Origin of the sequence: uncultured Capnocytophaga sp. (genome assembly GCF_937936315.1) — a bacterium.
Classification (GTDB): Bacteria; Bacteroidota; Bacteroidia; order Flavobacteriales; family Flavobacteriaceae; genus Capnocytophaga.
This window is the reverse complement of record NZ_CALGWU010000023.1, coordinates 57672-115342: the sequence shown is the minus strand read 5'-3', so window position 1 is coordinate 115342 and position 57671 is coordinate 57672. Positions and strand designations below refer to the sequence as shown.

56 protein-coding genes, 8 tRNA genes and 2 pseudogenes (1 of these 66 only partly in view) are annotated in these 57671 nt (G+C 34.9%); 28 read left to right on the top strand and 38 right to left on the bottom strand.

Annotated elements, in window-relative coordinates; genetic code table 11:
* The first annotated feature begins 185 nt into the window (after positions 1 to 185).
* The 8 genes from Q0162_RS03475 to Q0162_RS03440 all read left to right on the top strand — a co-directional run bounded on the left by Q0162_RS03475 (position 186) and on the right by Q0162_RS03440 (position 4582).
* Positions 186 to 866, top strand: a complete 681-nt coding sequence (locus Q0162_RS03475; protein ID WP_297889152.1) for a hypothetical protein — start codon at positions 186 to 188, stop codon at positions 864 to 866.
* A 78-nt stretch (positions 867 to 944) separates the two neighbouring features.
* Positions 945 to 1019: transfer RNA gene (locus tag Q0162_RS03470), tRNA-Val, on the top strand.
* Positions 1020 to 1061: 42 nt separating this feature from the next.
* A tRNA-Val gene (locus tag Q0162_RS03465) sits at positions 1062 to 1136 on the top strand.
* Positions 1137 to 1178: 42 nt separating this feature from the next.
* A tRNA-Val gene (locus Q0162_RS03460) sits at positions 1179 to 1253 on the top strand.
* A 70-nt stretch (positions 1254 to 1323) separates the two neighbouring features.
* Positions 1324 to 2022, top strand: coding sequence for a MotA/TolQ/ExbB proton channel family protein (locus Q0162_RS03455; RefSeq protein ID WP_297889149.1), 699 nt, complete (start codon positions 1324 to 1326; stop codon positions 2020 to 2022).
* A 26-nt stretch (positions 2023 to 2048) separates the two neighbouring features.
* Positions 2049 to 2435 (top strand): biopolymer transporter ExbD, encoded by a 387-nt coding sequence (locus tag Q0162_RS03450; RefSeq protein WP_297889146.1) that lies wholly within the window; start codon positions 2049 to 2051, stop codon positions 2433 to 2435.
* A gap of 8 nt (positions 2436 to 2443) precedes the next feature.
* The gene (locus tag Q0162_RS03445) at positions 2444 to 3271 is read left to right on the top strand and encodes an energy transducer TonB (RefSeq protein WP_297889143.1); all 828 of its coding nucleotides are present in this window, start codon (positions 2444 to 2446) and stop codon (positions 3269 to 3271) included.
* 96 nt (positions 3272 to 3367) lie between these two features.
* Positions 3368 to 4582, top strand: a complete 1215-nt coding sequence (locus Q0162_RS03440) for a folylpolyglutamate synthase/dihydrofolate synthase family protein (protein WP_297889140.1) — start codon at positions 3368 to 3370, stop codon at positions 4580 to 4582.
* Between the two features lie 41 nt (positions 4583 to 4623).
* Here the strand turns inward: Q0162_RS03440 and mgtE are convergent, their stop codons facing one another.
* Positions 4624 to 5979, bottom strand: a complete 1356-nt coding sequence (gene mgtE, locus Q0162_RS03435) for a magnesium transporter (RefSeq protein WP_002678011.1) — start codon at positions 5977 to 5979, stop codon at positions 4624 to 4626.
* Between the two features lie 275 nt (positions 5980 to 6254).
* Here mgtE and Q0162_RS03430 point away from each other — a divergent pair.
* The 9 genes from Q0162_RS03430 (at position 6255) to Q0162_RS03390 (ending at position 16068) form a co-directional block, all read left to right on the top strand.
* A tRNA-Pro gene (locus Q0162_RS03430) sits at positions 6255 to 6327 on the top strand.
* 37 nt (positions 6328 to 6364) lie between these two features.
* Positions 6365 to 6928 carry a hypothetical protein gene (locus tag Q0162_RS03425; RefSeq protein WP_297889133.1) on the top strand — a complete coding sequence of 188 codons (564 nt, stop codon included), beginning with the start codon at positions 6365 to 6367 and terminating at the stop codon, positions 6926 to 6928.
* A 26-nt stretch (positions 6929 to 6954) separates the two neighbouring features.
* Positions 6955 to 8004: a tRNA preQ1(34) S-adenosylmethionine ribosyltransferase-isomerase QueA gene (queA, locus tag Q0162_RS03420; protein ID WP_297889131.1), complete on the top strand. Its 1050-nt coding sequence runs from the start codon at positions 6955 to 6957 to the stop codon at positions 8002 to 8004.
* 58 nt (positions 8005 to 8062) lie between these two features.
* Positions 8063 to 8866 carry a hypothetical protein gene (locus tag Q0162_RS03415; RefSeq protein WP_297889128.1) on the top strand — a complete coding sequence of 268 codons (804 nt, stop codon included), beginning with the start codon at positions 8063 to 8065 and terminating at the stop codon, positions 8864 to 8866.
* A 107-nt stretch (positions 8867 to 8973) separates the two neighbouring features.
* Positions 8974 to 10665: an energy-dependent translational throttle protein EttA gene (gene ettA / locus Q0162_RS03410; RefSeq protein WP_009413175.1), complete on the top strand. Its 1692-nt coding sequence runs from the start codon at positions 8974 to 8976 to the stop codon at positions 10663 to 10665.
* 78 nt (positions 10666 to 10743) lie between these two features.
* Positions 10744 to 11385, top strand: a complete 642-nt coding sequence (locus Q0162_RS03405) for a ribonuclease H family protein (protein WP_297889124.1) — start codon at positions 10744 to 10746, stop codon at positions 11383 to 11385.
* Between the two features lies 1 nt (position 11386).
* Positions 11387 to 12289: a NifU family protein gene (locus tag Q0162_RS03400; RefSeq protein ID WP_297889121.1), complete on the top strand. Its 903-nt coding sequence runs from the start codon at positions 11387 to 11389 to the stop codon at positions 12287 to 12289.
* A 16-nt stretch (positions 12290 to 12305) separates the two neighbouring features.
* Positions 12306 to 15638: a transcription-repair coupling factor gene (gene mfd, locus Q0162_RS03395; protein ID WP_297889118.1), complete on the top strand. Its 3333-nt coding sequence runs from the start codon at positions 12306 to 12308 to the stop codon at positions 15636 to 15638.
* A gap of 148 nt (positions 15639 to 15786) precedes the next feature.
* Positions 15787 to 16068 (top strand): immunity 17 family protein, encoded by a 282-nt coding sequence (locus Q0162_RS03390; RefSeq protein ID WP_297889116.1) that lies wholly within the window; start codon positions 15787 to 15789, stop codon positions 16066 to 16068.
* A gap of 80 nt (positions 16069 to 16148) precedes the next feature.
* Here Q0162_RS03390 and Q0162_RS03385 read toward each other — a convergent pair whose 3' ends face one another.
* The 23 genes and pseudogenes from Q0162_RS03385 to bshA all read right to left on the bottom strand — a co-directional run bounded on the left by Q0162_RS03385 (position 16149) and on the right by bshA (position 37309).
* Positions 16149 to 16574, bottom strand: coding sequence for a transposase (locus Q0162_RS03385; protein ID WP_297889114.1), 426 nt, complete (start codon positions 16572 to 16574; stop codon positions 16149 to 16151).
* Between the two features lie 31 nt (positions 16575 to 16605).
* On the bottom strand, positions 16606 to 16836 hold the full coding sequence (locus tag Q0162_RS03380; RefSeq protein ID WP_297889113.1) for a hypothetical protein: 231 nt from the start codon (positions 16834 to 16836) through the stop codon (positions 16606 to 16608).
* 223 nt (positions 16837 to 17059) lie between these two features.
* Positions 17060 to 17308 (bottom strand): annotated as a pseudogene (locus Q0162_RS03375) (DUF4372 domain-containing protein).
* Positions 17309 to 17662: 354 nt separating this feature from the next.
* Positions 17663 to 18187 (bottom strand): DUF2892 domain-containing protein, encoded by a 525-nt coding sequence (locus Q0162_RS03370; RefSeq protein ID WP_297889112.1) that lies wholly within the window; start codon positions 18185 to 18187, stop codon positions 17663 to 17665.
* A 61-nt stretch (positions 18188 to 18248) separates the two neighbouring features.
* Positions 18249 to 19001 (bottom strand): tRNA pseudouridine(38-40) synthase TruA, encoded by a 753-nt coding sequence (gene truA / locus Q0162_RS03365; RefSeq protein WP_297889109.1) that lies wholly within the window; start codon positions 18999 to 19001, stop codon positions 18249 to 18251.
* 94 nt (positions 19002 to 19095) lie between these two features.
* Positions 19096 to 20352 (bottom strand): tetratricopeptide repeat protein, encoded by a 1257-nt coding sequence (locus tag Q0162_RS03360; RefSeq protein WP_297889106.1) that lies wholly within the window; start codon positions 20350 to 20352, stop codon positions 19096 to 19098.
* A gap of 172 nt (positions 20353 to 20524) precedes the next feature.
* Entirely contained in the window at positions 20525 to 21472 is a 948-nt protein-coding gene (locus Q0162_RS03355; protein ID WP_297889104.1) for a DUF4421 family protein, read from the bottom strand.
* 97 nt (positions 21473 to 21569) lie between these two features.
* Positions 21570 to 22961: an arginine decarboxylase gene (locus tag Q0162_RS03350; RefSeq protein ID WP_297889101.1), complete on the bottom strand. Its 1392-nt coding sequence runs from the start codon at positions 22959 to 22961 to the stop codon at positions 21570 to 21572.
* 438 nt (positions 22962 to 23399) lie between these two features.
* Complete coding sequence (gpmA, locus tag Q0162_RS03345; protein ID WP_297889099.1) at positions 23400 to 24146, bottom strand: 2,3-diphosphoglycerate-dependent phosphoglycerate mutase; 747 nt, start codon at positions 24144 to 24146, stop codon at positions 23400 to 23402.
* A 23-nt stretch (positions 24147 to 24169) separates the two neighbouring features.
* Positions 24170 to 26851, bottom strand: coding sequence for an AsmA-like C-terminal region-containing protein (locus Q0162_RS03340; RefSeq protein WP_297889095.1), 2682 nt, complete (start codon positions 26849 to 26851; stop codon positions 24170 to 24172).
* A 54-nt stretch (positions 26852 to 26905) separates the two neighbouring features.
* Positions 26906 to 27472, bottom strand: a complete 567-nt coding sequence (locus Q0162_RS03335) for an NfeD family protein (RefSeq protein WP_297889084.1) — start codon at positions 27470 to 27472, stop codon at positions 26906 to 26908.
* A gap of 21 nt (positions 27473 to 27493) precedes the next feature.
* On the bottom strand, positions 27494 to 30244 hold the full coding sequence (locus tag Q0162_RS03330; protein ID WP_297889081.1) for a hypothetical protein: 2751 nt from the start codon (positions 30242 to 30244) through the stop codon (positions 27494 to 27496).
* A 154-nt stretch (positions 30245 to 30398) separates the two neighbouring features.
* The gene (gene rplI / locus Q0162_RS03325) at positions 30399 to 30926 is read right to left on the bottom strand and encodes a 50S ribosomal protein L9 (RefSeq protein ID WP_297889077.1); all 528 of its coding nucleotides are present in this window, start codon (positions 30924 to 30926) and stop codon (positions 30399 to 30401) included.
* Positions 30927 to 30944: 18 nt separating this feature from the next.
* Positions 30945 to 31223 carry a 30S ribosomal protein S18 gene (gene rpsR / locus Q0162_RS03320; protein ID WP_002671374.1) on the bottom strand — a complete coding sequence of 93 codons (279 nt, stop codon included), beginning with the start codon at positions 31221 to 31223 and terminating at the stop codon, positions 30945 to 30947.
* Between the two features lie 4 nt (positions 31224 to 31227).
* The gene (gene rpsF / locus Q0162_RS03315; RefSeq protein ID WP_002679068.1) at positions 31228 to 31569 is read right to left on the bottom strand and encodes a 30S ribosomal protein S6; all 342 of its coding nucleotides are present in this window, start codon (positions 31567 to 31569) and stop codon (positions 31228 to 31230) included.
* Between the two features lie 123 nt (positions 31570 to 31692).
* Positions 31693 to 32232, bottom strand: coding sequence for a hypothetical protein (locus Q0162_RS03310; protein WP_297889053.1), 540 nt, complete (start codon positions 32230 to 32232; stop codon positions 31693 to 31695).
* A 5-nt stretch (positions 32233 to 32237) separates the two neighbouring features.
* The gene (locus Q0162_RS03305; protein ID WP_297889045.1) at positions 32238 to 33170 is read right to left on the bottom strand and encodes a leucine-rich repeat domain-containing protein; all 933 of its coding nucleotides are present in this window, start codon (positions 33168 to 33170) and stop codon (positions 32238 to 32240) included.
* Positions 33171 to 33614: a hypothetical protein gene (locus Q0162_RS03300; RefSeq protein ID WP_297889042.1), complete on the bottom strand. Its 444-nt coding sequence runs from the start codon at positions 33612 to 33614 to the stop codon at positions 33171 to 33173.
* Positions 33615 to 34340 (bottom strand): class I SAM-dependent methyltransferase, encoded by a 726-nt coding sequence (locus Q0162_RS03295; RefSeq protein ID WP_297889039.1) that lies wholly within the window; start codon positions 34338 to 34340, stop codon positions 33615 to 33617.
* Positions 34341 to 34358: 18 nt separating this feature from the next.
* The gene (locus Q0162_RS03290) at positions 34359 to 34694 is read right to left on the bottom strand and encodes a cell-division protein (RefSeq protein ID WP_297889036.1); all 336 of its coding nucleotides are present in this window, start codon (positions 34692 to 34694) and stop codon (positions 34359 to 34361) included.
* Positions 34691 to 35227: a DUF1697 domain-containing protein gene (locus Q0162_RS03285; RefSeq protein WP_297889277.1), complete on the bottom strand. Its 537-nt coding sequence runs from the start codon at positions 35225 to 35227 to the stop codon at positions 34691 to 34693. Before Q0162_RS03285 ends, Q0162_RS03290 begins: the two co-directional genes overlap by 4 nt.
* A 36-nt stretch (positions 35228 to 35263) precedes the next feature.
* Positions 35264 to 36178 carry an NTF2 fold immunity protein gene (locus Q0162_RS03280; RefSeq protein WP_297889033.1) on the bottom strand — a complete coding sequence of 305 codons (915 nt, stop codon included), beginning with the start codon at positions 36176 to 36178 and terminating at the stop codon, positions 35264 to 35266.
* Positions 36179 to 36184: 6 nt separating this feature from the next.
* Entirely contained in the window at positions 36185 to 37309 is a 1125-nt protein-coding gene (bshA, locus tag Q0162_RS03275) for an N-acetyl-alpha-D-glucosaminyl L-malate synthase BshA (protein ID WP_297889030.1), read from the bottom strand.
* A gap of 99 nt (positions 37310 to 37408) precedes the next feature.
* Between bshA and Q0162_RS03270 the strand changes: the two genes are divergently transcribed.
* Together Q0162_RS03270 and Q0162_RS03265 are read left to right on the top strand one after the other, a co-directional pair.
* Positions 37409 to 37834 (top strand): hypothetical protein, encoded by a 426-nt coding sequence (locus Q0162_RS03270; protein ID WP_297889027.1) that lies wholly within the window; start codon positions 37409 to 37411, stop codon positions 37832 to 37834.
* Positions 37831 to 38598: a hypothetical protein gene (locus Q0162_RS03265; protein ID WP_297889024.1), complete on the top strand. Its 768-nt coding sequence runs from the start codon at positions 37831 to 37833 to the stop codon at positions 38596 to 38598. The genes Q0162_RS03270 and Q0162_RS03265 overlap by 4 nt, the downstream gene beginning before the upstream one ends.
* Before the next feature lie 65 nt (positions 38599 to 38663).
* On the opposite strand, the gene Q0162_RS03260 is transcribed toward Q0162_RS03265, so the two are convergent.
* A tRNA-Ser gene (locus Q0162_RS03260) sits at positions 38664 to 38748 on the bottom strand.
* 157 nt (positions 38749 to 38905) lie between these two features.
* Positions 38906 to 40555 (bottom strand): transcription termination factor Rho, encoded by a 1650-nt coding sequence (rho, locus tag Q0162_RS03255; protein ID WP_297889021.1) that lies wholly within the window; start codon positions 40553 to 40555, stop codon positions 38906 to 38908.
* 222 nt (positions 40556 to 40777) lie between these two features.
* Between rho and Q0162_RS03250 the strand changes: the two genes are divergently transcribed.
* The gene (locus Q0162_RS03250) at positions 40778 to 41752 is read left to right on the top strand and encodes a deoxyhypusine synthase family protein (RefSeq protein ID WP_002681113.1); all 975 of its coding nucleotides are present in this window, start codon (positions 40778 to 40780) and stop codon (positions 41750 to 41752) included.
* Between the two features lie 40 nt (positions 41753 to 41792).
* Here the strand turns inward: Q0162_RS03250 and Q0162_RS03245 are convergent, their stop codons facing one another.
* Entirely contained in the window at positions 41793 to 42191 is a 399-nt protein-coding gene (locus tag Q0162_RS03245) for a hypothetical protein (RefSeq protein ID WP_297889013.1), read from the bottom strand.
* Between the two features lie 224 nt (positions 42192 to 42415).
* Between Q0162_RS03245 and Q0162_RS03240 the strand changes: the two genes are divergently transcribed.
* Genes Q0162_RS03240 through Q0162_RS03230 form a run of 3 tightly spaced genes read left to right on the top strand, consistent with a single transcriptional unit; the run spans position 42416 to position 44542 of the window.
* Entirely contained in the window at positions 42416 to 43015 is a 600-nt protein-coding gene (locus tag Q0162_RS03240) for a SprT-like domain-containing protein (protein ID WP_297889011.1), read from the top strand.
* A 25-nt stretch (positions 43016 to 43040) separates the two neighbouring features.
* Positions 43041 to 44114: a mannose-1-phosphate guanylyltransferase gene (locus tag Q0162_RS03235; protein ID WP_297889009.1), complete on the top strand. Its 1074-nt coding sequence runs from the start codon at positions 43041 to 43043 to the stop codon at positions 44112 to 44114.
* Positions 44099 to 44542, top strand: coding sequence for a retropepsin-like aspartic protease (locus Q0162_RS03230; RefSeq protein ID WP_297889007.1), 444 nt, complete (start codon positions 44099 to 44101; stop codon positions 44540 to 44542). Before Q0162_RS03235 ends, Q0162_RS03230 begins: the two co-directional genes overlap by 16 nt.
* A 63-nt stretch (positions 44543 to 44605) precedes the next feature.
* On the opposite strand, the gene Q0162_RS03225 is transcribed toward Q0162_RS03230, so the two are convergent.
* The 11 genes and pseudogenes from Q0162_RS03225 to Q0162_RS03175 form a co-directional block, all read right to left on the bottom strand.
* Complete coding sequence (locus Q0162_RS03225) at positions 44606 to 45940, bottom strand: TolC family protein (protein WP_297889005.1); 1335 nt, start codon at positions 45938 to 45940, stop codon at positions 44606 to 44608.
* A gap of 12 nt (positions 45941 to 45952) precedes the next feature.
* Positions 45953 to 46597 (bottom strand): TetR/AcrR family transcriptional regulator, encoded by a 645-nt coding sequence (locus tag Q0162_RS03220; RefSeq protein ID WP_297889003.1) that lies wholly within the window; start codon positions 46595 to 46597, stop codon positions 45953 to 45955.
* 140 nt (positions 46598 to 46737) lie between these two features.
* Positions 46738 to 47669, bottom strand: a pseudogene (locus tag Q0162_RS03215) (phospholipase A).
* A gap of 166 nt (positions 47670 to 47835) precedes the next feature.
* Positions 47836 to 47909: transfer RNA gene (locus Q0162_RS03210), tRNA-Arg, on the bottom strand.
* Between the two features lie 64 nt (positions 47910 to 47973).
* Positions 47974 to 48048, bottom strand: a tRNA-Pro gene (locus Q0162_RS03205).
* 30 nt (positions 48049 to 48078) lie between these two features.
* Positions 48079 to 48162: transfer RNA gene (locus tag Q0162_RS03200), tRNA-Ser, on the bottom strand.
* Between the two features lie 175 nt (positions 48163 to 48337).
* Positions 48338 to 49039 carry a hypothetical protein gene (locus Q0162_RS03195; RefSeq protein ID WP_297889001.1) on the bottom strand — a complete coding sequence of 234 codons (702 nt, stop codon included), beginning with the start codon at positions 49037 to 49039 and terminating at the stop codon, positions 48338 to 48340.
* A gap of 82 nt (positions 49040 to 49121) precedes the next feature.
* A complete protein-coding gene (lpdA, locus tag Q0162_RS03190; RefSeq protein ID WP_297888999.1) occupies positions 49122 to 50519 on the bottom strand; it encodes a dihydrolipoyl dehydrogenase in 1398 nt (465 codons plus the stop codon).
* Positions 50520 to 50752: 233 nt separating this feature from the next.
* Positions 50753 to 51829, bottom strand: coding sequence for an AI-2E family transporter (locus Q0162_RS03185; protein ID WP_297888997.1), 1077 nt, complete (start codon positions 51827 to 51829; stop codon positions 50753 to 50755).
* Positions 51830 to 51836: 7 nt separating this feature from the next.
* On the bottom strand, positions 51837 to 52193 hold the full coding sequence (locus tag Q0162_RS03180) for a hypothetical protein (protein ID WP_281639101.1): 357 nt from the start codon (positions 52191 to 52193) through the stop codon (positions 51837 to 51839).
* Complete coding sequence (locus tag Q0162_RS03175; RefSeq protein WP_297888993.1) at positions 52165 to 52509, bottom strand: hypothetical protein; 345 nt, start codon at positions 52507 to 52509, stop codon at positions 52165 to 52167. Before Q0162_RS03175 ends, Q0162_RS03180 begins: the two co-directional genes overlap by 29 nt.
* A gap of 146 nt (positions 52510 to 52655) precedes the next feature.
* On the opposite strand from Q0162_RS03175, the gene murB reads away from it, so the two are divergent.
* The 5 genes from murB to Q0162_RS03150 all read left to right on the top strand — a co-directional run.
* Complete coding sequence (gene murB, locus Q0162_RS03170) at positions 52656 to 53639, top strand: UDP-N-acetylmuramate dehydrogenase (protein WP_297888990.1); 984 nt, start codon at positions 52656 to 52658, stop codon at positions 53637 to 53639.
* A complete protein-coding gene (locus Q0162_RS03165) occupies positions 53639 to 54619 on the top strand; it encodes a glycosyltransferase family 2 protein (protein ID WP_297888987.1) in 981 nt (326 codons plus the stop codon). The genes murB and Q0162_RS03165 overlap by 1 nt, the downstream gene beginning before the upstream one ends.
* 147 nt (positions 54620 to 54766) lie before the next feature.
* On the top strand, positions 54767 to 55228 hold the full coding sequence (locus Q0162_RS03160) for a DUF6232 family protein (RefSeq protein WP_297888984.1): 462 nt from the start codon (positions 54767 to 54769) through the stop codon (positions 55226 to 55228).
* Between the two features lie 27 nt (positions 55229 to 55255).
* Positions 55256 to 56728, top strand: coding sequence for a cysteine--tRNA ligase (gene cysS / locus Q0162_RS03155; RefSeq protein WP_297888973.1), 1473 nt, complete (start codon positions 55256 to 55258; stop codon positions 56726 to 56728).
* Between the two features lie 24 nt (positions 56729 to 56752).
* Positions 56753 to 57671 carry the 5' portion of a quinone-dependent dihydroorotate dehydrogenase gene (locus Q0162_RS03150; protein WP_297888970.1) on the top strand. Its footprint extends 110 nt past the window's final position, so 919 of the gene's 1029 nt are visible here — the first part of the coding sequence; the start codon lies at positions 56753 to 56755; the stop codon falls past the right edge of the window.

Genomic DNA, 57671 nt, shown 5'->3' with positions numbered 1-57671 from the left:
TAAAAGCTCTTATATAAAAATAATATAATGAACTCAATTGTTAATTTTCAATTATTTCTTATCTTTGCCAAATGAAACATACAATTCTTTTTTTCGTTTTTGTAATATTATTGACAAATTGTCAATAGGAAAAAACTATTAGCATACAGAAGGGGACTACTACTCAAAGTAACACTGCTATAGTTATGTCTATTGATAGCACTGTTGTCGCAAAAGCTAATACCACTGAACCTAAAATTAAAGTCTCAAAAAATGATAGCTTATTAAAAATCTTGCAAGAAAAATATGGTGAGGACTACGAGAGTTATCAAAGAGCTGTACGAAAATTAGTTTTGCAACAAATGAAATACAGTATTCTAAAAAATACCTATTTAGAAGAGTTTTACTTACAAGGATTCGCTAAGACTACTAAGGACAGTATCAAAGTACATTTGCCTTTCAATCTTCACACTTTCGATTGTGGAGCCCCCGATTGTTATACTACCGAAGTGAGTTTTCGTCTAACAAACGAAAAACCTATTGTATTCCCCGATTCACTTCCTTTCTACGAAGAGCAATGGGGATGTATGGAAAAGTATCAATTCAGTGATGTTTATGAACTTATAGAAGCTACAGATAAACACGTAATTTACCATTGTCCTACAAAACGACGTACTTTAGTGCTTTATTTTCCTAAAATTAAGGGTAGTTGGAGCGGTGATGCTTATTATTTTGCAGGAGTAGGTCGAAAGAGATTTAATGGTAAAAATATCTATACAGTACACGAGAATTACAACGATAACAAACCTGAAAATGAATGGAATAAAGCTCCTTATATGATTACTAATTTCAACCGATTAGAATACGAATTTATGCTAAAAGAATAAATATTTTTTTATTTTTTTCACGAAAAAATTTGGAGGTTTCAAAAAAAGTAGTACCTTTGCACCCGATTTAAAACATAAGGGTTCTTAGCTCAGCTGGTTCAGAGCATCTGCCTTACAAGCAGAGGGTCACTGGTTCGAATCCAGTAGGACCCACTTTTGTTTAGTTTTTTCAAAGTTAATTACAATTTAATGTTAGGGTTCTTAGCTCAGCTGGTTCAGAGCATCTGCCTTACAAGCAGAGGGTCACTGGTTCGAATCCAGTAGGACCCACTTTTGTTTAGTTTTTTCAAAGTTAATTACAATTTAATGTTAGGGTTCTTAGCTCAGCTGGTTCAGAGCATCTGCCTTACAAGCAGAGGGTCACTGGTTCGAATCCAGTAGAGTCCACTAAAAGCTACTCGGATACTGAGTAGCTTTTTTACTTTTACAAAAATTATAAACAGAAAACTAAGAAAATATGTTAGGATTACAAACTTCTGTAGATGTTGCTACAACTGCGACCGACACTGTTCCTGTACAAGAAAAAACACTTTCTATAATGGATATTATTGTAGATGGTGGTACAGGTAGCATTATTATTATTGCTGTTCTTTTTATTATGCTTGCTGTGGCTCTTTTCCTCTATTTTGAGCGGTTGTTTGCCATTAAAGCAGCTTCTAAGGTGGATAAAACTTTTATGTATAAGATACGTGATTGTATCTCAGCGGGACGTTTGGATGCTGCTAAAATGCTTTGTGTGCAATCCAATACCCCTGTAGCACGTCTTATTGAAAAAGGAGTGTCACGCATAGGAAAACCACTTGAAGATATCAACAAGGCTATTGAAAACGCAGGTACTTTAGAAGTATATAAACTTGAAAAGAACACTGCTATTTTAGCTACTATTGCAGGTGCAGGACCTATGATTGGATTCTTAGGTACGGTTGTTGGCATGATTTTATCGTTCCACGAGATGGCATCTGCAGGTGGACAAGCAGAGATGGGATCATTAGCTAGTGGTATTTATACAGCTATGGCTACTACTGTAGCGGGGCTTATTGTTGGGATTATCGCTTATGTAGGCTACAACCACCTAGTAGTAAAAACTGACAAAGTGGTACACCTAATGGAAGCCAATGCAGTTGAATTCTTAGACTTGTTGAACGAACCTCTATAGGTTTCAAAAAAACTACTTATACAATTATGAAATTAAAAGGTAGAAACAAAGTAAGTCCAGAGTTCAGTATGTCGTCTATGACGGACATCGTATTCTTGTTGTTAGTATTTTTTATGATTACTTCCAACAGCCCTAATGCGCTTGATTTACTATTACCTAAAGCAAAAGGGAAAAGTACAAATATACAAAATGTTTCTGTGAACATAGACAAAGATTTAAATTTTTTTATTGACAAGAAACCTATTTCAGTAGAAAATCTTGATACAGAACTTAAATCAGCACTCAAAGGAGTAGAAAACCCTACTATTATTTTGCGTGTAGAAGAAAGTGTGCCTATTGAAAATGCGGTAACTGTGATGGATGTAGCAAATCAAAACCAATTTAAGGTTATTTTGGCTGTACGTCCGAAATAGAAAAGTATATGAATTTATTGGATACAGAACATAAACGTAAAGCCTTAGCACTCACTACTGTCGTGATGTGTTTGGTAATCTTTATCCTATTTTTTGCAGGAATGAAGTACTTAGATCCTCCCCCAGAGAAAGGTGTAGAAGTTATCTATGGGGTAGATGAAATAGGAATGGGAGAGCGTACGCCCCCACCAAGTGCTGCCAAACAAGAGCAAAATCAAACTCAACCACAAACTCAGCCGGAAGAGAGTACTTCACAAGAGGTGAAAGAAAACCTTTTGGCTCAAGACAACAATGAGGAAGTTTCTGTACCTGAAGTACCTAAAAAGAAAGAAAAGAAGAAAGAAACTCCTAAAAAAGACCCTCCTAAAGAATCGCCTAAACCTGCTCCTAAGCCTTCACGAGAAACCTCAGATGCACTTTCTAATATTTTAGGAGCTGCTAATGCTGGAGGTAGCGGTACCGCTGGACAAGGCGATGGCAACCAACCTGGCTATCAAGGACAGATAGATGGAAGTCAGTATGCTAATTCTTACTATGGATCAGGTGGAGGTAGTGGTTCAGGTAAAGGCTGGGGACTCAATGGTCGCTCTATCGCTTCACAAGGTAAAGTACCTCAAAACTGTAATGAGGAAGGACGTGTAGTTGTACAGATAGAAGTAGACCGCAGTGGTAAAGTAGTGAAAGCTACAGCAGGTGTAAAAGGAACTACTAATTCAGCTCCTTGTTTATTAGAAGCTGCTCGAAAAACAGCTGCTATGCATCGATGGAATGCTGATGACAATGCACCTGCACGACAAATAGGTTTTATTGTTATTAACTTTAAACTTGGAGAATAAAAAATCAATTAATATTTAACAAGAATGAGATAATGGTTATACTATAACTAATTATCTCATTTTTGATTGTACAACAACTAAAAACTATCTTTTACATTGAATTATCAAGAAACTCTTTCGTGGATGTTCAACCGTTTACCAATGTTTCAAACACAAGGTAGAATTGCTTTGAACAACAAATTAGATAATATCCTCGCCTTCACTTTGGCATTAGGAAACCCTCAAACAAAATTTAAAAGTTTGCATATTGCTGGTACTAACGGCAAAGGCTCTTCTAGTAGTATGCTCGCCTCTATTTTGCAAGAGGCAGGATATAAGGTAGGATTATATACTTCTCCTCATCTCAAAGACTTCCGTGAGCGCATTAAAATTGATGGAAAAGAAATCCCTGAAGAGTATGTGGTGAATTTTATAACTGAAAACAGACCTTTCTTGGAAGAACATTCTCTATCATTTTTTGAAATGACTGTAGGAATGGCTTTCAGCTATTTTGCTAAAGAAAATGTAGATATTGCTGTAATAGAGGTAGGCTTAGGAGGTCGTTTTGATTCCACTAATATCATCTCTCCTGAAGTTTCTCTTATTACTAATATTTCCAAAGATCATACAGATATTTTAGGAGATACATTGCCTAAAATAGCTTTTGAAAAAGCTGGTATTATCAAACAAAATGTACCTGTAGTAATCAGTGAATATCAAGAGGAAACAGCTCCCGTCTTCACAGCAAGAGCTAAAGAAATGAAGGCTCCTATTATTTTTGCCAATCACATAGAAACTTCTCTTACAACCGACTTGCAAGGTGCTTACCAAGAGAAAAACATTAAAGGAGTAATAGCTGTTATTGAATTGCTTATTCACCAAGGGTGGGATATTACTTCAGAGAATATTGCACAAGGACTTCTACATGTAGTGCGCAATACAAACCTAAAAGGTCGTTGGCAAACCCTTAGTTCTTACCCTACTATAGTATGTGATACAGGACATAATGTGGGCGGACTTACTTATGTGATGAAACAACTCAAAAAGCAAACCTATACACACCTTCATATAGTTGTAGGTTTTGTAAAGGAAAAAAATGTAAATAGTGTTTTAGAACTTTTTCCAAAAGAAGCTACCTATTATTTTTGTAGTCCTGCTATTGCAAGAGGGCTTAATGTCAACACATTAAAGGAAATTGCTACTGCAAAAGGACTACAAGGAGAGGCGTATTCTTCAGTTGCAGAAGCCTTAAATGTCGCTAAAGCACAAGCGCTTCCTACCGACTTTATCTTTGTAGGAGGAAGCACTTTTGTAGTTGCAGAAGTAGTGTAAAATAACAAAAAGTGAATATTGAAAAACAAATAAAGGTTGTTTTAAAACCCTAATATCATTTTTGCAATAAAAAAGTAAATCAAAATACCCAAAACATCGTTGCTGGTAGTGATAAATGGACCCGTAGCAACCGCTGGGTCAATACCGCGTTTGTGGAGAAGTATCGGAATAAAAGTACCTATCACAGCAGCATTTACAATCACTGTTATGAGTGCTATGGCTACTGTAATACTTACCAAATATTCAGCTTTAAAAGCAAAATGGCTTACTAATATCACTATTCCTGCAATAGTTCCCCCGTTGATGAGTCCTAATAGAAATTCTTTAAGCAATCGCTTGATAAGTTCGCCATCGATAGAATTATTCGCCAACCCTTGTACTATTATCGCTGATGATTGTACCCCCACATTTCCCGCAGTAGCTTGAATAAGCGGAATGAATATCAATAATATAGGGTAAACCATCATCGTATCCTGAAAACCATTGATAATACTCGCTGCTCCTAATCCTCCAAACATTCCAATAAGTAACCAAGGCAAGCGCGCTTTAGTGAGTTTCCATATATTATCATCTGCCTCTACATCATTGGTGATACCCGCTGCTAATTGATAGTCTTTTTCAGCTTCTTCTCTAATTACATCCACCACGTCATCAATAGTGATACGTCCTACAAGGCGTTTCATCTCATCCACTACAGGAATGGCTTCTAAGTCATACTTACTCATTATGTGAGCTACTTCTTCAGCAGTATCAGTAACATATACGTAGTCTACTTTTGGAATATAAATATCTTTCACTTCTGATCGTGTGGAAGTAGTAAGCAAATCTTTAAGTGAAAGTCTGCCTTTTAGCACATCATTATCATCTACCACATAAATAGAATGTACACGAGTAACATGAGCCGCTTGTTCTCGCATTTCTTTCACACATTTGAGTACATTCCAATTCTCATTTACCTTTACGAGCTCCTTCGCCATTAGTCCCCCAGCAGTATCTTCATCATAACGAAGCAAATCTACGATATCTTTTGCATGTTCTACATCCTTGATATGCGAAATAACTTCTGTTTTTCTATCTTCTGGCAGTTCAGAAATGATATCTACAGCATCGTCGGTGTCTAACTCGATAATTTCATCAGCAATTTCTTTTGCTGAAAGATTTTTTAAGATATTTTCGCGGTAATCATCGTCTAATTCAGTGAGTACATCCGATGTTTTTTGTGCATCTATAAGACGAATAATATATACTCCCTCTTCAGTATCTAATTCGTGAATGATTTCTGCTATATCAGCATAGTGCAAATCACTTAGGAGGGTTGTTAGTTCTTTATTTTGTTTTTGTTCAATGAGTTGCTGAATCTTTTCAATGAGCTCATCTGTTATCTTAAAAGTTGTCATATTATCTCCTAAATTCTATTTTTGCAAAATTATAAAATAATTGTGAATACGGAATAAAGAATCCGAAATATTTTATATTTTAAAAAAGTTAATTTGTATTTTGAATATTGAGAGAAATAGATAAAACAACTCTATAAATTTGCTAATATAATTATAATACATAAATCATAGATTCAGATTATCAGACAAATAAATTGCATAGATAAATTTTTTGTTTTTATTTATTTGGTAGTTTCGACAAAAAGTAATACTTTTGCACACTGAAAAATAAAAATCGGGATGTGGCGCAGTTGGTAGCGTACACGTATGGGGTGCGTGTGGTCGCTGGTTCGAGTCCAGTCATCCCGACTTTTTTCTTTTTACACAATAGCTTTTTTATAAAGAAATGAACAAAGTTTATTTTCTTTTTTTATTTTCCCTATTCACCTTTATTTCTCAGGCACAAACTCTTAAAAACAATTTTGTTATAGGAGCGCAACTTCCTTTTTTATATAATAACCGAGAAAAACCAGATAACGACTCTTCTTCATCAACTTCTTTATCTTTTCGCCCACATATAAATGTATATGTTCAAGCCGATAGATATGATGCTGAAAAGTATGGACGATTGTCTAAATTTAGTACTCGTGTAGATTATACTTTCCTGCAAACTCAACAAAATGATGATTACGATCGTTATAATCATATTCATCAAGTATCTTTTCTCTATATTTTAGGTGGAATGCACAAAACTAATGGTTTGCAAGTAGGTATAGGTCCTAACATCAACTTTGGAGATGCAAAAGGGATAAATGCACGCTTGTTTTTAGGAGGTTATGGTGAGTGGAAAAGATTTATAGGTAGTGTAGATATCAACTTCTATATTCCTAATGCTAAAAGAAAAGAAGGTATCCCAAGTGATAATTATAAATATGGGCACATAGCCATAGGTGTGGGATACCGTTTATAAACTAACAATAATTTTGTAGAAAATATATGAAACTTTCAAACTTTAATTTTGATCTTCCTAAAGAGTTATTAGCTGAATATCCCAGCGAAAACCGCGATGAAGCTCGCCTAATGGTGGTACATCGCAAAACAGGAGAAATTGAACACAAGTCGTTCAAAGATGTAATTGATTATTTTGATGATGGCGATGTGTTTGTACTCAACAACACCAAAGTATTCCCAGCTCGCTTATATGGTAATAAAGAAAAAACTAAAGCAAAAATAGAAGTTTTTTTATTACGTGAATTGAGCGCTGAACAACGTTTATGGGATGTACTTGTTGATCCTGCTCGCAAAATACGTATAGGCAATAAACTCTACTTTGGTAAAAATGCCGAATTAGTAGCCGAGGTAATCGACAATACGACCTCTCGTGGTCGTACCCTTCGTTTCTTATATGATGGCACCTATGAAGAGTTTCGTCAACATCTCACTGAGCTCGGACAAACTCCACTACCTAAATACATTTCTCGTCCTGTAGAACCTGAAGACGAAGAGCGTTACCAAACTATTTACGCTAAACATGAAGGTGCTGTAGCAGCTCCTACAGCTGGCCTGCACTTTTCTAAACACTTGATGAAACGCTTAGAAATTAAAGGTATTAACTTTGCTGAAGTAACATTACACGTTGGTTTAGGAACTTTCAATCCTGTGGAGGTAGAAGACCTTTCTAAACACAAAATGGATAGTGAAGAGATACATATTCCTGAAAGCCAGACAAAAGTTATCAATACTGCTAAAGAAAATAAAAAACGTGTATGTGCAGTAGGGACAACTGTAATGCGTGTATTAGAAAGTTCAGTATCTTCAGATGGCTTCGTAAATCCATTTGATGGATGGACAAATAAATTTATTTTCCCTCCTTACAATTTTAGTGTTGCCAATGCGATGATCACTAATTTCCACACTCCTAAATCTACTTTACTGATGATGGTATCTGCTTTTGCTGGTCACGATCTCATTATGCGTGCCTATAAAGAAGCTGTAGAACAAAAATACAAGTTTTATTCTTATGGCGATGCAATGCTAATCTTGTAAAAATCAATAACTAAAAATAATCATTAATGAAAAAAATTTTATCACTATAGCATTAGGAATGAGCACCCTAACATTTTTTTCACAAGAAACGCCTAAAGAACTTTACACTGCTCATAACAAAGGTGAATTCTTCTTCTTCTGGGGTGGTAATCGCGGCTGGTACTCTAATTCTAATATTACTTTCACTGGTAATGGCTACGATTTTACCATCAAAGATGTTGAAGCGGTAGACCGTCCTAAAGGTTGGCATATCGACTATATCAATCCTTTGCGAATGACTATCCCTCAAACCAATTTTCACATAGGATATTACATTTCAGATCATTACACTGTTTCTATAGGAGTAGACCATATGAAATATGTAATGAAAAACGGGCAAACTGTGAAAATGGATGGATATATCAATGGTTCTGGCACTTCACACAATGGTGTATATAACAATGTCGATAAATTGCTCAGCGAGGATTTCCTCACCTTTGAACATACTGACGGACTCAACTATGTAGTAGTGGAAGGGGATCGTATCGATGATATTTCTCGTTTGTTTGGCATCCGTAACACTGATATATTACAAGTGAGCTTAACAGAAGGACTTGGTTTTGGCGCTTTATATCCAAAATCTAATACAAAGCTCCTCAATAAAGAACGTTACGACGAATTTCACATTGCAGGGGTAGGAGTAAATGCTAAAGCTGGATTACACCTCACTTTCTTAAAGTATTTTCGTGTAGTTGGTGAACTTAAAGGTGGTTATATCAATATGTACGACGTACGCACTACTTACGATATAGCCGATAAAGCTAAACACGATTTCTTCTTCTTTGAAACTGTATTAGGTATTGGCGGCGTCTTTAGATTCTAAAATTTCACATAACATAGATAATAAAAACTGGTGTAGTTTTGAACTATACCAGTTTTTTTATTATTTTTGCACCAAATTTACTAATCACTATATTAGCTAATTACATTATGGCAGACGATAAAAAGATTATTTTTTCGATGAATAAGGTAAGCAAAACCTATTCATCTACTAATAAACAAGTTCTAAAAGACATCTACTTGAGTTTCTTTTATGGAGCTAAAATAGGTATTTTAGGTCTTAATGGCTCTGGTAAGTCATCTTTACTAAAAATTATAGCAGGAATTGATAAAAACTATCAGGGCGAAGTGGTTTTCGCTCCTAACTACACTGTAGGGTATTTGGAACAAGAACCACACCTTGATGATGAGAAAACCGTGATAGAGGTAGTACGCGAAGGCGTAGCCGAAACCGTTAAACTACTCGATGAGTTTAACCATATCAACGACCTTTTCGGCTTGGAAGAAAACTATTCTGACCCCGATAAGATGCAAAAGTTGATGGATAAACAAGCCGAGCTACAAGATAAGATTGATGCCTTAAACGCTTGGGAACTCGATAACCAGCTGGAAGTAGCTATGGAAGCCCTCCGCACCCCTGAGCCTGATACACCTATCAAAGTGCTTTCGGGAGGAGAACGCCGTAGGGTAGCACTCTGTCGTCTACTCTTGCAACAACCCGATGTCTTGTTACTTGATGAGCCTACAAACCACCTCGATGCCGAATCGGTATTGTGGTTAGAACAACACTTGCAACAGTACGCCGGTACCGTGATAGCCGTAACCCACGACCGTTATTTCTTGGATAATGTAGCAGGCTGGATATTGGAGCTCGACCGCGGAGAAGGAATTCCGTGGAAAGGTAACTACTCGTCTTGGCTCGACCAGAAAGCCAAACGACTCGCTCAAGAACAGAAAACTGAAAGCAAACGCCAAAAGGTGTTAGAGCGCGAGCTTGAATGGGTACGACAAGGTGCTAAAGGGCGACAAGCCAAACAAAAGGCACGTTTGCAGAACTACGACCGATTGCTCAATGAAGACCAAAAACAATTAGAAGAAAAACTTGAAATATACATCCCTAACGGACCTCGTTTAGGAACCAACGTGATAGAAGCACGTCACGTAGCTAAAGCCTTTGGTGATAAATTATTATATGACGACCTTAATTTTGTATTGCCACAAGCAGGTATTGTAGGGGTAATAGGACCTAATGGAGCAGGTAAATCTACCATTTTCCGTATGATTATGGGGGAAGAAAAACCTGATAGCGGTGAGTTTTTGGTAGGCGAAACCGTAAAAATAGCTTATGTAGACCAAACTCATAAGCAGATAGACCCCGAAAAGTCTATTTGGGAGAACTTCTCAGGCGGACAAGACCTGATAATGATGGGTGGCAGACAGGTGAACTCGCGTGCTTACCTAAGTAGATTTAACTTTGGCGGTAGTGAGCAGAACAAGAAAGTAGCGACCCTCTCGGGAGGCGAACGTAACCGCTTGCACCTTGCTATGACCCTAAAAGAAGAAGGTAACGTATTACTGTTGGACGAGCCTACCAACGATTTGGATGTGAATACCCTACGCGCCCTAGAGGAAGGGTTGGAAAACTTTGCAGGCTGTGCTGTAGTAATCTCGCACGACCGTTGGTTCTTAGACCGTATCTGCACCCATATTTTAGCTTTTGAGGGCGACTCGCAAGTATATTTCTTTGAAGGTAGCTTCTCAGAATATGAAGAGAACAAGAAAAAACGCCTTGGCAAAGAGGTAACACCTACAAGGATTAAGTATAAGAAATTGGTACGATGAAAGAAAATGACAACAATATTATCATCGGAGTAATTGCCATTGTAATGGTTCTTTTAGTATTAATATTCTTCCTTTAAAATGCCAAAAAAGAAGTACTATGTAGTGTGGGAAGGGCACAAAACGGGTATCTTTAGCTCGTGGGATAAGTGCAAAAAAGCCGTTGAAGGCTATCCGTATGCTAAATTTAAGAGTTTTGAGAGTCAGGCAATGGCTGAAAAAGCCTTCAATGAGAGCTTTGAGCAATACAAAGGTAAGAAAGTAGACTCCTCTCCTACCCTATCCCCCTTAGAATTAGAGCGTATAGGTTCCCCCATATTGCCTTCTATAGCTGTTGATGCTGCTTGCAGTGGTAACCCTGGAATTATGGAATACCGAGGGGTAGATACCGAAACTCAAGCCGAAATATTTAGAATTGCACCAATAAAAGACGGCACGAACAACATAGGGGAGTTTTTGGCTATCGTACACGCTTTAGCCTTTATGAAGCAACGCAACCTCAGCTTACCGGTCTACTCTGATAGCAAAATAGCGATGAACTGGGTGCGCCAAAAGGTGTGCAAAACTAAAGTGCCACGCACCTCTCATAACGAAAAAATATTTGAACTGATAGCCCGTGCTGAACAATGGCTACACAACAATACTTATCCTAACCCTATTTTAAAATGGGAAACCCAAGCGTGGGGCGAAAATCCTGCCGATTTCGGACGTAAAGACAAATAAAATGACAGACCTTACCCTGAAAATACAACCTACTGCTAACCCCGACATCATCAAACTCGAAGCTAACAGACCTTTGGTAAAAGGGAGTTATGAGTTTAAAAACATAGATGAAGCTAAAAACGCTCCTTTAGCTAAGGAGCTCTTTTATTTGCCCTTTGTAAAAACTGTTTATATTTCGAGTAATTTCATTGCTTTGAAACGCTTTCCCATTGTTGAATGGAAAGAAGTTCAGGAAGAGGTTGCTCAGCAAGTATTAGTGTATTTGCAATCCGGTAAAGATATATTATTAGGCGAAGCTGGAAAACCTATGGGGGAAGCTATTACTGTATATACTGAAACAACCCCCAACCCCACCGTGATGAAGTTCGTAGCCAACAAGCGTTTGGTACCTACTGTAATAGAGTATAAATCAATAGAAGAAGCCTCAGAGGCACCTATGGCTGCAACTCTCTTAACGCGTTTTCCATTTATTGAAGAAGTTTTTTTTGATGATAATTATATATCGCTCACCAAAAAAGGTATGGAAGAATGGGAAATGATAGCTGCCGACTTGCGCGATTATATCCGTAAATACCTAAGTGAAGGTCGCCCTATCATTAACCCTGCCGAGATAAAAAGGCGACAAGAAGAAGCCCAAGCGCGCTTGCTCTCTATGGTTACTACCGACGAAATATCGCAACAAATCGTAGCTATCATAGAACAATATGTAAAACCCGCTGTAGCATCCGATGGAGGTAACATACAATTTATTTCTTACAACCGCGACACCCATCACATAGAAGTACTCTTACAAGGGGCTTGCAGTGGCTGTCCGTCATCTACTCAAACCTTAAAAAAAGGCATTGAAGTCATTTTGAAAGACAAGTTAAACAATCCACTTATCAACGTTGAAGCACTACTTTAATATTTTATAATTTACTGTGAAATCATTCCTACAACAATTTACTGAAAACAGCACTTATCAATCTCTATTAAAACACCTACAAACAAAAGAAAATGCAGAGGTTACGGGATTGGCAGGGGCTTCTTTGTCAATAGTAATAGCTAACTTGTTCAATACAGTCCATAGACCTCTATTAGTACTGCTACCCGATAAAGAAGAAAGTGCCTACATGCTCAATGATTTAGAAACCTTAGTAGGAGAACAACAGGTACTTTTCTTTCCTGATAGCTATCGTCGACCTTATCAAATTGAAGATACCGATAATGCCAATGTGTTATTGCGTGCTGAAGTCCTCAACCAATTGAGTCATAGTACAAAACCATTACTCATAGTCTCCTACCCCGAAGCACTTTTTGAGAAGGTCATCACGCGAAAGCAATTAGAAAAAAATACGCTAAAAATCCAAAAAGGAGACTCACTCACTATTGATTTTCTCAATGAAGTGCTTTTCAGCTACCATTTCAACCGCACTGATTTTGTTACCGAACCTGGTGAGTTCTCGGTACGTGGTGGGATTGTAGATGTATTTTCTTTTTCAAATAATGAACCTTATCGCATTGAATTCTTTGGAAACGAAGTTGATAGCATCCGTACATTTGATGTAGAAAGTCAGTTATCTACTGCTCAACTATCAAAAATTACAATTATCCCTAATGTAGAAAACAAAGAAAGTGATGAGATACGACAGTCATTCTTGGAGTATATCAGTGAGCAAACGCTATTCATTGGTAAGGATATGGGATTTTTTGATGCTAAAATTGAAAAACTCTTTGCTAAAGCTACCGATATTTATCAAAAGCTCCCCAATGAAGTAAAACGTACCCCTCCAGAGGAACTCTATTGTCAAGCAACAGACTTATTAAAACAAATCCAGAGATTCCAACAAGTAAACATCAATGCTACAACTCCCGCTTCTAAAAACAAAAAGGAGTTCTCTTTTCATACCACCCCGCAACCTTCTTTTAACAAACAGTTTGAACTCCTTATTAGTTACTTCAACAACAAACACGAAGAAGGATTTCAAAACTATATCCTCTGCGGAAGTGAACAACAAGCCAAGCGATTTCAAGATATTTTTGAGGAAATGGAACAAAAAGTACCTTACCAAACGGTACAATTATCGCTACACGCTGGCTTTGTAGATACTGAATTAAAATACAATGTATTCACTGATCATCAAATCTTTGAACGCTATTATAAATTTCAGCTAAAGAATGGTTATGCAAAAAAACAAGCCATTACACTTAAAGAACTGATGCAATTAGAGGTAGGTGATTATGTTACACATATAGACCACGGTATTGGTAAGTTCGCTGGTTTACAAAAGATTGAAGTAGAAGGCAAACAACAAGAAGCTATCAAACTGATTTATGGAGACCGCGATGTGTTATTCGTTAGCATTCACGCGCTACATAAGATTAGTAAATATAACGGAAAAGATGGCAAACCTCCTAAGATTTATAAATTAGGTTCAGGAGCATGGAAAGCCCTCAAACAGAAAACCAAGGCTCGTGTAAAAGAAATTGCGTTCAACCTCATTCAGTTATATGCCAAACGAAAAGAAGCCCAAGGATTTGCTTTTGCTCACGACAGTTATATGCAAAACGAGTTGGAAGCCTCATTCTTGTATGAGGATACTCCCGACCAAAGTAAGGCTACTGCCGAAGTAAAAGCTGATATGGAAAGCTCTAAACCTATGGATAGGTTGGTGTGTGGTGATGTAGGCTTCGGGAAAACTGAAGTAGCCATTCGTGCTGCCTTCAAAGCTGTCGATAATGGCAAGCAAGTAGCCGTACTTGTACCTACTACAGTACTGGCTTTCCAACACTTTCAAACATTTAGCCAGCGTATGAAAGACTTTCCTGTGCGCATCGATTATCTCAACCGATTCCGCACAGCCAAGGAAAAGAAAATCATCTTAGAAGAACTAGCTAAAGGTCAGTTAGATATTATTATTGGTACACATCAAATAGTAGGCGAAAAGGTTACTTATAAAGATTTAGGATTACTGATTGTTGATGAAGAGCAAAAGTTTGGCGTAGGTGTGAAGGATAAGCTCAAAACCCTCAAAGAAAACCTCGATGTACTTACGCTCACCGCTACGCCTATCCCACGCACACTACAATTCAGTTTGATGGCTGCCCGCGATCTTTCGGTTATCAATACCCCTCCTCCTAACCGCTACCCTATTGATTCGCAAGTAGTACCTTTCAATGAAGAGGTAATACGCGATGGTATTCGTTATGAAATTCAGCGTGGCGGACAAGTATTCTTTATGCACAATAGGGTTGAAAATATTCAAGAGGTGGCTGGAATGATTCAGCGATTGCTCCCTGATGCTCGTATCGCCATTGGTCACGGACAAATGGACGGAAAGAAATTAGAAGAGACAATGCTCGCCTTTATGGAAGGAAGGTATGATGTATTGGTTGCTACCACTATTATTGAAAGTGGTTTAGATGTTCCTAATGCCAACACTATCTTTATCAACAATGCACATAATTTCGGCTTATCCGATTTACACCAAATGCGCGGGCGCGTAGGTAGAAGTAATAAAAAGGCTTTTTGCTACTTCATTACGCCTCCTCTGATAGCGATGAGCGACGATGCCCGCAAGCGTATTGAAGCGATAGCTCAGTTCTCCGATTTAGGAAGCGGACTCAATATCGCTATGAAAGATTTAGAGATTAGAGGGGCTGGCGACCTCTTGGGTGGAGAGCAAAGTGGTTTTATCAATGAAATAGGCTTTGATACCTACCAAAAGATATTACAAGAAGCCATAACAGAACTCAAAGAAAATGAGTTCTCTGAACTATACCACACCACCGAAGAAGACAAAACTTACCTCAGCGATACTCAAATAGATAGTGACTTTGAACTGCTCTTCCCTGACACTTATGTCAATAGAGTAGCCGAACGACTCAATCTTTATAACGAACTGAGTAATCTGCCCAATGAGGAAGCCTTACAAGTCTATGAACGCAACCTTATCGACCGTTTTGGCAAGTTACCCCCTCAAGCTATTGACTTGCTCAATAGTGTACGTGTAAAATGGTTGGCTACCCGTATGGGAATTGAGAAACTTGTAATGAAAAACGGAAAGATGACGGGCTATTTCATTGCCGACCAAAATAGTCCGTTCTATCAAAGTGCGCGCTTCCAAAAGCTACTGCTCTTTGTACAACGCTACCCCGATAAGTGTCGTATGCAAGAGAAAGAAACCCGCAACGGCTTGCGTCTATTGCTCATTTTTGAAAACATCAACAGTGTATACCAAGCTCTAAAAGCTATGCAAATGATAGAAGCATAAGTATCGTTACACTTTGCCAAAGTTTCAGACTTTGGCAAAGTTTACTCACTGATAATCATTCGCTTTTTTGGCATATTATAGGAGCGATTTGCCAATCGCCCTCTAAAAATAAGTTTATTATTTTTGTTTGTCTATAATATTAAACACTATGGAAACATTTAAAAATTGGGTAGGTAAAAACCCTATTACATTTGGTGGTATTGTAGCTCTTTTGCTCGCTGCTTTTGGTATTTGCCTCATCATAGGCGCTCTAAAAAACTGGGATTGGCTATACGAACCCGATAAACATTACCAAAATAATTGGACTATGGGGCAAATAAGCCGTTATTTAGGCCGTGATATGGCGCGTATTATTGGTTTTATTACAGGTGTTTTCTTTATAATCGTAGGAATTTACTTCTCCTATATAGCTTTTACCTATAAAGTATAAACAATATGAAAGATTTTTGTAAATGGGTGCAGTCATTAGGTCTTTATTATTCTTTCCATAATATTGCTGGTGCGTTGATTTTAAAGGTTAAATAAATTAGGTTGTTCTATTTCAATTTTATCTTTATCTTTGACAATCAAATTTTTAATAAGTTTTTTATCAAATAGAGAAATTCTGAATATTTCAATTATTTGATATATAGTTAATTCACTTTTTGATATATTTTTGATATATGCTACTATTAGATAGGTTATTATTGCTACCCATATATGAATCTTAACAGCATTTTTTGAATGCCCCCAAAGTTTCTTTATAGATAAATTCTGCTTTATCCATTTGAAAAAGATCTCTATTTGCCAGCACCTTTTATATAAATTCGCTATCTCTAAAGCAGATGCTTCAAAGTTATTGGTTAAAAATTCAAATGTTTCATCTTTTTCAGCATCATAATAACCTACTAAACGTAGATTTTTAGGATATGATTTATACGAATTGGCTGTAGTCAAAGAAATTACTCTATCATATACAAGACCTGTACTATTTATCTATGTTAAAATTGTTTTCAATGATAGTATATTTAAGGTTTTCCTTTGCTCTTGTAACAAAAAAGGACTCCAATTCATTAAATCTATAAAGAGCTTTGAAATCAACATAAGCCTTATCTATTACATAAATAGCATTTTCAATAGGTTCTATTTCATCTAAGACGTTACTATCATGATATTTGCCGTCTGTTACAAGTATAAAACTTGGTATATTTCCGCGCATATCAATAGCGGTATGGATTTTTACAGCACCTCGTGAATATTTTCCTAAAGCCTATGATAATAGGTTAATACTTACTGAGATAGTTGTTGAATCAAGCGCAAACACTTGGTTTGAAAGGTCAATTTTCTCTAAACGTATTTTTGAATAGAAAGACTTTTTCTATAAGGTACTGACCAAAATCAGCAAAAATATGCCAATCTCTTTTCTCATTGGCTCGAGATAGTTAAGTGTGTTCAACAGCTTTGCCTATTCCCATATGATATAGTTTATCCGAATGAGACTCTAACGCTATACAAATGTTTCTAAGAGACTCTGAACCAGATGATTGACCAAACAATAATTATAAGAAAAGATGCCAACAATTCATATCTCGAACCCATTTATTAGCATTATAGTGTTTTACACATTTGTTAAATTCATCTCGATTAATAAAGTCTGTAATCTGAGAAAAAACGTATTTACCTGAGTTCATTACATTTTATATAAAATGCAAATTTAACTCATTTCAAAAATCACTATAATATAAATAGCTATATATCAATAAATTATATCAATTTCAGTATAAAATATAAATTCAAATCGCCGAAAGAAAAAACCTTTATAAACAACTAAATATCAATCACTTACAAGAGTTTTAAAAAAATCAACGCACCACTAGTAATGACAAAGAACGAAATAGTTCAAGTGAACCTCTATTATTTAATTTTGATTAGTGTCATTTTTTTAGTGGACACTAGTAATAGCATTTGAAAAAACAATAAGTCCTAAATAAACTTTATAATAATTTCTAATGTAAACTAAAATATCGAAGAAATGTTAGTTTATTTTAGATTTTCTTAAGTTGTTGTTGCATCATTTTTATCTGTTCGGTCATAAGATTTTGCTTATCTAATTTTTTAGCTTCTGTAAGAAGGTCTTGAGCTTCACGTTTTTTCCGTTTCTGCATCATTATACCTGCTAAACTCAATTTTGCCATTGCTACATCGTAACTCATAGTAAGTCCCAATTGCAAAGCTTTACGAAAATATTTTTCAGCTTGTGTAAGATTTTTTTGTGAATAGATAATTCCGTACATATAATTGTAATAACCTTGTTGTTTACGTAATAAGGCTGTTTCGGGGTCTACGATTTTGCCAAGCCATTTTTCCATTCCTGCGAAATCTTGTTTTCGCAAACGCAAAAAGGTAAGTAATATAAACTCATTGCGAAAATACAATAAAATAGGAATAAGTGATAGAAAAATGAGAGCAATGCCATTTCCTATATTTCCTCGAGTGAATTGGTATACTGCCCAAGCTACAATAAGGACAGCTACAACTATTTTTAAGTATTTGTTTTGTAGATATTTCATTTCTAGTTTTATTTAAAAAAGTTTGCAAAAGTAATGAATTTCACTGAATAATACTAATAATTTAATTGATTTTTTGAATAAAGATATCTTCTGGATATTCTATATGAGTGAGAAACAAACCACAAGCTGGTACTGAAGCTCCTGCTTTACTTCTATTCTTGCTGAGAATAATATCTTCAAAGTCTGTGAGTGATAGCTTTTGTAATCCAACATCTATAAGAGTTCCTACGATAGCACGCACCATATTACGCAAGAAACGATCGGCTGTGATGGTAAAGACTAATTGTTTGTCTATTTTCTCCCAATGTGCTTTATAAATTTTGCATATAAAAGTCTTTACATCGGTATGAGTTTTAGAAAAACATTGAAAATCGCTATAATCAAGAAGAATTTGAGCAGCTTCATTCATTATTGCTATATTTAATGTATGAGTGAAAAACATTGCATAATCATACGCAAACACATCTTTTTGAGTACTAATATGATACTGATAGGTACGTTTGAGAGCATCAAATCGGGTATGAGCATCTGGTTTCATCTCATATATATTGTGAACAGCAATATCTTTTGGCAAGAAAGCGTTTAGTCTATGCACAAAGTTGGTAGGTAAAGGTTCAGTTACATCAAAATGAGCAAACATTTGTGAAGCGTGTACACCACTATCAGTACGTCCTGCTCCTACTATACTTATAGGAGTTCGAAGTATTGTTGAAAGTCCTTGCTCTAAAACTTCTTGCACAGAAATAGCCTTCGGTTGAGATTGCCAACCGTGATAATTTTTACCAAAGAAAGAGAGTTCTATAAAATAACGCATTTCGACAAAATAGAATATTTTATTGAATAGGAATAAAAAAATAGGAATTAGACTTTTCTCTCTAATTCCTATTTTTCATTTTCATAGGATTCAATTATTGTCCTAAAAGTTTTTTTACACGTTGGAAATTAGCACTATCTCCTAAAGCTCCATAGATGTTCTTCAATTGTTCTAAGATGTTTTCAACATTACCATTTGTTTTAGTATAGTTTTCTAATACTTCAGCACCTTTTTTGAATAAACCATCTTTTTGGTCTCTTAATGCTTCAAACTTAGCGATATCTGCTTTAGAGTTTCCTAAACCATTCATTTGTTCAATCAAACTATTCCCTTCATTGATATAGCTTGTAGAGATATTTAAGGCAGCATCTGCATAGTTAGGTTTAATTTTAAGAGCTTGTTCAAAACCTTTGCGAGCTTCCAAAATATTACCTTGTTGCATATTGATTACCCCAATATTGTAGTGAAGGTCAGCATTATTTGGATCTAATTGAGCAGCTTCTTGCATTAGTTGTTTGAATTTTTCTTTATTATCTAACTGCAAGTATACATAAGCTTCAGCAAGGATGATGTTTGCATCTTTAGGATATGCTTTTTTAGCATCTTCAAATGCTTTGATAGCCTCATCAACTTTCTTTTGTTCTACATAGATAAAGGCTATGTTTTTTATGATATCGGCGCGTTTAGAAGGTGTTTTTTCAACTCTTGCTTTTTCGTGAGTCCCTGCTTTTACCATTAGTTCAGCTTGGTTTTTATCAGAGAAAGTCTCATCTTGTTTAGTTTGTTTATTGGTTGCGATATAAAGTGTTTCAGCTCCATCATAACCAAGGTCTTTAAGTTCTGAGTACAATTTTACGGCTTTATCATAGTCTTTACCTTCTACTGCTACTACAGCAGCATTGTACAAGAACACAGTATCGCGAGCGCTAAGGCGATATACTTGTTCAAAAGCTACTGAAGCATTTTTGTAATCCTTAGCTTTGTACTTTTCTTGAGCTTGACCAACTGCAAAGTTCATAGCTTCTTCAGATAAAGATTGTAATTGATTAGTATACTTTCCTTTACCTCCCTCTAGTTGTTTTACTTTAGCAAAAGCAGCAGTTGCATCTTGCAAAGAAGCTAAACTTTTGTTTTTCTTGGTTAGTTCAATATTAGCTTGAGCTTCTAAGAAATAGAATTGAGGAGCGAACTCAGTACCTTCTACACTTCCTTTAATGGCATTTAAACCACTTTGAGCTGTTGTCAAATCTCCTTTACGGATTTGTTTTTCAATCTCTTTGAGTTCTTTTTTTTGTCCGAATGCGACTGCCGAAATAAGTAGTGCAGCAGCCATTAATAATGGTTTTCTCATATTGTTTTGCAATTTTAAAACAGTTTTTTGTTTTATGTATTTATTTATAATTCGCAAATGTAGTGCTTTATTTTAAAAATACCAAATATTTTTAACTTTTTATTTAGAAACAAATATTATACCAATTGTATTATTTTGATTATTAGATTATTGTTTTCTCAAAAGAAATAGATTACATTCCTAAGAACCTCATCACTTTGTTGTTATGGCGAGTAGTTACATTGAGTTGTTGCGTAAAACTTATCCTAAAAGTAGAGTTTTTAATACTTACAAGATCGGAATTATTGAAATAAACACGTTTATTATTATGAAGTATTGAAAAATCTATTGTTGAGTTTTTAATTTTATAAGTAAGAGCTAGGTTATATCTAAAATTTACATATTGATTGAGCTTCATTTTACTTATAGGAGCTGTTTCTCCACCAAAATAGAAGCCCAAACCTACTAAACCACTAAAAGTGAGATTAGGGGTGAGCTCCCAAAGGTTAGCAACCCCTCCACTAAATCCAGCTTGTATATGTTTGAAATCATCAATTTTATCTGGAGAATTAAGAGGCAAGCTAAGTTTGTGGTAAAAAACACCTCCTCCAAAATAAAAACTAAACAAAGGCTTTAATTGATTACCCTCTGGATTAAAAATATTTCTTAAAGAGGTTTCTCTCCATTTAGTAAAATACAAAAATTCACTTCCTATCTGTTGTACACGAGCATCTTTGAGAAGATGTATATCTTGACCATCTTCATAATAGAAACCTTTATAACTTTGATAATAAAGATCTAATAAAAATTTATTATTAATAAAAGAATGTATTTGAAAATCAAAATAACTTGTTTTTCCATATTTATCCTCATTGCGCAAAGGCATTAGCCCTCTAGCATAGTCAAGATTTATATAGGTATTATGAACTCCTAAACCTAATCCCATTGTAAGAGGGTAGTTAGGCAATATAGTTTTATTTTTTAGAGCTTCATTGATAGGAGCATCTTCTATATCCACAGCAAGATAATTGATGCTCAAGGAGGGTTTTATCCACATTTTATAGTGGTATTTTTTAGTAGAAGTCGTATCTTGTGCGCATAAAGTTGTTGTTAATAGGAAAAATAAAACTATGTATTTCATTCTTTTAGAAGTTAGAGAAAAAGGTGTTAGGCTTTGGGGAAAAGTATAAAAACTTTGTCAAAGTCCCGAGACCTTGACAAAGTTTATAACATAAAATTTAGTAACCCAAAATCTTTAACATTTCATCAGCTTTTTGTTGTTCCATAAAGAGACGAGAGGTAAGGTTACCATCCTTATCTTTATCGATAAGAACTATTTTAGGTTGTGGAATAAGACAGTGTTGCAAACCTCCTACTCCTCCAATACTATCTTGATATGCTCCTGTATTAAAAAAGCCTATATAGAGAGGTTTATTTTTGTTATATTTAGGTAAATAGATTGCATTCATATTCTGCTCGCTATTATAGTAATCATCCCCATCACAGGTAAGTCCTCCAAGGAGCACACGTTCATATTCATCATTCCAACGATTGATTGGCAATAACACAAAACGTTTATTAATTGCCCAAGAATCAGGCAAAGTAGTGATAAAAGAGGAGTTGATCATATCCCACTTTTCACGGTCGTTTTGTTGCTTTTGATACATTATCTCGTAGATAGCTCCTCCTGCTTCACCTACTGTAAAACTACCAAATTCCGTAAAAATATTAGGTACTGGAACTTTTTCTTGATCACAAGTGATTTTTATCTGTCGGATAATCTCATCAACCATATAAGCATAGTCATATTCAAAAGCTAATGAACTCTTGATAGGGAAACCTCCACCAATATTGAGACTATCAAGTTCAGGAGCTACTTTTTTTAGTTGAATGTATACACGCAAACATTTGAGAAGTTCATTCCAATAATAAGCATTATCTTTAATACCTGTATTGATAAAGAAGTGCAACATTTTGAGATGCACTTTAGGATTATCCTTTATTTCACGATTGTAGAAAGGTACAATATTTTTATAACCAATTCCTAAGCGGCTAGTATAAAACTCTGAACGAGGATCTTCTTCAGAAGCAATGCGAATACCAATATTGTATGATCCTTTTATTTTTTCTTCAAACAAATTGATTTCTTCATAATTATCAATGATAGGTATGCAATTTTGATAGCCTCGATTAATGAGGCCTGCGATACCATCAATATAGGCATCTCGTTTAAAACCATTACACAAAATATAATTCTCTTTGGTAATCAATCCTTCGCTGATAAGGTTGTTGATAATGTTAATATCAAAAGCTGAAGAGGTTTCCATGTGGATATCATTCTTCAAAGCTTCTACCATTACGTGTTTGAAATGAGAACTCTTGGTGCAATAGCAGTAGTTGTATGCTCCTTTGTACTTATGTTTTTTAATAGCTTTTTCAAACCATTTTTTGGCACGTTGAATATTCTCGGATATTCTAGGCAAATACATAAATTTGAGAGGAGCTCCATACTTGCGTACGAGTTCCATCAAATCAATATTGTGAAAGCGAAGTTCATCACCATCTAAAGTAAATTCATCTTGTGGAAAATAGTAGGTTTGGTCAATTAGGTCTATATATTTATTTTTCATTTGTACAGTGTAATTTAAATAATTAATAATTTTTAGTAAAAGATATAGGTAACATCATTTATTACCTATTTTTTTATTACCTAACTACACCTGATTCAAATACGAAGTGGTGAAAGACTTTTAGCCTTGAACTTAATTTGCAAGGAATGAGTGCGTGCAGAGTGAAAATAACTTAAAAATAAGATGTTCATTTTCAGCGACCAAAGTTTTTAGTAATTAAATATATTTTTTTAATTCAAAGATAGTATATTACTATTCGAGTGCAAAAATAATTATTATTTTTGAATTACAAATACATTGGATAGAAAAAAATTATGAGATGTTTTTATTGTTTGAAGTGTTGAATTGAATATTTTTAAGGTTCAGTTATTATTTTATAGATAAAAAAATACCTCCTAAGAATAAAATTTCTTGGAGGTATTTTTGATAAAATAAGTACTATTTTGATTTACCTTGATTTGCTACACTATTGATAGCAGCTGCAATTGCTTCTTGGTCACCTAAGTAATAGTGCTTGATAGGTTTTAAGTTAGCATCGAGTTCATACACCAAAGGCACCCCTGTAGGGATGTTGAGTTTAAGGATTTCATCCTCAGAAAGTCCGTCGAGGTATTGAACTAATGAGCGCAAACTATTACCGTGAGCTGCAATGATTACACTTTTACCAGCTTTGATATCAGGAGCTATCTCATTGAACCATATAGGCAACATACGATCATAACAATCTTTCAAACTTTCGCCAGCTGTTTTTTCTTCTTTAGTAAGGGTAGCATAGCGACGGTCGTGTGATGGGTGACGTTCATCGGATTCTTCAATAAATGGAGGACGTACATCATAAGAGCGACGCCATAAAAGTACTTGGTCTTCACCATATTTAGCAGCTGTTTCAGCTTTGTTTAAACCTTGTAGTGCTCCATAACTTTTTTCATTGAGTCTCCAGCTTTTGTGAGTAGGTACCCAAAGGTCACCCATTGCTTCTAAAGCATTGTTCAAAGTTTTGATAGCTCTTTTAAGTACAGATGTGTAGGCAACATCAAATTTGAAACCTTCTTCTTTCATTACACGTCCTGCTTCACGAGCTTCTTGTACTCCTTGCTCAGTTAAATCTACATCTTGCCACCCTGTGAATAGGTTGAGCTTATTCCATTCACTTTGTCCGTGGCGTAAAAGTACTACTTTATACATATATAATTCTATTTATTTTTGTTTTATTCACCTTCATTTTTTCCGCCTAAGCCTTTAAGGAAGTTACCTAATTGTTTTTTAGCTTCTTTTTTAGCCTCCTCTTTGGCTTTTTCTTTCACTTTAGTCATTGTACTATCTTTGTTTTTCATTAACCCTCCAATGGTTTGAGTTACTTCGGCAGCAGTACCTGAATTAGTTTTAGAACCTAAAGCTTGTTGTAGGGCATCAGTACCTTTAGCTGTAAGATTATTAATTTGATTTTTTGCTATTTGGGTAGCCAAATCCTTTACTACAGTTTTAGCATCGGTACTCACTTGAGGTTTTTTAAAAGTACCACCTACTGTTGCTACTACAGGCAAATTACTTATCTTTTTCTGATTTTCAGGAGTAAGTTTTGCCAATAAGCCTTCAGCTTCTTTTCCTAGCATTTGAGGAGGAACGTTAAAGGTTAACTTATAATTCATCTGTTGGTCAAAACCGTGAGAACCAGCTACCTCTATGCCTACATCTTTATATTTGATAGTAAAAGGTTTGATTTTGACTTTTCCATCTTCAAAATCAACAGCAGCTTTTATGTCTTTTAAGTTAAGATTGGCTAAATTTAATCCTGTAAATTGACTATCTAAGGCTGAGAGTAAGGCTGAACCTTGGCTATCAATTTTAGAGTCTATTAGCGCTGCAAATAAATCGCCTGAAATGCTATTAATTTCAGGAGTTAAATCATTTTTCAAAGAACCTTTCACATTGATAACTGTATTCACCTTACCTTGTACAGCATTAGCAATAGGAGCAATTTTCTCTAACATTGTGATTTGAGAGAAAGCTTCGGGAATATTAACACGATTGAGGTTTAAATCCACATCAAAAGTAGGTGTTTTTTCTTTAGTAGACACATCACCAGAGAGCGCTATGTTACCTCCAAAGATATCTGATTTTAAGTTTTCTAAAGCTACTTTTTCATCTTTTATAATTAGTTTACCAGATACATTGCTCAATTTCAAATTGTCGTATGACACTGTATTAGCTTTGGCTGTAAGAGTACAATCTAAGAAAGCTGGAACCTTTATAGCTGCTTGAGTTGGTGTTTTAGCCTCTATTTTAGGAGTTTCTTTAGTTTCTTGTTTTGTGGGAGTAGTAGCCTCTTTAGCAGCTGGTTGCATGAAATCATTCACTACTAATTTGTTGGATGAGAGATTGAAGTTCCCTTTGAGAATTTCTTTTCTAAAAGCAAAACCATATAGGTTATCGATTGTTCCTGTGAGATGTAAATCAGTTTCACCTGTACGAGCATCGAATTGAGATAAGCCAATGTGTGAAGGATTAAATGTTACATTCAAGTTATCAATATGGAAAGGTTTGACAAACTCTTCGCCTGCATATACAAATTGAGAAAGAGACAAAGTGCCTTGAGCTTTGATATTTTGATATTTTTTAGCTTCTACTGATTTCATATCCAACTGTGTAGCAATATCTGCACGGAGGATTCCTGAAAACTTTTTATCTAAAGAAATAGGGTAAGCTTGTGATAAGTTAGCTAAGTTGACAGTACCTTTCAAAGCCATATCTACAAACGGATTTACTACCATATTACTCACATTAGCACGAGCGGAGAAATGGTCTTGATCAATACTCATTGTAAACTTATTAAGGTTTATTTTGGTATCATTAGTAATTCCAGTATCATTATTTACTTTGAGGTCAATAGTGATATCACGCACTGTTTTAGGAAGGTTTGGATATTTGAAAGAAGCATTATCAGCATACATTTCAATACCAAAAGTAGGGATTTTATCACCTACCATATCTCCTTTTGCAAAGCCTTTGAGAGTGAGATTACCTGTAGTTTTTACATTTTCAATATTTTTGGAGTACTCTTCAGGAATAAGAGCTAAGAAGTTTTGGAATGAATTAGTAGGGGTGCTAAAAGTAAGATCGTAACGTTGTCCTTCTTCTAATAGCTGAATAAATCCATCAAACACTAAATCTAAGCGGTTTACAGTAGCTTTATTTTGTTTGAAAGTGTACTTTTGATTTTTTAGGTCAATACCTAAAATAGCTTGAAGTGTAATAGGCACTTGTTTCATAAAAGTACTTTTATCCATTGCAAAAGTTACATTGGCTTTAGTTTGTGTATCTAAATCCAACACTTCTTCAGCAAAGTTACCTTTTCCGCTATGATAGATGTCGGCTACTTCCATAAAGAGATTACCATCATCCATTTTAAAAGTAAATTTTAAATTTTCAACGTTATATTGTTGAATATCAAGTTTGATAGGAGCAGATTCCTCTTCAGGTTTATCGGAAGGGATGGCGATATCAAAGTTACCAGCTCCTTCTTTATTAAGGTGGATGTATACAGAAGCATCCCTCACATTAGCACCTAACAAATTGTAGTTACCCGCTAATAAATCTTTTATACTCAAAGTTACATCAATATGTTTAGCAGCAAAAAGAGTATCACCTACAAAGGGTTCTTTATTTACTAATACAAAATTATTGAGGGTTACTTGAGCTTTAGGAAAGTTTTTAAATAGACTGATATCTACATCTTGCAAAGCAATATTTGCTTTTAAATTCTCATTTGCCATCTCAATCACCTTTTCTTTAATAGTATCTTTAAAGAAAAAAGGAATAGCAATCATTGCAATGATGAGGAGCAAAAGTGTAATACCTCCCCACTTAAATATTTTTTTAGCTATTTTCATTGTGTTTACAATTATATTTTATAGAGGGCAAAGGTACGAAATAATTTTGAATTGTTACAATCGTTCTACAAATAAAACGGCATCGTCTATAGAAATTATTTTCACGATGGTATTAGAGGGAAGACGTTCTCCAATAGTCATTGCTTCCAACTCGTGTATAGTACCGTGTATGCTAATTGTTACTTTACCCCTCCCCTGTTTATATTCAGGTATAGGAATATAAACTTCAGCCGTTTTTCCTATAGTTTCTGAGAGTTTGAAAGTATTGTCTTCTGAAAGTCTCATTAGAGCTCTGATAATAAGGAAAAATAAGTATACAAACAAAACTCCTACTACAATAGCTAAAGTTATGAGTAGGAGTTGATTGTTAATAATTTTATAAAATGAAATCCCTGTCCAGCTAAATCCTAACAAAAAATTCATCAAGTTACGGAAAGAAAAAAGCTGAAAAGGTGTGTCACCTCCATCTAGATCTCCATCAAAATCGGCAGAAGTCCCATCGGAGGCATCACTTCCTATAAATGTAAGTGTCATTTGGATAATAAAAATCACAGAGGTAGGGATTGCTACCATCCAAAATCCTTTCAGTAAAGTGTCGAGGTTATTAAAAACTTCTAACATAGTATAGTGTTTTTATGGTTATTATCGTATTGATTTAGGTTCTACACCTGTATTGATAATTGCCTGACGAATATCAGTAAAAGTTTTGAGATTTGTTTTTCCTTTTACAATTTTAAAATTATCCCCTCTTTTAAGAAAATAGATTATATTTGATTGTCCTCCAAAATAGGGCGGTTTAAGATTTTCTATGGAACCTCCTGTTTTTACGGCAGTAAAGAATGCTACATATTGTCTCACACGTTCCTCAATTTCATTTTTGTTTTGATTAAAATCGTAAGATACAACTTCCCAATCACTATTACTTAGACGTTTTGCATTAATTTTTACTTTATCCACCACTTCTTCAGAGCAAGAAGGAGAGTTGAAACGTTTTAAATCAGCAATAAACTCCTCTGTGAGGCTTACATTAGTAGCGTGAGGTCTTGCCCCTGTTCTAGTACGTCTCACTACTGTTTTAGAATCTCCTCCCTCTACTATAACTGTAGTAGTCTCAATAGGATGAGAAGTAGGAATATTCTTCTTAGGTTTAGGGTTGCTTTTAGGTGTTGTTGCAACAGGTTTAGATTCTCTTATAGGTGCAGGAGTATCAACAGGCATAGGGGTTGCTACTTCTACTATATTATCTTCCTGATTCTCGCGACTTTTAGTTTGAGAAATAATTTGTTCCAAATCTTTTTGATAGGATTTTAATTCGGAAGCCCCACCTCTTAAATAAGGACGCAAGAGACTATCTACTTGTTCACTATTATAAGCTGAATAATCAAAATCTTTCAAGAAATTCTCCCATACTGCTTTTTCAAACTCAGGACGTAATTTCTCAGTAAGATAGTTTCGTTTTTTTGCTTCAGCTAAGAAAAGAGCTCCTTTAGGATCGGCGTGAGTGTTTTTCCAATTTTTCACTTCTGCAAGGAAGAAGCGAGCAGGAGATACTACATCAATTTTTAGAGTATCTTTATTACCTTGTTGTACCATTGTCGCCAATTTAGATAGTTGTTCTCTATTAAAAACAACAGTATCTTTTCCTTCTTCAGCAAAAGTAATTACCAGTTTAGTTTCAGTTTCAGGTAATCCTTTTTTTAAGCGGATATAAGCACTGTCAATCTCATAAGTACGTTCATCTATATTTGTTAAGAAATGAATATCTTCAATTTTGCTTTCAGAATTAAAAGCAATGTAAGCCTTGGTAGGATCTTTGAGCATAGGAAATATAAACCAATAACCTATACCTACTAATGCCAAAACAAATACTACAATAGATGCTATTTTTAGCCAGAAGAAGCGAGATTTGTGTACAGGCTTATTCTTGTCATCTCCAATAATAGCCAAGCTATTATTATTCACTACAGCAAGTTGATTTTTTGCTTGAGGGCTTTCAGAAGCAAGCATTTGAGGATTGTGTACATTACCCTCAATTTCATAGTTTATCTCACCACTTTTAGAAATACTTATCACCCTCTTTGTATCTTGATTCTCAAACTCAAAGTGATACAAGTGTTCAGGAAGAACTATCTCTATAGGAGAGTCACTACGCAAGGAGTTGCTAAATAAAATCCCATTGATTTTCAGAGCTACAGATACTATTTTATTGGAAACAACTGTAAAATGATATTGTTCAAAAGGAATAGATAGAGGGACTTTTTCATCTACTACATAATTACTTCTAAAAACAATTCCATTATAACTGATATTGAATATCTTTTGAGCCTCTTCACCTTTAAAAAGGAAATAAAAGCCCTTGCTATCACTATGAGGTTTAATTTTGAAGCTACCACTTTCTAAAGATAAGAAAGTGATGTACTTTTGAAAGTCATATTGAGGAGTTTCTACATAAACTTTTATTTCCTTTTCTACAAAAGGAACAAAGTCTAAACTATAACTATTATTCTCACGCTTGATATAGCCTTTTTTAATTGCTTTTTTAATAGTATCGTTATAAGAGAACATTTGGTGATACTTAGATTTCTCAAGGAGCAATTCTATAGTATCATCATCTGAAAAAATCTCACTTCTATAAGTAGAACTCACATCTCTACCATTTCTCATAAAAGCCAAAACTTTTATTCTATGATCTGCAATGGTAAAATGAGATGTTCCGCTATTACTTGCTGTGTTTGAAGCTGTATTTGAAGGAGTTCTATATTCGGGAAAAAGAAGTTCTATACTATAAGCAAAAGGACTCTCAACAAATTCATTTCGCAAGAATAAGATATCCTGAAGATTGCTAAACTCAGGACGATATGGCATATTGAAGTATTTATCTACTTCATAAATATCTCTATAAGGAAAAACCTTAGGAGCATAAGGCATTTCTAAAGTACAAGGCTTTGCCTCAAGCTCTTCAGTAAGTTGTTTTTCATAACCTCTTAAGAGATTAAAATATGGAAAAATATCTTCTTTTTCATTAAGCAATGGCGCCCCATTTTCGTAGTTTATATGTTCTGCGAAGTACATATCCATCAACAAGTTAAGTACTTGTCGGACTCCACGCCATTGCAAAGAGTGAGGAACATACAAAGAGACAGCAATATACACTCCTGTTTGACCATTCACCTCACGTGAAGATCGATATTGAGTGTATATTTTATAGTTTTGCGTAAATTGGAGTGTGTAAAAATCTATACGAGGAATATGGATACGAATAAAAGCACTAAGATCTTTTAATCTATCTTTTATTTCTTTAAGTTGAAAATTAACTCCTTGAGAAGCTAAAACTTTACAACCTTGTTTGTAGCCCCATATTGTTAGGCCAATTGTATTAATTTTTGATTCCATTGTAATAAGAAACTTGCTAAAAACGGGACAAAGGTATATATTATTTCTGAGAAAAAAAAATATATTTGTAAAAAAAATACCTACTAAAGATTTTGGATCTTTAATAGGTATCAAAAATTATAATTGATATGAACTATTTACTACTTATAATTTATTAGTTTTCAGCAGATTGCTCAGCAGACACTTCTACTTTAGGTTCTTCTACTTTTTCAGTAGGTTTAGCTTCAACTTTGGCTACTTCTGCTACAATTTCGAATGGGAAATCAACGATTACTTCACGGTGTAAACGGATAGCGGCGTTGTATTTACCTGTACGTTTGATAGTGTTACCAGCAATAGAGATAAATTTTTTATCAATATTGTGACCAGCTTTAGCTAATTCTTGAGCAACATCGGCGTGATTAACAGAACCGAAGAGTTTATCACCAGCACCTACTTTGGCTACAATTTTCACTGCTAAGTTAGCTAGAGCTTTAGCAGTTTTCTTAGCTTCTTCGATGATGTGTTGCTCTTTATAAGCTTTTTGTTTTAAGTTTTCAGCTAATACCTTTTTTGCTGAGGGAGTAGCTAAAATTGCGAATCCTTGCGGAATAAGGTAATTACGACCATAGCCATTCTTTACAGTAACGACATCGTCTTTAAAACCTAAATTATGTACGTCTTGTTTAAGTATAATTTCCATAGTTTCTACTCCTTGTTATTATTTTAATAAATCGGCTACATAAGGCATTAAAGCCAAGTGGCGAGCTCTTTTTACGGCGGTAGCCACTTTGCGTTGGAACTTCAATGAAGTACCAGTAAGGCGACGAGGTAGCAATTTACCTTGTTCGTTCACAAACTTCAAGAGGAAGTCAGCATCTTTGTAATCAATGTATTTAATACCTGATTTTTTAAAGCGACAATATTTCTTTTGTTTAGAAGTGTCGATGTTTAGTGGAGTGAGGTATTTGATATCTCCTTTTTTTTGTTCTACTGCCATTTTCTTACGCTTTTTTAGTGTTTAACTTAGCTCTTCTTTTTTCAGCCCACTCGATGGCGTGCTTGTCTAATTTCACAGTGAGGTAACGCATAACACGTTCGTCACGACGGAATTCCAATTCGAAAGCGTCGATTACTTCACCAGCTACTTTAAATTCAAAGAGGTGATAAAATCCGCTTTTCTTGTTTTGGATTGGGTAAGCTAATTTTTTCAAGCCCCAATTCTCTTTTGCTACAAATTCTGCACCCCTTGAAGTAAGAAAATTTTCAAACTTTTCTACTGCTTCCTTTATCTGAGTTTCAGATAAAACGGGATTCAAAATGAAAACAGTTTCGTATTGATTCATAAAAATAAAATGATTAAATGATTTTTAATTCAGGGCGCAAAAGTAGTATATTTATTTGAAGTAACAAAATAAAATACATTTTTTTTTGCAATAAATCAAATTAATTAACTGATAATAAATATATTAATATTCTATTTCTTTCTCTATTAACACCTCTCCCCTATATATTTTTTGGTAACAAATGAGTTTTTCGTCTTTATAATAACCTATATAATAGGCACGTTCTTCTTGGTGTGCCTCAGCATCCTGCTGACTTATTTCATCATAGAGATAAGTAGGGTGGTTTGTATTCTGTTTGTGTAGGTCAGAACAGCTAAGGAAATAACGCAGTACGATATCTCCCTTATACAAATAGAGTTTTTGTCCATTCGTAGGGATTTCGGCAAAGACTCTTTCTTGTTCAACGGGGGTAATAGGTATTTTAGGCTCAAAAGAGGGATCAGCGTAAAAAGCATATTGAGGATCAATGTGTATTTCTGAGCTTTTTATTTTGAACACTTTACGCTCCCATTGGTTGCCTAATAAGAAATACTGAAAACCATCCTTTTCTCCACAATACCCATAAGTAAATAAGGATTGCAAGGGAAAGGCTTCGGTGGCTTTTCGCTCTTCTGGGGAACTTTTGCAAGAGAATAAGGCTAACAAAGGGGCTAATAAGGTCATTTTCTTCATTCTTTTTTACTAAATATATAGGTATCTACTTCTTGAAAATTAGGGTATCGTCCTCCAAATACTTCTCTTACTACACTTCTACCAAGGTAACGTTCTAAAGATAAGTAGATATCGTCAGCATCTGTACAAACAAACTCTAAATAAGGCATTTTTAGCAAAGGAGAAGCGTCTTTTATAGGATTAAAACATATCTTTAGATTTCTAAGTGTTTCTATACCTACCAAATCGCTAAGGTCTTCTATCTTGTTTTGCTCTAAGTCCAATTCCTCTAAAGGTAAATGCTCCAAAGGAGAAAGATCTTTCACCTCGTTGTGATATAAACGCAAGGTGGTGAGTTTTTTGAGGGCTCTCAGAGGAGATAAATCGCTGATTTGATTCCTCTCTAATTGTAAATATTCAAGATTGGGCAACCACGCCAAAGGGGATATATCGGTGATTTGGTTTCTATCCAACCAAAGTTCGGTAAGGTTTTGTAATCGTTGTATGCCCTCCAAAGAAATGAGTTTATTGCACGATAGTTTTAACTCTTTCAGTTTCGTAAGTTCACAAAAAGGGGCTATATCACTCACCCCACTGTCATAAACCTCTACTTTTTTAAGTTTTTTGCATTTAACGAGAGGCGTATAATCCGTTGCCTTGACATTCAAATAGAGTTTTTGTAGCTTTTCCAAGGGTGGCAAGGCTTCCAAGTGGGTTATATTGTCCGACAACAACTGTAATTCCTTTATATTGGGGAACATTTGCAAGTCGGCTAAGTCTTCCGAGTGCAAATCATCGTTATGAATGAGCATTTTGGTAACCAAAGGTGCTCCTTCTTCTTTAACCAACACCCTACTTCCCTCTTTTACAAGAAGGTCTTCGTGTTTCTTTTTCAGATATTGCTTTACTTTTTGCTCTATGAGCTTGCTCTTAAAGGTAATGTAACTCATTTAGTTTAATTTCAATATTTCTTCAAAACTAAGTGTCTCGTATTCTTCGTTCAAGTGATATTTTTCTTTGGTTTGCTTATACCAAACGTCGTGTTCTTCTTGAAAATCATTAGTATCAGAGGGTGTTCCATCCTGCCAATACATATTTCCTTTGGCTATCTCCATTGCGTTGTGATAAGTAAGCTCGTGCGTAATGCAAAATAAATTCTCAAGATCTTTAGGTGGGGTTGCAAACAGGTTATTTTGAGCTAATTTCTCAGTAGCTTCTTCCCAGCTAAGTCCTGCATAGTGCATCATATAGTGCTTGAGCCATTCACAATAGGAATAGTGGTTATAAATCCAATAACATTGGTCTTCTGCGTCTTCATATACTATTCCATCACACAAGCTATTTTCGTGAGGTTTCGTTCCTATTTGCGCTAATCGTTTTTGTAAGGCATTCATTTAGTTGCTTTTTCTAAAAGTGATTCCATAAAACTTGTTATTCCAGAATAATTCTGTTTTCTTTTCAACCACTGACGTTGGGATACATTGTTCTATGGCGTTCAAATCAACCGTTTTGCCTTCAAAATAGGATTTAGAAAAGACGCTTTTCTTGTATTGGGTCTCCACAAAGTCGGCTGTCTCATCGGCGATAAGCAACTTGCTTCCTGGTTTGGCAACTCGGAGCATTTCGCTCATAGCAAGGGCTTTATCGTTGAAAAAATTAATTCCTCCATTGTGAAAAACAATATTAAACATATTATCAGCAAAAGGTAACTCTTCAGCGGGACACTGCACAAGGGTAAGGTTTGTTTTCTTTTGCCACTGTTTCTTACATCTTTTGAGCATTCCCATAGAAATATCAGCTCCTACAAGGTCTATTGTTTTCAGATCAATCCCTTGCGGTAGATAACGCAAGTCTGCCCCTGTACCTATGGAAACATAAAGTACCGAAATAGCATTCTTCCATTCCAAGCGGCTCATCAATTCCGTACGCAGGCGGTCAATGCCATTTCCATACTTGAGTTTTCCTATCCATTTTTCTCCAAAATCATAAAAGAAAGACATCCAATCATACATTTTCATATATTTTTGATTATCTCCACTGACAAAATGGTCATTCATACAGCAAAAAATACCATCTTCTATTTTTATATCAGCTTTTAATATTTGGGATATATCCTTCATTGTATTTATATTTTTAAATTATCTTTTCTTAATCAAAATATCTCCTTCACAAAGCCAAAGAGGTTCATTTTCTATCTTTAACTCCTCCCACCATTGTTTTTCTTCTGTTTCAGCATCATCTACAATACGAAAATTAGCAAAATCTGTACGAGGCGGAGACAATACAACAATATGCTCTATCTCTTTAGGTTCCAAATGATAAGTATCCGAAAGTTTTTTGAGAAACAATAATTGCTCTAACTCCTTTTTATAGCTTACAAGTGCTTGTTTCTCCTCTTGCAAAAGAGAAACTTCTTTAAGTTGATGAATTGTTTTCTGAAGTTCATCTTCTATAAGTTGTTTTGCTGTTTTCATTCTTTAGTAAGTTCATCAACCATTGTAATAAGTTTGCTCAAAGTATTAAAATTACGCGTTGTAGCTACTATTTTAAGTCTCTTTTCCACATAATTGTTATTCAATTTAGACCTTGAAGCATCCTTAGGAAGATATAGATATATTTTATCACCCACTATAGCCAATTCTTCTCCATCAAAAGTTTCTTTCTTCAACTTTTCTACTAAATCAGGTGCTAAAACACTATTTGTGAGCGTAAAAAATACCCGAGCTATATCATAATTTTCTCCTATAAAAGGATTCATATCAAGCATTTCCTGTACCTCTTCTCTAGTTACTACAACAGTTGGTAGGTCAGGACCTATATGCTCTTTTATTAATTGGGAGACTTTGGGGGCTATTTCATTACGTATTTTGTCAGATAAGAACACTATATTTCCGCTTTGGATATAAGTGCGTACCCCTTCAAATTCTGAGGAGAGTAATTCTTGTAGCTCTGCCATTTTGGGGATTCTGTTTTTCCCCGTAGGCATTACTCCTCGCAATAAAGCTATATAAGGTTTTTTGTTTTTTGTCTTTTGTTTTCATTATTATAATCCGTATTTAGTCCACCCCCCATCGTGCCTTTGACAGTCATCTATCTTCCACTCACCATCTTTTCTAATGATAAGAAAGCGAAACTGATCATCACGATCATTTTGGGTATAGAGGTATATCTTATTTTTAGTTACGGTCTCGCTATCAATGATTTGATGCGCTCTATAAGTACCTCCCTCGTTTAGTGAAAAATGAATTCCCTCAGGACGATAGCCCGCCCTGCGCTTGTCGGTACAATACTTTTGGAAGAGGGCTTTACATTTTTCTTGTACCAAAAGCTCACCCTCTTCTGTATCATCATTCTTGGCAGCAAAAGCCTCCCACTCAGTCATTGCCGCAAAGAAGTCCAAAAGCAGTTGCTTTACGATGGGCAAATCATCGGTAGGGGGTGCCGCTGGTTTCTTCTTGCCTGCCGTACGTTGGGCTTGTTCAAAGGCTTTTTTCTGCTCCTCAGTGAAAGGTTTATCAAGGTAGAAACTCACCTTATTATAATGTGCTACTGCCATAAGTCCTTCAAAAGTAACTCGGGTTCTCTTTAGCGAAAGAGACTTCAGGCGCGGTACTTGCAATACAATTTTTAGCATTTCATCAGTTACAGGGCAACCGTCCAGCGAGATATGGTCAATAGGTTTATCGGCAAAGTACTTAAAGCCTTCGCCTGTAACTTGCTTGTTGTCCTCTAAGAAAAGAAGTTTTAGCTTAGGCAAAGTAGCCAAGTACTGGAGTGCTTCATCAGTAATATCAGTATTGATAAATCCCATATTAACCAACGATTTTACTTGTATAATTTGTGCGACCATCTCGTCGGTTAGGGCAACATCTTTGTAATGATGTCCTTTACAAAAGCGCTCCTCGGTTACTTCTTTGAGCGCGGTTTCTAAGGTTATGGGGCGTTTGTATGTTGCCATAATATTTTATTTTTCTTTTATAGCATTGTAGTAAAGAGCTTCATACATCGGTATAATTTTCTCTTCATCAAAACGAGCTGCTACTTTTCGAGCATTCTGTTTAAATTGTGCCAAGCGGTCTTTGTCACTCAAAATATAAATAGCTTTTTCAGCCATTGTTTGCACATCTCCTATGGGGCATAAGTAGCCTGATACTCCTTCTTCATTTACCTCCGATAAGCCTCCTGCGTTACTAGACACTACAGGAACTCCCGCAGCCATTGCCTCTAAGGCTGAAAGTCCAAAACTTTCGGATTCTGAGGGGAGTAAAAACAAATCTGTAAAACATAATATACGGTCTATATCAGATGTATTTCCTAAGAAGAGTACCTTTTTCTTGATACCTAAATCCTTACATAGCTGGTCGGCTATTTCACGCTCTGGTCCATCGCCTACCATTATCAATTTAGCAGGAAGCTGTTGCTGAATGCCATAGAACACCCTTACTACATCATCTACACGCTTCACTTTCCTAAAGTTGCTGATATGAGTAACGATAAGTTCATCAGCACTTGCCATTACACTTCGTTTACAAGGAGAAACACGCTCCATTTTTTGCAATCCAATAAAGTTAGGAATAACTTTTATATCTTTATCTACATTAAAAAGGCGCAATGTATCTCGTTTCAAACTCTCTGAAACTGAAGTTACTACATCCGATTCGTTGATGCTAAACGTTACCGCTTCTTTATAAGTAGGGTGATTACCTACAAGAGTAATATCAGTGCCGTGCAAAGTGGTAATCATAGGGACTTCTATTCCTTCACGTTTGAGCATTTGCTTTGCCATATAGCCTGCATAAGCGTGCGGAATAGCATAATGTACGTGCAAAATATCGATGTTGTAAGTCTTTACCACATAAGCCATTTTGCTCGATAAAGCTAATTCGTAAGGCTGATAATGAAACAAGGGGTATTCCTCTACGTGTACCTCGTGAAAGTGAATATTCATTTCCAAGAAGTCTAAACGCACAGGATAACTATAAGTAATAAAGTGTACTTGATGACCTTTGCGGGCTAAAGCAAGCCCTAATTCGGTAGCGACAACACCACTACCTCCAAAGGTAGGATAACACACTATGGCTATATTCATTTTTTTATATATTAGATAGGCAAAAGTACTATTTTTCTGTTGGCTATAAAAAATATTAACAAAAAATTATATCTTTGCGGTTGGATAACAAGAGATCAAATGAAAAAAACAGCTTCTTTTTTAGACACTCATAATGGAGATTTCCTTCTCATAGAAAGTGAAATCATCACAACTAATACAACTTTTTCTAATCTTAGAGAACATTTTCCAAATAATGAAATATGGGAGGTAGGTACAGGATACTATTGGCTATATTTTTACAATTGTTCTTTTGAAGGAAAACTCTTTGATGTTTCTCTTTGTTTTAAAGGAGAGCAACTAGAATGTTTATGTTTTGCGATGAACGAACGACAGACTTCGTGGGAAGATTGGAGTGAGGAATACGAATTGAAAACTGAAAAATATTACAAACAATGGATCACAGCCCATATTGGCGATAATCACTCTTTTGAATGGGGAGAAATTGAGGCTCTTTATGATCGAAAAGGAGGGCGTACAGCTATTTGGTTAAGTTATAAAAGATGAAATATTCAAACAAATTAAGTCCTTATATAGAAGAAGCCTATCAGCTTTTTTCTACTTATTCGATAGATAAACATCTATCGGTATGTGATTGTGGTAATTGCATTACTCCTACTGAAATAGATGATTTATGCCGTATTCCCCTTAGGGAACTCTCACTTCAACAAATTAGTACCTACATAGAAGCTATGTTAGTAAGTACAGATAAGGCTATCGTAGAAGTTCATTATTTTCTACCACGTATGCTCGAATTTCTTTGCGAAGGCAAAACATTTTATATAGACGAGGGGTTCTCGCTCTCTAAATGCCATTTTGAACGTCTTGATTTGTGGAAAGCTCCTGAAATAGATTTTTTAAAGCGATTTTCTCTCACTTTTTTTGAAGAAGTTCTCAGTGAAAGATACTCCGAAATCACCACTGCTGAAGATTGGTTAGTTTGTTTTGGATTAGCAGGATTGCCCATTCAGCCTTTATTAGACTGCTGGATAGCTAATGCTTATAAAATAAATGCAATTCGTTATTTTGAAGAAATTTTTATGTATAGCTTACAAGCTAGAGGAATAGAGTATCATCATACCTATTTTAAAGACGAACATAGAGAACTGAATATACAAATTACAGAATGGCTTAACAACAGTAAAACATTAAAAATTTTTTATGAAGCTGTAGAAAAATTATTATTATCAGATATAGTTTTAAATGAAAAAGTAGTATATCAACTTGAGAATATGTATAATATATTAGAATTTGAATTAAAAAATCGCTAATCATCAATTGATAATAATAAAAAAATCCATTATAACACTTTATTTTGTTATAATGGATTTTTTTGCGGAGAGAGAGGGATTCGAACCCCCGGAGGTGTTACCCTCAACGGTTTTCAAGACCGCCGCATTCGACCGCTCTGCCATCTCTCCAATTACACAACTGCTATTGTCATTTCAATTATGCGGGTGCAAAGGTACAACTATTTTTATTACTTGCAAATTTTTAAGACAAAAAATTGCGATGTTTTTTTAACTTATTTTATAACTTATTGTTTTACAAGAAATACAAAAAACAACTTTTAAATGATTAGTTATTCATTGTCGCTAAAAATTCTTCGTTATTTCGAGTTTGTTTGATTTGTTTTTCCATAAACTCCATTGCTTCTATAGGGTTCATATCAGCTAAATATTTGCGCAATACCCAGATGCGATTGAGTGTATTTTCCTCTAAAAGCAAATCGTCACGACGAGTAGATGATGCCATTAGATCTATAGCAGGGAAGACACGGCGGTTCGCAATACGGCGGTCTAACTGTAACTCCATATTACCAGTTCCTTTAAATTCTTCAAAAATCACCTCATCCATTTTAGATCCTGTTTCAGTAAGTGCGGTAGCTATGATAGAAAGAGAACCACCATTTTCTATATTGCGAGCAGCCCCAAAGAAACGTTTAGGTTTGTGAAGTGCATTGGCATCTACCCCACCTGTAAGCACTTTACCAGAAGCAGGTTGCACCGTGTTGTATGCACGAGCCAAACGTGTGATAGAATCTAACAAAATTACCACATCGTGACCACATTCTACTAATCGTTTAGCTTTTTCAAGGACTATATTGGCTATTTTTACGTGTTCAGAAGCCTCTTTATCAAAAGTAGATGAAATAATTTCACCACGTACACTTCGTTGCATATCGGTTACTTCCTCTGGGCGTTCATCAATGAGAAGCACCATCAAATATACTTCAGGGTGATTTTTACTGATAGCATTAGCAATATCTTTCAACAACATTGTTTTCCCTGTTTTAGGTTGTGCTACAATCATTCCACGTTGTCCTTTTCCTATAGGTGCAAAAAGATCGATAAGACGTGTAGAAATCGTTGCTCCTTTACCTGCTAATTCAAATTTTTCGGTAGGAAAAAGTGGAGTGAGGTGTTCAAAAAGTACGCGATCACGCACTACTTGAGGGTCTAAACCATTAATTTTAATCACTTTAAGAAGTGGATAATATTTTTCACCATCTTTAGGTGGACGGACTTCTCCGTGAACTGTATCTCCTGTTTGCAAACCAAACAAACGGATTTGAGAAGCTGATACATAGATATCATCAGGAGAAGCCAAGTAGTTATAATCAGAAGAGCGCAAGAAACCGTAGCCTTCTGGGGTAATATCCAAAACACCTTCACAATCTACAATACTATCAAACTCAAAATCAGGAGCTCTATAACGATTTTTTTTCTCCTTATCAAAGTTTTCATTATTGATATTCACATAGTTATTACTGCTATTGTTTGCAATATTACCATTATTGTTATTATTTGAAGGGGGAGGTGTTTTAGATTGATTATTGTTAGTAGAAGGAGGTGTAGGAGTATTATTTTTTCGTTGAAAATTAGGTTTAGTATCTGTTTTTATCTCTACTTTATTGTCTTCCGTAGTTTCTTTATTTATTGTATTTTTAAGTAGATTTTCTTGTTTAGAGCTTCCTACTTTTTGAGGGGCATCTATTTTTTTCTTTCGTTCTTTTTTAGATGGTGAGTTAGTGTTTTTAGCTGTTATAGCAGCAGTTTTTTTAGGAAGTTCTTGAGGAGTTTGATTGGTTTGTTTTTCTTGAAAATCAATAATTTGATTGATAAGTTCGGGCTTGTTTAAGTAACGATACTTAGGCACATTTAGCCCCTTTGCTATTTCCTGTAATTCAGGTAGCTTTTTAGATTTTAAATCTGTAATGTTAGACATTTTATAAAATAGTTGTTAATAAAGTAAATGATTTTTTTCAGTAGAATAAGATAGTGTTTTTTTCCTCTTTTTAAATTAAGATATTATTGAATAGAATTTTGTAGAGGTACTGAAAACGGGGCAAAGGTACGAAATATTTTTGATATACAAAATATTAATTTGCTAAATTGATAGATTATTTATATCTTTGCCGAATAATTTAGATTTTTAAACTAATCAAAAATGAGTAAAGGACCTATTTCTCAATTCATTGAGAAAAACTTTTTACACTTCAATGCAGCAGCTTTAGTAGATGCTGCTAAAGGGTATGAAACCCATATTACTGAAGGCGGAAAAATGCTCGTGGCACTTGCTGGAGCAATGAGTACGGCAGAATTAGGAATTTCACTTGCTGAGATGATTCGTGCAGGCAAAGTAGATATCATCTCGTGTACAGGGGCTAACCTTGAAGAGGATGTAATGAACCTTGTTGCACACTCTCACTACAAACGTGTACCACACTATCGCGACCTCACTCCTGAACAAGAAAGAGAGCTCCTTGATGGACATTACAACCGTGTAACGGACACTTGTATTCCTGAGGAAGAAGCTTTTCGTCGTTTACAAAAACACTTGGAAGATGTATGGCACGCAGCCGAAAGTAAAGGTGAACGCTATTTCCCTCACGAATTTTTATACCAAGTAGTAAAATCAGGTGTATTAGAGCAATATTATGAAATTGACCCTAAAAATTCTTGGATATTAGCAGCTGCCGAAAAGAATTTACCTATCGTTTGCCCAGGTTGGGAAGACTCAACTACTGGTAACATTTTTGCCGCCAATGTAATCAAAGGAAATCTAAAGGCTTCTACTGTAAAAACTGGTATTGAGTATATGATTTACCTTACTGAGTGGTATCGAGCCAATTCAGGTGGTAAAGGAGTAGGTTTCTTCCAGATAGGTGGTGGTATAGCTGGTGATTTCCCTATTTGTGTAGTACCTATGATGTATCAGGATTTAGAATGGGAAGATGTACCTTTCTGGTCGTATTTCTGCCAGATTTCTGACTCAACCACTAGCTATGGTTCATACTCAGGAGCAGTACCTAACGAAAAAATTACTTGGGGAAAATTAGATATCGACACCCCTAAATTCATAGTAGAATCAGATGCTACTATTGTAGCACCACTCATTTTTGCATACCTTCTTGGCAAATAGGAAATAAAAATAAGAGGTAAGATTTTCTTTTTCTTACCTCTTATCTTATATAAAAAACTTCTTTAAGTTGTTCTCTTCTTATAAAAATATACCCTTGATAATATACATCTATACAAGCGGTAACTTTTTCATTATCTATAAGTTTCCTCCATAAAAGTTTATTTTTCTCTTGATGAATATTATTAACAACAAGGATACTATCATTATGCATAAAATCTAGGTAAAAATCACAATCTGCTTTGAGATCATTGATAAAAAGAAGATCGTAAGTGGTTGCAGGTTGTAATTCGGTTACAAGACTGCAATTTTCTTTTATAGAGAGTTTTTTTTCATCTGTAAATATAGTATTCACTCCTAAATAGCGAATAATTTTCAGTAATGAAATGAGTTGTTTTTTAGATATAACTGATAAACAATTAGAGAGTTCTTTTGTACTCACTAACTGTTTATTGTACAAGCAACGAGTTACAAAATTATAAACAAAAGGAGAATGAACTCCGTGTTGATTAGTTGATCTTATGAGGAATTTTAAATAACTTATGATTGACATATTTTTCTTTGGTTTACAAACACGGCAAAAATAGAGAAAATTCACGAGTTTACGAATTGACAATTGATTATTTTTTTTGTGAATGTAAAATATTTTTTGTACATTTGCGGGCTATGAGAGAAATTCTGTTTAAATATTTACCCGAAAACGCTGTAATTCCTTGTTTTGAACTCATAAAAGTAAACAATATTTATTTGCGTATTGTAAATGAGCGAAAAACAAGGCACGGAGACTATCGGCAACTTCCTAACGGACAACATCTCATCACAATGAATGCTACTGCTAATAAATACCGTTTTTTGATAACTTTTATTCACGAAGTAGCACATTTGATAGCTTTTGAACGTTTTGGAAGACTTATCAAACCTCACGGCAATGAGTGGAAATACACATTCCAACAACTGATGAGACCTTTTATCATTCCAGAGATATTTCCTCAACAATTGTTAGGCATATTACAGCGACATTTCTTAAACCCTATGTCCAGTAGTGATGTAGACCCTGTATTAGCTATTGCTCTTAAGCAATTTGATATAAGTGAAAATGTGAGTTTTATTTATGAAATTCCAATAGGAAGCACTTTCCGGATCAAGGATGGGCGTGTATTCCGCAAAGGGCAACGCCGTGTAAAATGTTATGACTGTGTGGAAGTGAACTCTGGAAAAAAATATATATTTCAACCACACGCGGAGGTTGAACTTATTAAAACTTAAAATCTTAAATTAAAATATTACATTTATGGTAAACAATTACTATGCAGTGATTATGGCTGGGGGGGTAGGTTCACGCTTTTGGCCTGTGAGTACTACGGAATACCCTAAACAATTTCACGATATGCTAGGCACAGGGCAAACGCTCTTGCAACGTACTTATTCTCGCTTACAGAAGTTTATTCCACAGGAAAATATTCTTATTCTTACAAACGAACGATACAAAGATATCGTAGAAGAACAGATTCCTAATATATTGCCTAAAAACTTAGTATTAGAGCCTTGTATGCGCAATACGGCTCCCTGCATACTCTATGCTGCAATGAAGGTGAACAAACGTAACCCAAATGGAGTGATGATAGTAGCCCCTAGTGATGCATGGATTGAAGATGAAAAAGCCTTTATGCATAATGTCATTACATGTTTCAATGCAGCACAAAAAAACGATAATATCTTCACTTTAGGTATAGTACCTACTTTCCCTAACACTGGCTATGGCTATATACAATACGATAAAGATGATAGTACTAGTATCAAAAAAGTAAATCAATTTCGTGAAAAACCTGATTATGCTACTGCTAAAGACTTTTTAAAACAAGGTAACTTTTTGTGGAATGCCGGCATTTTTATATGGAGTACCCAAACAGTACTTAATGCTTATAAAACTTATCAATCTACTATGTATGAACTCTTCAAAAAAGGAGAAGATACTTATAACACTGAAAACGAAGTAGATTTTATAGCTAAAGCTTACCCTGAAGCTGAAAATATATCAGTAGACTATGCTATTTTAGAACCTTCTACTAATATTTACGTACTTCCTGCTAATTTTGATTGGAATGACTTAGGTTCTTGGGGGTCTTTACATGAAAAATCACCAAAAGATAGTGCTCAAAATGCCGTTATCAACGCAAGAGTATTACTCAAAGATGCTGAAAACAATATTATCCGTACTGAAGGCGCTAAATTTGTAGTAATAGATGGACTTAAAGACTACATTATAGTAGATAGAGATGATGTTTTGCTCATCTACCCAAAAGCAAAAGAACAAAACATTAAGGAAATAGTAAATGAAGTTAAAAGCAAATGGGATTTACTTTAAAGAAACTACTCATAGAGAAAGGATATATTGCTATTCCGCTTGAGTTTACCCTTACTAAACATTTTGTGCTACAAGCTAAAATCAATGGAGTGGAAGGACGTTTTATCTTAGACTCAGGAGCTTCTAATACTTGTGTAGGAATAGAGTGGACAACCTATTTTAATCTGCAAGCAAAAGCGTCAGAAATAAAAGCTGCTGGTGCAGGCACAAGTGGTATGGAAACACAAGTTGCCATAAAAAATCACTTAGAAATAGGAGCATTAAGCATCCGAAGACTTCCTCTAGTTCTATTTGATTTAACACACGTAAACGAAGCGCTACAGCAGTTTCAAACACTTCCTGTACATGGTATCATAGGTGCTGACTTACTCCAAAAGAAAAAAGCTATAATAGACTATGCGAAGAAAAAATTATATTTACTTCACTAAACTATACAAAAAGAGGTTGTTTATTATATTTAAGTAACCTCTTTTTATGATTTGATATAGAATTTACTTCATAGTCTCTAACCTCCCTTGTGATTTCAGCAACTCAATTTCTGCTAATTTATAGTCTAATAAGGCAGTAGTATAGTTATTTTTAGCATCAGATAGAGAGCGTTCAGCTTCTAATAAATCAGTGAGAGAAGCTAACCCTTGTCGATAATTGTTTTGAGTATTGAGTAACACCTCTTCAGCGAGTTTTACGTTTTCTTTTTGTGAATCAATAGTAAGGAGGTTATTAGTGAGCTGGCTACGAGCATTTTCATGAGCCAAATCCATTGCCAAACGAGTATCTTTGAGCGTAGCTTCAAGTGCTTGACTTTCTATCTGAGCTTGGCGTATTTTGGCACGTGTACCAAAACCTGAGAAAATAGGTATGTTCAATCCTAAAGTGATAGCTGAATAATCAGAACCATATACTTTATCTTTTTCACCATAAAAAATAGGTGTTTTAGGTCCCATACTCAAATATCCATAGGTAGCTTGCAAAGCTAATGATGGATAGAGTGCTGCACGTTGTACCTTTACATTAATATCTAAAAGTTGTTTTTGTTTTTCAAGTACTTGCAACTCTATACGATTATTGGTATTTCCTTTATCGAAAGCCAAATCATAATTAGCTTCAAATCCTTCTTTAGGCAATGTAATAGACTCATTCATAGGCATTCCTATCATATATTTAAGTGCATTTTCGGAGAGTTGTAATCCGTTAAGTGCTTGCTGGCGTGCCGATTTGAGATTATTTACAGCCACTGTAGTGCGATCGAGATCTATTTTTTTAGATAAACCTGATTGGTTTAATCCTTTTACTACATTAGCTGTTTTCTCGGTAAGTGCCAAATTACTTTCTATATTTTCCAATGTTTGTCGGGTTTGATATACTTGATAGTAAGCTTTGGCTACCTTTTCTATAATATCATTTTCAGTAAGTTGTTGATTGAGCATATAGAATTCACGGGTAGTACGCGCTGCTTTTAGTCCCATAAATACCGATTGATTGAAGAGTACTTGGGTAAGTTTAGCTTCAGCATTAGCCGACCATTTTTGTCCCATTTCCATTTTTAAAGGGTCTCCACCAGGTATACCAAAGGTACTACCATCAATATAAGTAGCTTGTAATTTAGGATTGTATACCATACCACCTGAAGCTGAAATATTAGGCAATGCATTAGCACGTACTTCTTGTATCTTATAATTGGCTTTGGTCACTTCTAATCGCGCTTTCTCAGCATCAGCTTTATTTTCTAAAGCATAACGAATAGCTTCTTTTAAAGTCAATTCTTTTTGTTGTGCAAAGCTCATAAAACTGAGGCAGAACAAAGCACTTGTAATGATTTTTTTCATTGATATTTGTTTTTAGTCATTAGTTGTTAGCAACTGAAATTCGTTTATTTTTTGTTTTCTTTCTTGTTCTAATACTCGTTCTAATTCTTTAAGTCCTTTTTCATTGACAAGTATCCTAAAAAAGTACTCTAAAATAGTATAGATAGTTTCCCAGAAGGGAAATTCTCTTTCAGGGAAAGTATGAGTTATAGAGCGGAGACGTTGTACACTAGTATAGAAAACCTTATAGAAGTTCACATTGATATCTTTTCTAAAAAGACCTTCTTGCCAACCTTTTTCTAAGAGTTTATCTATAAAAAGTGCATCAGTTTTAGCAAACTCACCTTCCATACGTTCGTATGTTTTAGGATAGTATTTTTGTAACTCCCAAATAGGGCGGTCGCTGTTGATATTGAAAACTTCTTGAACTTTTTTCTGGTTGCGGTATACATTTTCTATCACAGATCCTTCTCCTTGTACAAAAGTAGTTACATTTGTACAACTCATCTCTAAAGCATAATCTAAACAAGCATCTACTAAATCTTGTTTAGAGGGAAAATGTTCATAAAGCGTCTTTTTAGACATCCCCTTTTTGTTAGCTAAATCATCCATAGTAAAGGTTTTAAACCCATACTGCATAAAGTCATTTAAAGCGCGCTTTACAATATCCTCTTTCATACTATATTAATTTGTTGATTTGTCAATTTATTAAACCTCTTGATTTCGGGGGCAAAGGTACAACGAAAAAACTTAATAAACAAAAAAAGTTTCCTTTATTTTAAATAAGAAGTAAGAGATAAAGGGTAAGATTGGTTTACTTAAAGGCTTAAGAAGGTAAATCCTATACCTACGATTGTTTGTTTATAATTATAATCGATAAGGGAATCGCCATAGCCGTGAGATGCTTGCAAGAGAATACGCAGGTCGCGACTAAGAGGGTATATCCAATTTAACTCTACGTGTCCACGATTATGATTAAAATTTAAATTATTTCTCACTTTCAAATTAAAAACATTTTTACCGAATGGGTAAGCAATGCTCAATTCACAACGTCCTATATAATTCTCAATATCGGGATTGTCATCTTCTCTTGCCTTTTCTGAGAAACGCCACCAGAAACGGCTATTAACCATTAAATCATTCCATAGGAAAATACCTGAAAAATAATCCTGTTCCAACTGCGGGAATGTGCCGCTTCTTTACCATTAGATTGGTGATTTACGGATAAGCCTATCATTTTCATTTTTAGGTTCCCTGCTGAGAAGTTGAGTGGATAGGTAAAGATGAGTTCGGGTTCATAATTCAATTCTCTAAATGGACGTGAGAGTTCGCCATTATACATCTGCCAATAGGATTGCTGAGTGAAAGCAACCCAGACATCGCCTTTACCAAAAGCGTCTTGCATAATTTTAGCTTTTAGGCTTACTTGAAATTTTGTTTCTATATGTTGATAATCTCTCCATTCGGGGATAGGGCGGTCGGGGTTAAGGCTTATGGGTTGCTCTGTAGGTTTATCAGTAAAGCGGAATGGCATTACATACATAGGGAGGTATTCTACGAGTTTAAAAGTACCGCGTTGGTCTTCACGGTCGAGTTCCCATATTTTTGACAAAGCGCGTTCTAATTGTGCTTTTCTATAAGCTTTCTGATCTACTTTAGGGAGTTCTTGTAGAGAATCTTTTATTGTTTTTTGGGAAAAAATAAAAGGTGATGCTGCTAAAAATAGTATAAATAAGGAGTGTTTCATTATTCTGTTCTTTGTTTTGCGGGTGCAAAGGTACTGACAAAAACTTTATAAACAAAAAAAGTTTTCTAAAATAAAAAAGGACACTTGCTCTTTAAAACAAAATAACGCAGAGCGGAAACTCTGCGTTATTTCGAACATAAATTTTAATACAAAATGAAACAAATTCTCGTGATCACGACAGGATTCGAACCTGTGACCGTCTGCTTAGAAGGCAGATGCTCTATCCAGCTGAGCTACGTGACCCTATATTTCAAAAAAAATATTTCAAAAATGTCACTAAAAGGAACATTAATGAAATATTTTATTGTCGGGGCGGCAGGATTCGAACCTGCGACCTCCTGGTCCCAAACCAGGCGCGATGACCGGACTACGCTACGCCCCGAGAAACTTATCTAATGAGTACATTTAGATGCGGAGAGACTGGGACTCGAACCCAGGCGACGGTTACCCGCCGACAGATTAGCAATCTGCTCCGTTACCACTCCGGCACCTCTCCGTTTATGTATATGAACTTATTATTTCTGTTTTGCGGTTGCAAAGGTATAACGATTTTTCATTTCTTGCAAGTTTTTCGCAAACTTTTTTTAATATTTTTTATAAAATATTTAGTAAACAGTTATTTATCAAATACATAGTATTTATATATTTTTGTTTTAGAAAGAATATATCACTTATTTTTCTATGCCTTTTCTCTTCCAAAATTGTACTTCGTCATTTATTTTATATTGAATGTAGAAGATACCAAACAGCAAGGTGAAATACCAATTTCTAAATTGTATAATTTTACTCTTCTTTTCAATCTGTTCTTGTAAAAAAAATAATATTACTATTGTCCAAATAATCAGTGAGGAAATACTAATAATATACAATATATTTAGATTTCCAATTTGGGAATTACTCCAATCGGTAATACCCATAAAGTTAAGACGCAGGTGGTATAGATACAAATATACCAATACTATCCAGAAGTATTTGGTATTGATATTGTATTGTTTGTATTTTTTCATTATCCAAATAGGTACATAAGCACCTAATGAGAATACGCTTACCAGCAACAATACCCATATATTCATATCGTAACGTGGTGCTTTATCTGTTTCTAAAAAATAAGCTACCAACCCATAGAAAAAATAAATACCTGAAGCATATCCAAAAAAGTAAAAAAACTCTAAACCTTTTAGGTTTAATGGATATATATTTACTACTAAGCTTATTATGGGCAAGAAAATATTAACAGCAAATAGTTGATAACTCATTCGTTTCCAATCGCTTCTATTTTTAATTAGATAGTAGATTAAAAATGCATATAGAAAAGTTCGATAGCTAAAAAATAGCTTTAGAAAGACTTCTTTATAATCAATGTATTCTAACATAATAAAGTTTTTTTTAAAAAAAACTCCAAGCAATTTTGTTACTTGGAGTTTTTAGATATTTGTTTAAATTTGTAAGTACTGATTAAATATCAATAGCTTCACCATAAGCAGCGGCTACAGCTTCTTTTACGCCTTCACTCATAGTAGGGTGAGGGTGCACAGCTTTGATAATTTCGTGACCTGTAGTTTCTAACTTGCGGGCTACTACGGCTTCAGCAATCATATCGGTAACACCAGCTCCAATCATATGGCAGCCTAACCATTCACCATATTTAGCATCGAAGATTACTTTGATGAAACCTTCAGTAGTTCCTGCGGCATTAGCTTTACCAGAGGCTGTGAATGGGAATTTACCTACTTTTATTTCATAGCCTTTTTCTTTAGCTTGTTTTTCTGTAAGACCTACTGAAGCTATTTCAGGAGTGCAGTAAGTACAACCAGGTATGTTGCCATAGTTAAGAGGTTCTACGTGCATACCTTTGATTTTTTCCACACAGATGATACCTTCAGCAGAAGCTACGTGTGCTAAGGCTTGTCCTGGCACTACGTCACCAATAGCATAATAACCAGGAATGTTAGTTTGATAGAATTCATTTACTTGAATTTTATCGCGTTCAGTTTTAATACCAACTGCCTCTAAACCAATATTTTCTATATTTGTTTTGATACCAACAGCAGAGAGCAAAATATCAGCTTCGAGCACTTCTTCTCCTTTAGCGGTTTTCACGAATGCTTTTACACCTTTACCTGAAGTATCAACTTTGGTTACTTCTGCAGAAGTCATAATATTGATACCTGATTTTTTGAGGCTCTTTTCAAGTTGTTTTGAAATATCCTCATCTTCTACAGGAACTATATTAGGCATAAACTCTACAATAGTTACTTCGGTACCCATAGCATTGTAGAAGTAAGCGAACTCAATACCAATAGCACCACTACCTACTACAATCATTTTTTTAGGTTGCTCTGGAAGAGTAAGTGCTTGACGATAACCAATGATTTTTTTACCGTCTTGAGGAAGAGCAGGTAACTCACGTGAACGAGCTCCAGTAGCGATAATGATATGGTCAGCACTATATTCAGTTACTTTACCGTCTTTATCTTTTACATCTACTTTTTTACCTGGTTTAAGAGTACCATAGCCCATAATCACGTCTATTTTGTTCTTTTTCATTAAGAACTGTACCCCTTTGCTCATTGTAGAGGCTACGTCGCGACTACGTTTGATAACAGCAGGAAAATCTTTGTCGAAAGAGCCATCCTTTACTTTGATACCATAGCTTTCAGCGTGTTTAAGATATTCAAACACTTGTGCTGATTTTAGCAAAGCTTTAGTAGGGATACAACCCCAGTTGAGGCAGATACCTCCGAGGTTTTCTTTTTCGATTACAGCGGTTTTGAAACCTAATTGAGAAGCGCGAATGGCAGTAACATAACCACCAGGACCACTTCCTAATACAATAACGTCGTATTTACTCATTTCTTTTAAAATTTATCAATTTTGATATTAGGCTACAAAGTTACAATTTTTTTTTGAATAGTTATTACACAAAGTATTTTTTTTCTTAGTTATTTTTTTTAATTGTTTGAAAAAAAGCAGATTAATAGCTATTTAGCTTTTTGTAAAATTTAGAGTTATATTTTTAATTTAGCATCTAAGAATTGTATTTTTATTTTATCGGATATTTCTACAAACCAATAGTTGTTTCATAGTTATAGATTTTTAGTAAGTAGTACTACTATTTTGTTATTAGGAAAAAACTCTTTTAAAGTCACTTTTAAGACAGTATAGGCTGGAATAGCAACTACCATCCCTAACATTCCAAAAAGAGTACCACTGATGAGGGTAATAAGAAATATCTCTAAAGCAGTAGATTTTACAGAATTTGAAAAAATAAGAGGTTGCGAAAAAACATTATCTACTAACTGTCCTACTAAAAAGCCTATCAACACATAGAACGTAGTAGGCAAGGTTACACTCATAAAATCATTTTGCAGATTACTGCTCATTGTTAGTAATGCCATTAATATAAAACCTATCATTGGGCCTATGTAGGGAATAAGGTTTAGTAATGCACAGAGCAATGCTATAATAAAGGAATTTTCTACCCCAAAAATAAGCAACACAATAGTGTAAATAACAAAAAGTATGCTAATTTGAAGTATCAATCCTACAAAATAACGCGATAAGAGGTTGTTTATTTTGAAAATAGAGGTTTTGAGTTTTCGTTTTCTGTGAGTAGAAAAGGTAGAAAGAAGGGCTATAAGAATTTTTTCACCATCTTTCATAAAGAAAAAGCTGATAAAGAGTACTGAAAAGGCTCCCACTCCAAAATCACTAATAAAAGAGATAAAAGAATTAAGAAAGTTAGGAATATCAATAAAATTCAACATTTCTTGTACTCCAAAAGAATAATCTTCTTTTTGAAAACCTACCTTACTGAGGGTTTGTTGAATAAGGTTGTCTATATTAGTTTTGAGTAAATCGATATTAAGCCCTGATAGGTTCTTGCCTTGTGAAACAAGTAGTGGAATAAACAAGCTAAAAACACTCAAGGCTAACAAGATAAAAATTGTCATTGTAAGGATAACACAGAGGGTTTTGCTCTTTATTTTTAGCCTTTTATAGAAGAACTGAATAAGAGGTTTCCCCATTAGTGTCAGTACCAATGATACAATGAGATAAATAATAATAGATTGCAGTAAGTAGAGTGTATAGAGCCCTAATACTACTAAAACAATGATTCCTACGGCACGAAGTATGCCATTTGCTATTTCTTTTGAGTTCATAATTAATTTATTGATAACCAAAATCCTCTCCGTCTTCATCTTGAAAAACGATAGGGGTTTGCTTTCTTATCCAATTTAAAAATTGTGTAAGGGTTCTCTCTATACTTGGGGGATGTGCACTGATTTCTATAAAAATATAGTCCTCTTGATCTAAAAAGATACGTACACTATATGACCAATCAGCTGGGGGAGGTTTACTCTCAATACCTTTTAGCCAATATTCACCTTCTTTTATTAGATAGGCACCTATTTGCATTGGATGACGCACATAAGTATCTAATGAAATAATCTGTTCTTTAATTTCTTCTTTATGCTTTTGATACCAAGTAGTATCTTCAAATATTACATATCCTTCGGCTGCCATAGTAATGTGTAAAAAATGAAAAACTTACAATTTCTTTATTTGCCCAAGCCGATAGAATATCTATTTGGCAAATGGTATCATTTTCTTCTTTCCAAAAAGAAGAACGTATCTCACTAATATCCTCATTGAGATAATTCTCAAATGATAATGCAATGACATTCTCAAAAAGGTACTTATGTATTGTGTTTTGATAGTCTTTTAATGCTAATTGTAAGGTTCCTTTCTGATAGGACACCTCTACTATTTGTGCATCACTCCAATTATTTTTGAGGATATCAAGCTCCATAATTGCTAATAAAACTATAATACGTTGCAAATATACTTCTTTTAGATTTATAGTTCCAAATTTTTAGTTAGTTTTTTATCTTTTACCATCTTAGCTAACAAGCGAAGAATCAATGTTAAATTTGCTAATTTGCTAATTATCTCTTACCTTTGCGCGGTGATTTTAGATAAGCCGTTATGCAAATACCTAACACTTTCAATATCAATGCCAAAGCAAACATTTACCTCCCTATACACAGCGAAGAGGCTTTAGTTGAGGCTTTGCAACAACACAAAAATCCTTTTGTTTTAGGTGGAGGGAGCAATATGTTACTCACCCAAGATATCACACAACCTGTATTACATATTCTTCTAAAGGGTATTAGCATTGTAAAAGAAAATAATGATAATGTATGGATTAAAGCACAAGCAGGTGAAAACTGGCATCAGTTTGTGCAATATACTTTATCTCAAGGTTATGGCGGACTTGAAAACCTCTCACTCATCTATGGAAATGTAGGAACTACCCCAGTGCAAAACATTGGAGCTTATGGGGTTGAAATTAAAGATGTAATGGAGAGTTGTGAGGCTATCAATATTCACACTTTACAAAAGCGAAATTTTACCAACGCCGAATGTAGTTTTGGCTATCGTGAATCTATCTTCAAAGGAAAAGAAAAAGGCAATTATATTATCTCAGCAGTTACTTTCAAACTCACCAAACGCAATCATCTTTTGCATACCGAATATGGGGCTATCCAACAGCTACTCACAGAAAGAGGGCTCTCCTCCCCTACTCCTAAACAACTCTCGGAAGTAATAATAAGCATACGCCAAAGCAAACTGCCTAATCCTGATACATTAGGGAACTGTGGTAGTTTTTTCAAAAATCCTATCATTTCAAAAACTAATTACGAAGAATTAAAAATTCAATATCCAGATATTCCTTCTTACCCTATTGATGAAACACAAGTAAAAGTGCCTGCAGGTTGGTTGATAGATCGCGCAGGGCTCAAAGGATATAGAAAGGGAGATGCAGGAGTACACAACTTGCAAGCCTTAGTGCTTGTGAACTATGGAAAAGCTACTGGCAAAGAAATTTTAGCTGTGGCTCATTATGTACAAGCAACTGTACTCAAGCAATTTGGCATCACCTTAGAATTTGAAGTAAATATTTTCTAATGAATATATCAATTGTCATACCACTACTCAATGAACAAGAATCATTACCCGAACTTTATCAGTGGCTACATAAAGTACTTACTGAACATAGTTATTCCTACGAAATTATTTTTGTAGATGACGGTAGTACTGATAATTCTTGGCAGGTGATTGAAGAATTATCGGCTAAAGATAGTAACATAAAGGGTATTCGCTTTTTGTGCAACTATGGTAAATCACAAGCGCTACACGCTGGCTTTAAACAAGCACAAGGAGATGTGGTGATTACTATGGATGCCGACCTGCAGGACAGTCCTGATGAGATTCCTGCTCTTTACAATATGATTACCCAAGAAGGGTATGACCTCGTATCAGGCTGGAAGAAAAAACGTTACGATTCAGTTTTGGCAAAAAACCTACCTTCTAAACTCTTCAACTGGGCAGCACGCAAAACCTCAGGTCTCACACTTCACGACTTTAATTGTGGGCTTAAAGCCTACAAACAAGAGGTTGTAAAGAATGTTGAAGTATCAGGAGAGATGCATCGCTATATTCCCGTATTAGCAAAGAATGCGGGGTTCAATCGTATTACTGAGAAAGTTGTGCAACATCAAGCTCGCAAATATGGTGTTACAAAATTTGGTATAAGTAGGTTTATCAACGGATTTTTAGACCTTATCACCATTAGTTTCTTGTCGCATTTTGGCAAACGACCAATGCACTTTTTTGGAGCACTGGGAGTACTGATGTTCTTTATAGGATTCTTATTCTCAGCTTACCTTGGAATTGATAAATTATTTATCAACCCTAATGGTCGCCTTATTGCTGATAGACCTCAGTTTTATCTTGCACTTATTACTATGCTTATTGGTACACAGTTATTTATTGCAGGTTTTTTGGGGGAGATTATTTTAAAAACTAAAAGTAATGGAGAAAGATATAAAATTAAAGACAAAATACTAAATTGTAAGTTTGACCTAGAAAATACCTCACAAATTTAACCTAGGTAATTTGATTATTAAATTTATATCTCTTTACAAATTACTCATTATAATGAAAGTTTTTTAGATTGGCAAATAAAAACAAAATTAAAACAACTTAAACTCTGACAAAATCCATTTTTTTAATAATAAAACTAGTAATAAATTATGGACAATCAAATTAATAAAGAAAGAATCTTCTTTCAACAAAATAATGTATTAGTTTCTCAATCAAGATTAGTAATAGGTGATAAAACATATGTTTTGCGAAACATTTCATCAGTTTCAACTGCTTCCAACTATTGGGTAAAAAAACCTAGCAAAACGCTTTATAAAGTTCTCATAGGTTTCGCTTCTGCATTATTACTCTTTCAATATCAAACTATCAGTATTAGCAAAATGCTAAAAACTGCCTCTTCTTCAATCTCTTATGTTATAATATTTATTTGTATTGCTCTTATTATTTTTGCAATATATAAAATAAGCAAGTTAAAGCCTGAATATTTCTATAACTATTATGTAAGAATCAGCAGTAACTCAGGCACTTCAGATGTATTAAGTTCTCCTGATAAACAATACATTGAAAAAGTGGTAGAAGCATTAAATCAAGCAATTATCTATCGCGGTTAATCTTTAATAATTAATTACAATATCAGAATGAATCATCAATTAAAAATATTCAATTCCTTTACTGGAGAAAAAGAAGTTTTTGTACCCTTACACGAAAATAATGTAGGGATGTATGTATGTGGACCTACCGTATATAGTAACGTCCACTTAGGTAATGTGCGTACTTTTATGTCGTTTGATTTTGTGTATCGCACACTTAACTTTTTAGGTTACAAAGTGCGCTACGTACGTAATATCACAGATGCTGGTCACCTTACCGATGATGGCGATGTGAATAATGACCGCTTTGTAAAACAATCTCGCCTTGAAAAACTTGAACCTATGGAGATTGTACAAAAGTACACTGTAGATTTTCACAAAGTTTTAGAAATATTCAACTTACTACCTCCTACTATTGAACCTACTGCTACAGGGCATATACTAGAACAAATACAACTTACCGAAAAATTACTAAAAGATGGATTTGCTTATGAAAGCAATGGTTCTGTATATTTTGATGTACTTGAATACAACAAACGAGGACTCAATTATGGAGAACTCTCACATCGAAATATCGAAGAACTTTTTGCTAATACTCGTGACTTGGACGGACAAGGAGAAAAGCGCAATCCTCAAGACTTTGCGCTCTGGAAGAAAGCTTCTCCAGCTCATATTATGCGTTGGGCATCACCTTGGAGCGATGGGTTCCCTGGTTGGCACTTAGAATGTACAATAATGAGTACAAAATATCTTGGTAATCAGTTTGATATTCACGGGGGTGGTATGGATTTAAAATTTCCACACCACGAATGCGAAATAGCACAAGGGAAAGCTGGTTACGGAGAAAACCCTGTTCGTTATTGGATGCACGCCAATATGCTCACAATGAACGGACAACGTATGAGTAAATCTACTGGTAATTATATTTTGCCAATGCAACTTATAAGTGGAGAAAACACTTTCTTTGAGAAAGCTTTTGCTCCTGCTGTTATTCGCTTTTGCTTTATGCAAGCCCACTATCGTAGTGTGCTTGACATCTCTAATGAAGCTATGCTTGCTGCTGAAAAAGGATTCAATAGACTTATGGAAGCAGTAAAAATATTGAATGAAAAAACTACTGCTTTAGAACACCCAGGACCTCTTTCTTATGAAATAGATAAATGGAAAGAAAAATGCTATGATGCACTTTTAGATGATTTCAATTCACCTATACTCATAGCTCATCTTTTCGAAGCCGTAAAATGGATTAATGGTGATGAAAAGATTTCAGTAGCCGAACTCAAGGAATTAAAAAATCTAATGAACGCCTTTATTTTTGATGTTTTAGGTTTACAAAGCGAGCAACAAGCTGCTAATAACAATGACAAACTCGATGGAGTTCTCCAACTACTTATCAATATGCGAATGGAAGCTCGTGCTAATAAAGATTGGGCACTTTCCGACAAGATTAGAGATGAACTCCTCGCATTGGGCATTCAGCTTAAAGATGGTAAACAAGGAACTAGTTATAGTGTAAATTAAGAAAAGTATTTTAAATCAACAGCTATGTACAAGTTATTCATCCGTCCTTTATTATTTAGTCTTGACCCCGAAAAGGCACATCATTTTACTTTCAGATATTTGAAGTTGATACACAAAATACCTTTTGTATCCTCTCTCATTCGGGCTATCTATCAAGTAGAACATCCTTCTTTGCACCGAGAGGTTTTTGGATTACACTTCAAAAACCCTGTGGGATTAGCAGCTGGGCTCGACAAGGACGCTACTTTATACCAAGAATTATCCAACTTAGGTTTTGGTTTTATAGAAATAGGCACCATTACCCCTAAACCACAACTTGGAAATCCTAAAAAACGACTTTTCCGTCTTATAGACGATAAAGGAATTATTAATCGTATGGGGTTCAATAATGAAGGAGTAGCAGCGGCTGTAGAGAGACTCAAAAAAAACAAAAGTGTATTAATAGGAGGCAATATAGGAAAGAACAAAGCAACTCCTAACGAGGAAGCTGTAAACGATTATCTCATTTGTTTTGAACAACTTTTTGATTATGTAGATTATTTTGTAGTAAATGTAAGTTCTCCTAATACTCCTAACCTACGCTCACTGCAAGAAAAAGAACCTCTTAAACAGTTGCTAAATACCCTTCAAGATAAAAACTCAACCAAAAAAGAACCTAAACCTATTCTTTTAAAAATCGCTCCTGATCTCACCGATGAACAGTTATTAGACATCATAGAAATCGTAAAAGAAACGCATATTGCTGGGGTAATTGCTACCAACACAACTATTAATAGAGATGGACTACAGTCTGATAACAAGAAAGAAACTGGTGGACTTAGTGGAAAACCACTTGGCAAGCGCGCTACTGAAGTAATTCGATTTTTAAGTGAGAAAAGTGGTAAAGCCTTTCCTATCATAGGTGTAGGAGGTATTTTTAGTGAAGAGGATGCTCTTGAAAAAT

Coding starts and splice junctions, on each gene's coding strand:
- Q0162_RS03340 (WP_297889095.1), bottom strand. CDS start 26,851: ATGAAAATAGCTAAAAAAATATTTAAGTGGGGAGGTATTACACTTTTG.
- Q0162_RS03425 (WP_297889133.1), top strand. CDS start 6,365: ATGAACAAAGTTTATTTTCTTTTTTTATTTTCCCTATTCACCTTTATT.
- ettA (WP_009413175.1), top strand. CDS start 8,974: ATGGCAGACGATAAAAAGATTATTTTTTCGATGAATAAGGTAAGCAAA.
- Q0162_RS03160 (WP_297888984.1), top strand. CDS start 54,767: ATGGACAATCAAATTAATAAAGAAAGAATCTTCTTTCAACAAAATAAT.
- Q0162_RS03330 (WP_297889081.1), bottom strand. CDS start 30,244: ATGGAATCAAAAATTAATACAATTGGCCTAACAATATGGGGCTACAAA.
- Q0162_RS03350 (WP_297889101.1), bottom strand. CDS start 22,961: ATGAAAAATAAATATATAGACCTAATTGACCAAACCTACTATTTTCCA.
- Q0162_RS03360 (WP_297889106.1), bottom strand. CDS start 20,352: ATGAGAAAACCATTATTAATGGCTGCTGCACTACTTATTTCGGCAGTC.
- Q0162_RS03305 (WP_297889045.1), bottom strand. CDS start 33,170: ATGAGTTACATTACCTTTAAGAGCAAGCTCATAGAGCAAAAAGTAAAG.
- Q0162_RS03450 (WP_297889146.1), top strand. CDS start 2,049: ATGAAATTAAAAGGTAGAAACAAAGTAAGTCCAGAGTTCAGTATGTCG.
- Q0162_RS03195 (WP_297889001.1), bottom strand. CDS start 49,039: ATGTTAGAATACATTGATTATAAAGAAGTCTTTCTAAAGCTATTTTTT.
- Q0162_RS03230 (WP_297889007.1), top strand. CDS start 44,099: ATGGGATTTACTTTAAAGAAACTACTCATAGAGAAAGGATATATTGCT.
- Q0162_RS03180 (WP_281639101.1), bottom strand. CDS start 52,193: ATGGCAGCCGAAGGATATGTAATATTTGAAGATACTACTTGGTATCAA.
- Q0162_RS03265 (WP_297889024.1), top strand. CDS start 37,831: ATGAAATATTCAAACAAATTAAGTCCTTATATAGAAGAAGCCTATCAG.
- Q0162_RS03455 (WP_297889149.1), top strand. CDS start 1,324: ATGTTAGGATTACAAACTTCTGTAGATGTTGCTACAACTGCGACCGAC.
- Q0162_RS03185 (WP_297888997.1), bottom strand. CDS start 51,829: ATGAACTCAAAAGAAATAGCAAATGGCATACTTCGTGCCGTAGGAATC.
- Q0162_RS03335 (WP_297889084.1), bottom strand. CDS start 27,472: ATGTTAGAAGTTTTTAATAACCTCGACACTTTACTGAAAGGATTTTGG.
- Q0162_RS03240 (WP_297889011.1), top strand. CDS start 42,416: ATGAGAGAAATTCTGTTTAAATATTTACCCGAAAACGCTGTAATTCCT.
- Q0162_RS03280 (WP_297889033.1), bottom strand. CDS start 36,178: ATGGCAACATACAAACGCCCCATAACCTTAGAAACCGCGCTCAAAGAA.
- truA (WP_297889109.1), bottom strand. CDS start 19,001: ATGCGTTATTTTATAGAACTCTCTTTCTTTGGTAAAAATTATCACGGT.
- rplI (WP_297889077.1), bottom strand. CDS start 30,926: ATGGAAATTATACTTAAACAAGACGTACATAATTTAGGTTTTAAAGAC.
- Q0162_RS03290 (WP_297889036.1), bottom strand. CDS start 34,694: ATGAAAACAGCAAAACAACTTATAGAAGATGAACTTCAGAAAACAATT.
- gpmA (WP_297889099.1), bottom strand. CDS start 24,146: ATGTATAAAGTAGTACTTTTACGCCACGGACAAAGTGAATGGAATAAG.
- Q0162_RS03475 (WP_297889152.1), top strand. CDS start 186: ATGTCTATTGATAGCACTGTTGTCGCAAAAGCTAATACCACTGAACCT.
- Q0162_RS03225 (WP_297889005.1), bottom strand. CDS start 45,940: ATGAAAAAAATCATTACAAGTGCTTTGTTCTGCCTCAGTTTTATGAGC.
- bshA (WP_297889030.1), bottom strand. CDS start 37,309: ATGAATATAGCCATAGTGTGTTATCCTACCTTTGGAGGTAGTGGTGTT.
- rpsR (WP_002671374.1), bottom strand. CDS start 31,223: ATGGCAGTAGAACAAAAAAAAGGAGATATCAAATACCTCACTCCACTA.
- cysS (WP_297888973.1), top strand. CDS start 55,256: ATGAATCATCAATTAAAAATATTCAATTCCTTTACTGGAGAAAAAGAA.
- Q0162_RS03370 (WP_297889112.1), bottom strand. CDS start 18,187: ATGAAATATCTACAAAACAAATACTTAAAAATAGTTGTAGCTGTCCTT.
- Q0162_RS03390 (WP_297889116.1), top strand. CDS start 15,787: ATGGAAACATTTAAAAATTGGGTAGGTAAAAACCCTATTACATTTGGT.
- Q0162_RS03165 (WP_297888987.1), top strand. CDS start 53,639: ATGAATATATCAATTGTCATACCACTACTCAATGAACAAGAATCATTA.
- Q0162_RS03445 (WP_297889143.1), top strand. CDS start 2,444: ATGAATTTATTGGATACAGAACATAAACGTAAAGCCTTAGCACTCACT.
- Q0162_RS03235 (WP_297889009.1), top strand. CDS start 43,041: ATGGTAAACAATTACTATGCAGTGATTATGGCTGGGGGGGTAGGTTCA.
- Q0162_RS03355 (WP_297889104.1), bottom strand. CDS start 21,472: ATGAAATACATAGTTTTATTTTTCCTATTAACAACAACTTTATGCGCA.
- mgtE (WP_002678011.1), bottom strand. CDS start 5,979: ATGACAACTTTTAAGATAACAGATGAGCTCATTGAAAAGATTCAGCAA.
- lpdA (WP_297888999.1), bottom strand. CDS start 50,519: ATGAGTAAATACGACGTTATTGTATTAGGAAGTGGTCCTGGTGGTTAT.
- Q0162_RS03415 (WP_297889128.1), top strand. CDS start 8,063: ATGAGCACCCTAACATTTTTTTCACAAGAAACGCCTAAAGAACTTTAC.
- Q0162_RS03300 (WP_297889042.1), bottom strand. CDS start 33,614: ATGAATGCCTTACAAAAACGATTAGCGCAAATAGGAACGAAACCTCAC.
- murB (WP_297888990.1), top strand. CDS start 52,656: ATGCAAATACCTAACACTTTCAATATCAATGCCAAAGCAAACATTTAC.
- Q0162_RS03400 (WP_297889121.1), top strand. CDS start 11,387: ATGACAGACCTTACCCTGAAAATACAACCTACTGCTAACCCCGACATC.
- Q0162_RS03310 (WP_297889053.1), bottom strand. CDS start 32,232: ATGACCTTATTAGCCCCTTTGTTAGCCTTATTCTCTTGCAAAAGTTCC.
- Q0162_RS03295 (WP_297889039.1), bottom strand. CDS start 34,340: ATGAAGGATATATCCCAAATATTAAAAGCTGATATAAAAATAGAAGAT.
- Q0162_RS03380 (WP_297889113.1), bottom strand. CDS start 16,836: ATGCGCGGAAATATACCAAGTTTTATACTTGTAACAGACGGCAAATAT.
- Q0162_RS03250 (WP_002681113.1), top strand. CDS start 40,778: ATGAGTAAAGGACCTATTTCTCAATTCATTGAGAAAAACTTTTTACAC.
- rho (WP_297889021.1), bottom strand. CDS start 40,555: ATGTCTAACATTACAGATTTAAAATCTAAAAAGCTACCTGAATTACAG.
- Q0162_RS03220 (WP_297889003.1), bottom strand. CDS start 46,597: ATGAAAGAGGATATTGTAAAGCGCGCTTTAAATGACTTTATGCAGTAT.
- rpsF (WP_002679068.1), bottom strand. CDS start 31,569: ATGAATCAATACGAAACTGTTTTCATTTTGAATCCCGTTTTATCTGAA.
- queA (WP_297889131.1), top strand. CDS start 6,955: ATGAAACTTTCAAACTTTAATTTTGATCTTCCTAAAGAGTTATTAGCT.
- Q0162_RS03405 (WP_297889124.1), top strand. CDS start 10,744: ATGCCAAAAAAGAAGTACTATGTAGTGTGGGAAGGGCACAAAACGGGT.
- Q0162_RS03270 (WP_297889027.1), top strand. CDS start 37,409: ATGAAAAAAACAGCTTCTTTTTTAGACACTCATAATGGAGATTTCCTT.